At 62.7% G+C, this 49,550-nt stretch carries 45 protein-coding genes, 1 tRNA gene and 2 pseudogenes; 19 read left to right on the top strand and 29 right to left on the bottom strand.

Annotated elements, in window-relative coordinates:
• Positions 1 to 170: 170 nt before the first annotated feature.
• The 4 genes from CKO27_RS17210 to CKO27_RS17195 form a co-directional block, all read right to left on the bottom strand.
• Entirely contained in the window at positions 171 to 2,546 is a 2,376-nt protein-coding gene (locus tag CKO27_RS17210) for a nitric oxide reductase activation protein NorD (RefSeq protein ID WP_200376149.1), read from the bottom strand.
• Between the two features lie 130 nt (positions 2,547 to 2,676).
• Positions 2,677 to 3,483: a CbbQ/NirQ/NorQ/GpvN family protein gene (locus CKO27_RS17205; RefSeq protein ID WP_200376148.1), complete on the bottom strand. Its 807-nt coding sequence runs from the start codon at positions 3,481 to 3,483 to the stop codon at positions 2,677 to 2,679.
• A 132-nt stretch (positions 3,484 to 3,615) separates the two neighbouring features.
• Positions 3,616 to 3,972, bottom strand: coding sequence for a ribulose bisphosphate carboxylase small subunit (locus tag CKO27_RS17200; RefSeq protein ID WP_200376147.1), 357 nt, complete (start codon positions 3,970 to 3,972; stop codon positions 3,616 to 3,618).
• A 175-nt stretch (positions 3,973 to 4,147) separates the two neighbouring features.
• On the bottom strand, positions 4,148 to 5,566 hold the full coding sequence (locus CKO27_RS17195; protein WP_200376146.1) for a form I ribulose bisphosphate carboxylase large subunit: 1,419 nt from the start codon (positions 5,564 to 5,566) through the stop codon (positions 4,148 to 4,150).
• A gap of 196 nt (positions 5,567 to 5,762) precedes the next feature.
• On the opposite strand from CKO27_RS17195, the gene CKO27_RS17190 reads away from it, so the two are divergent.
• Together CKO27_RS17190 and CKO27_RS17185 are read left to right on the top strand one after the other, a co-directional pair.
• Positions 5,763 to 6,689 (top strand): LysR substrate-binding domain-containing protein, encoded by a 927-nt coding sequence (locus tag CKO27_RS17190; RefSeq protein WP_200376145.1) that lies wholly within the window; start codon positions 5,763 to 5,765, stop codon positions 6,687 to 6,689.
• A 179-nt stretch (positions 6,690 to 6,868) separates the two neighbouring features.
• Positions 6,869 to 7,357, top strand: a complete 489-nt coding sequence (locus tag CKO27_RS17185) for a peptidylprolyl isomerase (protein WP_200376144.1) — start codon at positions 6,869 to 6,871, stop codon at positions 7,355 to 7,357.
• A 154-nt stretch (positions 7,358 to 7,511) separates the two neighbouring features.
• Here CKO27_RS17185 and CKO27_RS17180 read toward each other — a convergent pair whose 3' ends face one another.
• The 4 genes from CKO27_RS17180 to CKO27_RS17165 all read right to left on the bottom strand — a co-directional run bounded on the left by CKO27_RS17180 (position 7,512) and on the right by CKO27_RS17165 (position 12,975).
• Entirely contained in the window at positions 7,512 to 8,768 is a 1,257-nt protein-coding gene (locus tag CKO27_RS17180) for a hypothetical protein (RefSeq protein WP_200376143.1), read from the bottom strand.
• A gap of 5 nt (positions 8,769 to 8,773) precedes the next feature.
• Positions 8,774 to 10,216, bottom strand: coding sequence for a magnesium transporter (gene mgtE, locus CKO27_RS17175; RefSeq protein ID WP_200376142.1), 1,443 nt, complete (start codon positions 10,214 to 10,216; stop codon positions 8,774 to 8,776).
• A gap of 87 nt (positions 10,217 to 10,303) precedes the next feature.
• Positions 10,304 to 11,188 carry a general secretion pathway protein GspB gene (locus CKO27_RS17170; protein ID WP_200376141.1) on the bottom strand — a complete coding sequence of 295 codons (885 nt, stop codon included), beginning with the start codon at positions 11,186 to 11,188 and terminating at the stop codon, positions 10,304 to 10,306.
• Entirely contained in the window at positions 11,185 to 12,975 is a 1,791-nt protein-coding gene (locus tag CKO27_RS17165; RefSeq protein WP_200376140.1) for an AAA family ATPase, read from the bottom strand. Before CKO27_RS17165 ends, CKO27_RS17170 begins: the two co-directional genes overlap by 4 nt.
• 358 nt (positions 12,976 to 13,333) lie before the next feature.
• Here CKO27_RS17165 and CKO27_RS17160 point away from each other — a divergent pair, with 358 nt between their 5' ends.
• Positions 13,334 to 13,945, top strand: a complete 612-nt coding sequence (locus CKO27_RS17160; protein ID WP_200376139.1) for an NAD(P)-dependent oxidoreductase — start codon at positions 13,334 to 13,336, stop codon at positions 13,943 to 13,945.
• 247 nt (positions 13,946 to 14,192) lie between these two features.
• Positions 14,193 to 14,555, top strand: coding sequence for a Rieske (2Fe-2S) protein (locus CKO27_RS17155; RefSeq protein ID WP_200376138.1), 363 nt, complete (start codon positions 14,193 to 14,195; stop codon positions 14,553 to 14,555).
• A 166-nt stretch (positions 14,556 to 14,721) separates the two neighbouring features.
• Here CKO27_RS17155 and CKO27_RS17150 read toward each other — a convergent pair.
• From CKO27_RS17150 to CKO27_RS17120, 7 genes and pseudogenes are all read right to left on the bottom strand, one after another.
• Positions 14,722 to 14,795: transfer RNA gene (locus tag CKO27_RS17150), tRNA-Cys, on the bottom strand.
• A gap of 234 nt (positions 14,796 to 15,029) precedes the next feature.
• On the bottom strand, positions 15,030 to 15,497 hold the full coding sequence (locus CKO27_RS17145; protein ID WP_338116087.1) for a CDP-archaeol synthase: 468 nt from the start codon (positions 15,495 to 15,497) through the stop codon (positions 15,030 to 15,032).
• 125 nt (positions 15,498 to 15,622) lie between these two features.
• Entirely contained in the window at positions 15,623 to 16,063 is a 441-nt protein-coding gene (locus CKO27_RS17140; RefSeq protein WP_200376137.1) for a DUF2721 domain-containing protein, read from the bottom strand.
• Positions 16,064 to 16,119: 56 nt separating this feature from the next.
• The gene (locus tag CKO27_RS17135; RefSeq protein ID WP_200376136.1) at positions 16,120 to 17,964 is read right to left on the bottom strand and encodes a methyl-accepting chemotaxis protein; all 1,845 of its coding nucleotides are present in this window, start codon (positions 17,962 to 17,964) and stop codon (positions 16,120 to 16,122) included.
• A gap of 60 nt (positions 17,965 to 18,024) precedes the next feature.
• On the bottom strand, positions 18,025 to 18,933 hold the full coding sequence (locus tag CKO27_RS17130; RefSeq protein ID WP_200376135.1) for an adenylate/guanylate cyclase domain-containing protein: 909 nt from the start codon (positions 18,931 to 18,933) through the stop codon (positions 18,025 to 18,027).
• 281 nt (positions 18,934 to 19,214) lie between these two features.
• Complete coding sequence (locus CKO27_RS17125) at positions 19,215 to 20,840, bottom strand: methyl-accepting chemotaxis protein (RefSeq protein ID WP_338116086.1); 1,626 nt, start codon at positions 20,838 to 20,840, stop codon at positions 19,215 to 19,217.
• A 455-nt stretch (positions 20,841 to 21,295) separates the two neighbouring features.
• Positions 21,296 to 21,766, bottom strand: a pseudogene (locus tag CKO27_RS17120) (excinuclease ABC subunit UvrA); the annotation flags it as partial.
• A gap of 144 nt (positions 21,767 to 21,910) precedes the next feature.
• Here CKO27_RS17120 and CKO27_RS17115 point away from each other — a divergent pair.
• Together CKO27_RS17115 and CKO27_RS17110 are read left to right on the top strand one after the other, a co-directional pair.
• Complete coding sequence (locus CKO27_RS17115) at positions 21,911 to 22,204, top strand: type II toxin-antitoxin system TacA family antitoxin (RefSeq protein WP_200376133.1); 294 nt, start codon at positions 21,911 to 21,913, stop codon at positions 22,202 to 22,204.
• Entirely contained in the window at positions 22,201 to 22,698 is a 498-nt protein-coding gene (locus CKO27_RS17110) for a GNAT family N-acetyltransferase (RefSeq protein ID WP_200376132.1), read from the top strand. The genes CKO27_RS17115 and CKO27_RS17110 overlap by 4 nt, the downstream gene beginning before the upstream one ends.
• Positions 22,699 to 22,980: 282 nt before the next feature.
• On the opposite strand, the gene CKO27_RS17105 is transcribed toward CKO27_RS17110, so the two are convergent.
• The 8 genes from CKO27_RS17105 to uvrA form a co-directional block, all read right to left on the bottom strand.
• Positions 22,981 to 23,940: a restriction endonuclease gene (locus CKO27_RS17105; RefSeq protein ID WP_200376131.1), complete on the bottom strand. Its 960-nt coding sequence runs from the start codon at positions 23,938 to 23,940 to the stop codon at positions 22,981 to 22,983.
• A gap of 195 nt (positions 23,941 to 24,135) precedes the next feature.
• Positions 24,136 to 25,008 (bottom strand): DUF5677 domain-containing protein, encoded by an 873-nt coding sequence (locus tag CKO27_RS17100; protein WP_200376130.1) that lies wholly within the window; start codon positions 25,006 to 25,008, stop codon positions 24,136 to 24,138.
• A 426-nt stretch (positions 25,009 to 25,434) separates the two neighbouring features.
• Positions 25,435 to 25,917, bottom strand: a complete 483-nt coding sequence (locus tag CKO27_RS17095; protein ID WP_200376129.1) for a hypothetical protein — start codon at positions 25,915 to 25,917, stop codon at positions 25,435 to 25,437.
• Between the two features lie 7 nt (positions 25,918 to 25,924).
• The gene (locus CKO27_RS17090; RefSeq protein WP_200376128.1) at positions 25,925 to 26,281 is read right to left on the bottom strand and encodes a DUF4258 domain-containing protein; all 357 of its coding nucleotides are present in this window, start codon (positions 26,279 to 26,281) and stop codon (positions 25,925 to 25,927) included.
• Positions 26,278 to 27,279, bottom strand: a complete 1,002-nt coding sequence (locus CKO27_RS17085; RefSeq protein ID WP_200376127.1) for a helix-turn-helix domain-containing protein — start codon at positions 27,277 to 27,279, stop codon at positions 26,278 to 26,280. Before CKO27_RS17085 ends, CKO27_RS17090 begins: the two co-directional genes overlap by 4 nt.
• A 427-nt stretch (positions 27,280 to 27,706) precedes the next feature.
• Entirely contained in the window at positions 27,707 to 28,120 is a 414-nt protein-coding gene (locus CKO27_RS17080) for a type II toxin-antitoxin system VapC family toxin (RefSeq protein ID WP_200376126.1), read from the bottom strand.
• Positions 28,104 to 28,328, bottom strand: a complete 225-nt coding sequence (locus tag CKO27_RS17075) for a ribbon-helix-helix protein, CopG family (RefSeq protein WP_200376125.1) — start codon at positions 28,326 to 28,328, stop codon at positions 28,104 to 28,106. The genes CKO27_RS17080 and CKO27_RS17075 overlap by 17 nt, the downstream gene beginning before the upstream one ends.
• A gap of 117 nt (positions 28,329 to 28,445) precedes the next feature.
• On the bottom strand, positions 28,446 to 31,271 hold the full coding sequence (uvrA, locus tag CKO27_RS17070; RefSeq protein WP_200376124.1) for an excinuclease ABC subunit UvrA: 2,826 nt from the start codon (positions 31,269 to 31,271) through the stop codon (positions 28,446 to 28,448).
• A 280-nt stretch (positions 31,272 to 31,551) separates the two neighbouring features.
• Here uvrA and CKO27_RS17065 point away from each other — a divergent pair, with 280 nt between their 5' ends.
• The 6 genes from CKO27_RS17065 (at position 31,552) to rfbD (ending at position 36,941) form a co-directional block, all read left to right on the top strand.
• The gene (locus tag CKO27_RS17065; RefSeq protein ID WP_338116088.1) at positions 31,552 to 32,907 is read left to right on the top strand and encodes an MFS transporter; all 1,356 of its coding nucleotides are present in this window, start codon (positions 31,552 to 31,554) and stop codon (positions 32,905 to 32,907) included.
• 73 nt (positions 32,908 to 32,980) lie between these two features.
• Positions 32,981 to 33,490 carry a single-stranded DNA-binding protein gene (gene ssb, locus CKO27_RS17060; RefSeq protein WP_200376123.1) on the top strand — a complete coding sequence of 170 codons (510 nt, stop codon included), beginning with the start codon at positions 32,981 to 32,983 and terminating at the stop codon, positions 33,488 to 33,490.
• Between the two features lie 23 nt (positions 33,491 to 33,513).
• Complete coding sequence (gene rfbB / locus CKO27_RS17055; RefSeq protein ID WP_200376122.1) at positions 33,514 to 34,587, top strand: dTDP-glucose 4,6-dehydratase; 1,074 nt, start codon at positions 33,514 to 33,516, stop codon at positions 34,585 to 34,587.
• Between the two features lies 1 nt (position 34,588).
• A complete protein-coding gene (rfbA, locus tag CKO27_RS17050; RefSeq protein ID WP_200376121.1) occupies positions 34,589 to 35,470 on the top strand; it encodes a glucose-1-phosphate thymidylyltransferase RfbA in 882 nt (293 codons plus the stop codon).
• Positions 35,467 to 36,033: a dTDP-4-dehydrorhamnose 3,5-epimerase gene (rfbC, locus tag CKO27_RS17045; RefSeq protein ID WP_200376120.1), complete on the top strand. Its 567-nt coding sequence runs from the start codon at positions 35,467 to 35,469 to the stop codon at positions 36,031 to 36,033. Before rfbA ends, rfbC begins: the two co-directional genes overlap by 4 nt.
• Positions 36,030 to 36,941, top strand: coding sequence for a dTDP-4-dehydrorhamnose reductase (gene rfbD / locus CKO27_RS17040; protein WP_200376119.1), 912 nt, complete (start codon positions 36,030 to 36,032; stop codon positions 36,939 to 36,941). Before rfbC ends, rfbD begins: the two co-directional genes overlap by 4 nt.
• Positions 36,942 to 37,019: 78 nt before the next feature.
• Here rfbD and CKO27_RS17035 read toward each other — a convergent pair whose 3' ends face one another.
• The 3 genes from CKO27_RS17035 to CKO27_RS17025 form a co-directional block, all read right to left on the bottom strand.
• Positions 37,020 to 38,087: an AI-2E family transporter gene (locus CKO27_RS17035; RefSeq protein ID WP_200376118.1), complete on the bottom strand. Its 1,068-nt coding sequence runs from the start codon at positions 38,085 to 38,087 to the stop codon at positions 37,020 to 37,022.
• A 9-nt stretch (positions 38,088 to 38,096) separates the two neighbouring features.
• Complete coding sequence (locus tag CKO27_RS17030; protein ID WP_200376117.1) at positions 38,097 to 38,474, bottom strand: hypothetical protein; 378 nt, start codon at positions 38,472 to 38,474, stop codon at positions 38,097 to 38,099.
• 91 nt (positions 38,475 to 38,565) lie between these two features.
• Positions 38,566 to 39,486 carry a LysR family transcriptional regulator gene (locus CKO27_RS17025; protein WP_200376116.1) on the bottom strand — a complete coding sequence of 307 codons (921 nt, stop codon included), beginning with the start codon at positions 39,484 to 39,486 and terminating at the stop codon, positions 38,566 to 38,568.
• A gap of 402 nt (positions 39,487 to 39,888) precedes the next feature.
• On the opposite strand from CKO27_RS17025, the gene CKO27_RS17020 reads away from it, so the two are divergent.
• From CKO27_RS17020 to CKO27_RS17005, 4 genes are all read left to right on the top strand, one after another.
• Positions 39,889 to 40,569 carry a Bax inhibitor-1/YccA family protein gene (locus CKO27_RS17020; RefSeq protein ID WP_200376115.1) on the top strand — a complete coding sequence of 227 codons (681 nt, stop codon included), beginning with the start codon at positions 39,889 to 39,891 and terminating at the stop codon, positions 40,567 to 40,569.
• A gap of 82 nt (positions 40,570 to 40,651) precedes the next feature.
• A complete protein-coding gene (locus tag CKO27_RS17015) occupies positions 40,652 to 40,837 on the top strand; it encodes a hypothetical protein (protein ID WP_200376114.1) in 186 nt (61 codons plus the stop codon).
• Between the two features lie 255 nt (positions 40,838 to 41,092).
• Positions 41,093 to 42,034 (top strand): cobyrinic acid a,c-diamide synthase, encoded by a 942-nt coding sequence (locus CKO27_RS17010; RefSeq protein ID WP_200376113.1) that lies wholly within the window; start codon positions 41,093 to 41,095, stop codon positions 42,032 to 42,034.
• An 89-nt stretch (positions 42,035 to 42,123) separates the two neighbouring features.
• Positions 42,124 to 43,326 (top strand): toxic anion resistance protein, encoded by a 1,203-nt coding sequence (locus tag CKO27_RS17005; RefSeq protein ID WP_200376112.1) that lies wholly within the window; start codon positions 42,124 to 42,126, stop codon positions 43,324 to 43,326.
• A 60-nt stretch (positions 43,327 to 43,386) separates the two neighbouring features.
• Here the strand turns inward: CKO27_RS17005 and metH are convergent, their stop codons facing one another.
• Both metH and CKO27_RS16995 read right to left on the bottom strand, forming a co-directional pair.
• Positions 43,387 to 47,145, bottom strand: coding sequence for a methionine synthase (metH, locus tag CKO27_RS17000; RefSeq protein WP_200376111.1), 3,759 nt, complete (start codon positions 47,143 to 47,145; stop codon positions 43,387 to 43,389).
• Positions 47,146 to 47,229: 84 nt separating this feature from the next.
• Positions 47,230 to 47,556 carry a cysteine-rich small domain-containing protein gene (locus CKO27_RS16995; protein WP_200376110.1) on the bottom strand — a complete coding sequence of 109 codons (327 nt, stop codon included), beginning with the start codon at positions 47,554 to 47,556 and terminating at the stop codon, positions 47,230 to 47,232.
• A 284-nt stretch (positions 47,557 to 47,840) separates the two neighbouring features.
• Between CKO27_RS16995 and CKO27_RS16990 the strand changes: the two genes are divergently transcribed.
• The 3 genes from CKO27_RS16990 to CKO27_RS16980 all read left to right on the top strand — a co-directional run bounded on the left by CKO27_RS16990 (position 47,841) and on the right by CKO27_RS16980 (position 49,172).
• Complete coding sequence (locus CKO27_RS16990; RefSeq protein WP_200376109.1) at positions 47,841 to 48,137, top strand: type II toxin-antitoxin system MqsR family toxin; 297 nt, start codon at positions 47,841 to 47,843, stop codon at positions 48,135 to 48,137.
• Positions 48,138 to 48,139: 2 nt separating this feature from the next.
• Positions 48,140 to 48,541 carry a type II toxin-antitoxin system MqsA family antitoxin gene (locus CKO27_RS16985; protein ID WP_200376108.1) on the top strand — a complete coding sequence of 134 codons (402 nt, stop codon included), beginning with the start codon at positions 48,140 to 48,142 and terminating at the stop codon, positions 48,539 to 48,541.
• A gap of 91 nt (positions 48,542 to 48,632) precedes the next feature.
• Positions 48,633 to 49,172 carry an REP-associated tyrosine transposase gene (locus tag CKO27_RS16980; RefSeq protein WP_200376107.1) on the top strand — a complete coding sequence of 180 codons (540 nt, stop codon included), beginning with the start codon at positions 48,633 to 48,635 and terminating at the stop codon, positions 49,170 to 49,172.
• Positions 49,173 to 49,429: 257 nt separating this feature from the next.
• On the opposite strand, the pseudogene CKO27_RS24615 reads toward CKO27_RS16980, so the two are convergent.
• Positions 49,430 to 49,550, bottom strand: a pseudogene (locus tag CKO27_RS24615) (IS701 family transposase); the annotation flags it as partial.

The raw sequence follows: 49,550 nt of genomic DNA, 5'->3' as shown, positions 1-49,550 counted from the left end.
ACAGGCTCTTGGCTACACTCTTTCATTGGTCGGCTCCGCTACCTCGGTTGACGATGCTTCACCTACATCGCTCATTGTGCCCGCTCAGGGCGCGTTGGAGGAGCGGGGCAGACCATCCCATTATCCTACGAATCAGGGCGCTACCCCTGCGCAAATCAGCCCCCTTCACCTCACCCCGTCAGCGCCGCGAATACCGCCGGCAGCCGCTCCGGCAGCCGCTGTACCTGGTCCACGATGGAATAACCGTTCTCGCCGAAGATGCGCGCGACGTAGCGATCGGCCTCGGGATCCAGGGTCAGGCAGTAGGTGTGGATGCCGAGCATGCGCAGGTCGTCGACCGCTTTCTTGGCGTCGTGGCGGAGATATTGGGGATCGCGTTCGTCGATGTCGGCGGGCTCGCCGTCGGTGATGAGGAGCACCAGTCGCTTTTGGGCCGGCTGCTGGGTGAGATGCCAGCCGGCATGACGCAGCGCCGCGCCCATGCGGGTGGATAGCCCGCCCTTCATGGCGGCCATGCGGGATTTGGCGTCGTCGTCGTAGGGCTGGTTGAAGTCCTTGAACCGATAGTACTGAACGTCGTGCCGGCCGTCGGAGGCGAAACCGTGGACGGCGAAGTTGTCGCCGATGGAGTCGATGGCCCAGGCCAGCAGGCCGGTGGATTCGCGCGTCAGATCGAGGATGCTGGGAGCCTCGGCGTGGCCGGGTTCGCCTTCCTTGACGCCAACCTTCTCGTTGGTCGACTGGGACAGATCCATGAGTACCAGGATGGAAAGATCACGCACATGGCGGGTGATGCGGATGTTGATGCGCGGATCCGGCATGACGCCACGGCGGATGTCGATCATGGCGCGCACGGCGGCGTTGAGGTCCAGTTCCTCCCCTTCCTCGTAGCCGCGGCGGCGCACGATGCCTTGCGGCTGAAGGGCGTCGATGAGGTGACGGATACGGCTCGCGACCGGTTTGTGCTTGGTGAGGATGTCATCCATGGCCTCGGGGTCGGCGCGGCCCTGGCGGCGCTCGATGACGGTCGCCCAGTCCGGGCGGAAGAGCTGCACCTGGTAGTCCCACTCCTGGTAGTGGTAGGGCTCGGAGACCGGTTCCTTGCCCTCCAACTCATTGATGGTGCAGCCCTCCTGGTCGAGCCAGAAGGGGGTCGAGAGGGTCCAGATCTCCTGGGCGTCGTCGCCGGCCAATTCGCAGTCGACCTCGTTGACCATCTCCATGACGTTGACGTTGCGCCGAACCTGTTGCTGACTGGCCGGCAGATAGTCCACGCCTCGGGTCAGGAAGAGGTTCTCGTCGAAGTACCAGATGTAGTCGTTGTCGTCGCGATAGGGGATCGGCCAGTCCTCCAGGATGCGCAGGCTGGGGATAGCGGCGATCTGGACGGCGCGGTTGTAGAAGTCGACGCCGGCGTCCCAACTGATCTGGTTGTCGTCGGCGCGCACGGCTAGGGCGGAGCGGAAGGCGGCGGCGGTTTCGTCGATCAGGTCGAGCGGATCGCGATAGTCGGCGTCCAACAGGGCGCGGGCGAGCCGCATCATGAGATCGAGCAGTGGATGCCGTTCGACCGTCTCGCCCGACTCCGGCGCGGCGGTGAAGAACTGGAGCCAGAGCTTCTTGAGACCAGGAAAGTCGCGGATGGCGAGCGCCTCGACGCGGGCATCCTCGAACAGCCCGATGAAGATGCGCTGCACCGGGTTGAGCTGCTCCCCGCTGATCGCCTGGGTGGTGTAGACCATGTGGGCGGCGCAGTGGGCGGCGGCGGCGCGGTAAAGCTCCAGGCCGGGGATGCCGCGCCAGGCGTCGAAGGCGTCCGGCAGATGGATCTGGAAATCTTCGATAAAGGGCTTGAGGCCGGTGCGCGACTCGTAGTCGCCGGAGGTCGGGCGCATGAAAAACGCCCGCGCCCAGAGCGCGCGCAGATAGAAATTGAGCTTGCGCTGGTTGTCGACGAAGAGCGTCCCGCGCCGCTCCTTCTGGAGCACGGCGCGGGAGGACTCCGTCTTGAGTCCGAAATAGGCGAGCTGGCCGTCCAGATCCCGCGCGTGGGCCTGCGCGCCCCACAACGCCCAGCGACGCAGCCCGCCGAGGGTGAGTTTGGCCAGCAGCTCGTCCATGTTCTCCATCATGGGGCGCAGACCGCGCGGGGCCTTGCCGGCGAGCTGATGGAGCAGGTTGAGATAGCCGCGCATCACCTCGAAGTCGCCCAGACGGCTGGCGGCGAGCGGCATGTTGGCCATGATCAGCATGATGACAGTGCCAGAGGTATGGGAGGCCAGCTTCATCAGCGCGCTGACGACGTCGGGGATGATGTCCTCCCCGACCTCCTTGACCACGGCCGGCATCTCCTGGACGTAGGTCATGACCAGATCCGGCCCCTTGTTCAGGCTGCACATCGCCTTGATGCCGGTGAGATAGTGCTCCAGCCCGCGCGGAGACATGACCCGCGCCGCCTCGTGATAGCTGGACTCTAGCGCCTGGGCGTGCTCGTGGGCGGGGTCGGCCTTGAGGCAGGAGAGGTAGTCGGTGAAGTCGATGGTCATTCGGGGAGCCTCCAGCGGTCAGCTTCCAGCCGCCAGCCGGAAGCCCTCGGCAGGTGGACGACGGTTAGCCGATCGACTGAGTGAGCGTGGTAATCAGCCCGGACAGCATTCGGCGGCTGGCGGCTGGCGGCTAAAAATACGTATTCACCGCCGCATCCAGTGTATCGCGCATATCCGGGTCATCGGTCAGCGGCCGGACCAGGGCCATCTGGGCGGCGGACTGGGGGTCTACGCCCTTGCCGATGAGTTGTGCGGCATAGACCAGCAACCGGGTCGACATGCCTTCGTCCAGCCCGTGGCCCTTGAGATTGCGGCTGCGGTGGGCGATCTGGACCAGCTTTTCGGCGGTCGCCTTGTCCACCCCGCCCTCGTGGGCGACGATCTCGGCCTCGATCTCGGCCGTCGGATAGTCGAAGTCGAGCGCGCCGAAGCGCTGCTTGGTAGACTGCTTCAGATCCTTCATCAGGCTCTGATAGCCGGGGTTGTAGGAGATGACGATCTGGAAGTCCGGGTGCGCCTGGACTAGCTCGCCCTTCTTTTCCAGCGGCAGGTTGCGGCGGTGGTCGGTGAGCGGATGGATGACGACCGTGGTGTCCTGACGGGCCTCGACCACCTCGTCCAGATAGCAGATGGCGCCGATGCGCGCGGCGACGGTGAGCGGACCGTCCTGCCATTTGGTGCCGTTGATGTCGAGCAGGAAACGGCCGACCAGGTCGGAGGCGGTCATGTCCTCGTTGCAGGCGACGGTGATCAGCGGCTTGCGCAGCTTCCAGGCCATGTACTCCACGAAACGGGTCTTACCGCAGCCGGTCGGCCCTTTGAGCATGACCGGCATGCGCGCGGCATAGGCAGCCTCGTAGAGCATGACTTCCTTGTGGACGGGCCGGTAATAAGGTTCCTGGTCGATCAGATATTGGTCGCGGTCGATGTCTGACATGAAAGAAATCCCTTAAAGAGCCGTTGAACCGCAAAGAGCACAAAGAACGCAAAGAAATTCAGTGCTCAGGCTTTTCGTCCTTCGTGTCCTTCGCGCCTTTGCGGTTCCAATTGCCGGATTCAGGTTTGACTGTTAGACCGGCTTGCCGCGAAACACCACCATCTCCGCCCCCTTGGACTGGGCGTAGTTGTCGAAGCCGATCAGGCGCACATGGTTGTTGGGGTGCGCCTTGTGACAGGCCTCGGCCTCTTTCAGGATGGTGTCGATGTCGGTCTCACCGAACATCGGCAGCTTCCACATGTACCAGTAGTGGTCGAAGGCGTTTTCCGGCTCGGTATGCTCGACGGCCGGGTTCCAGCCTTTGTTGACGATGTACTCGACCTGCTTGCGGATGCGCGCGGCATCCATCGCCGGGAGGTAGGAGAAGGTCTCGAACTTACGGCTGTTGACGTCTTCGAGACTGGAACTGTAGTCCTGCATGTCGCTCATGGGTTTGATGCTCCGAAATCTGGTTTGCTCGTGGCGCGATGACTGGACGGCGTCGGATCGGCATGGGGGAACCGCATCGATGAAGGTCGATGCGGCTCCTTCGTCAGCACGATTCTACTTGTGCGCCATGTCCAACCTATCGACTGTATCGTTTCAATCCACGCCTATAAATCAATCATTTATGGGCGACATCGAGTTTGTCCACGGTATCAAATTCAAACTTGATCTCCTTCCAGGTCTCCATCGCGATCTTGAGTTCCGGGCTGGAGGCGGCGGCCTTGGTGAGCACCTCCTTGCCTTCCTTCTCGATGGGGATGCCCTGATTGCGGGCCTCGACACAGGCTTCCAGCGCGACGCGGTTGGCGGCGGCGCCGGCCGCGTTGCCCCAGGGATGGCCCAGGGTGCCGCCGCCGAACTGAAGCACCGAATCGTCACCGAAGATGGTCACCAGCGCCGGCATGTGCCAGACGTGGATACCGCCGGAGGCGACCGCGAAGGCGCCGGGCATGGCGCCCCAGTCCTGATCGAAGAAGATGCCGCGTGAGCGGTCTTCCTTGATGTACTTATCGCGCAGCAAATCGATCCAGCCCAGGGTGGCGGCACGGTCGCCCTCCAGCTTGCCGACCACGGTGCCGGTATGCAGGTGGTCGCCGCCCGAGAGACGCAGGATCTTGGTCAGCACGCGGAAGTGAATGCCGTGGTGCGGGTTGCGGTCGAGCACGGCATGCATGGCGCGGTGGATGTGCAGGAGCAGCCCGTTGTCTCGGCACCACTGGGCCAGACCTGTGTTGGCGCAGAAGCCGCCGGTGATGTAGTCATGCATGATGATGGGCGCGCCGATCTCCTTGGCGTACTCGGCGCGCTTGAACATCTCGTCCGGGGTCGGCGCGGTCACGTTCAGATAGTGACCCTTACGCTCGCCGGTCTCACGCTCGGCCTTGTCGATGGCGTCCATGACGAAGTCGAAGCGCTGGCGCCAGCGCATGAAGGGCTGGGAGTTGACGTTCTCGTCGTCCTTGGTGAAGTCCAGACCGCCACGCAGACCTTCGTAGCAGGCGCGGCCGTAGTTCTTGGCCGAGAGACCCAGCTTGGGCTTGATGGTGCAGCCGAGCAGCGGCCGGCCGTACTTGTTCATGATGTCGCGCTCGACCTGGATGCCGTGCGGCGGGCCGTTGCAGGTCATGACGTAGGCGATGGGGAAGCGCACGTCCTCCAGACGCAGGGCGCGGACGGCCTTGAAGCCGAAGACGTTGCCGACCAGCGAGGTGAAGACGTTGACGACCGAGCCTTCCTCGAACAGATCGATGGGGTAGGCGATGAAGGCGTAGTAACAGGTATCGTCGCCCGGCACGTCCTCGATGGCGTAGGCGCGGCCCTTGTAGTGATCCAGATCGGTCAGGAGGTCGGTCCAGACCGTGGTCCAGGTGCCGGTCGAGGACTCGGCGGCCACGGCGGCGGCGGCCTCTTCACGCGGGACGCCAGGCTGCGGGGTGATCTTGAAGCACGCCAGGATGTCAGTGTCCTTCGGGGTGTAATTCGGCATCCAATAGGTTTCGCGGTACTCTTTCACGCCCGCGCTGTATGTCTTAGCCATGCTGGATCGTCCTCCGAAAAGGCTGTGGTGATTGAAACCTTGATCACTGTTGGTCGTGCCGGTTCGGCTCGTCGGCCAAACCTTGGACGCGAGTATAAGCCGTCAGGACATAATGAACACTCAAGGTTTTTTATGCCATGGATACTATAAAGCTTATACTTAGCCATGTTTTTCAATCCATCGATTTGGCCCCATCGTGCATGTATCACTGCGACAACTGCGGGTCTTCGAGGCCGTCGCCCGCCATCTCAGCTATACCCGCGCCGCCGAGGAACTGCACCTCAGTCAGCCCGCGGTCTCGATGCAGGTCCGTCAGCTCGAGGACGATGTCGGTCTCCCGCTCTTCGAGCGGCTCGGCAAGCGCATCCTGCTGACCGAGGCCGGCCGGGAGATCCACCACTACAGTCGCGCCATCGACCGCTCGCTCCAGGAAATGGAGGAGGTGATCGAGTCTCTGAAGGGCGTCAGCCGAGGACGGCTTCGGATCGCGGTGGCGAGCACGGTCAACTACTTCGCCCCGCGTCTCATGGCGGTGTTCCAGGGACGCTACCCCGGCATCGGCCTGCGTCTGGACGTCACCAACCGCGAAACACTGGTGCAGATGCTCGATAGCAACTCGGTGGATCTGGTGCTCATGGGCGTACCGCCCAAGGATATCGAGGTGGAATCCGAGGCCTTCATGGACAATCCGTTGGTCGTGATCGCCCCGCCGGAGCATCCCCTGGCCCAAGCACGGTCGATCCCGATCGAGCGCCTGGCCGAGGAGGTCTTCGTGATGCGCGAGGAGGGTTCCGGAACCCGTCAGGCGATGGAACGCTTTTTCGCCGAGCGCGGCCAGACGATCCGCCACGGGATGCAAATGACGCGCAACGAGGCCGTCAAGCAGGCCGTCCGCTCGGGATTGGGATTGGGTGTGGTCTCGCTGCACACCATCGAGCTGGAGTTGGAGACCCGGCGGCTGGTCACCCTGGATGCACAGGGCTTCCCGGATCGGCGCCAGTGGTATCTGGTCTACCGGCGCGGCAAGCGACTCTCCCCGGCGGCCAGTGCCTTCCGGGATTTCGTCCTCTCGGAAGCCGCCCGCATTGCCGTCCTGCCCCCGCTGAATCCCGCCCCGATCTGAATCGGCCGACGGATGTCCGCAAAGACCCAGGAGTCGCGACAATCCAGACGGGATGTATCCCCGCCGGCAATCGTGCCTTTCCGCGATCGTTCAAACTCCTTAACATGCGCGATCAGACCGACCACGGCGAGCTTCAAGCTCGGATCGCACCACCGCCTACCCTACTCCGGAGCAACCGAATGATTAAACTGACCACCAATCACGGCGACATCCTCATCGAACTCGATGCCGAAAAGGCGCCCGCGACCTGCGCCAATTTCGAGCAATACGTGCGTGACGGTCACTACGACGGCACCCTCTTTCACCGCGTCATCAAGGGCTTCATGATCCAGGGCGGCGGCATGAACCCGGACTTCAGCCAGAAACCGACCCGCGCCGCGATCGAGAACGAGGCCAAGAACGGTCTGAAGAACCAGATCGGCACCCTCGCCATGGCCCGCACCAACGCCCCCCATTCGGCGACCTCCCAGTTCTTCATCAACGTTTCCAACAACGACTTTCTCGACTACCCTGGTCAGGACGGCTGGGGCTACTGCGTCTTCGGTCGCGTCGTCGAGGGGATGGAGACGGTCGAGGCCATCAAGGGAGTGAAAACCGGCAACCGGAGCGGACATCAGGACGTGCCGATGGAGGATGTGGTGATCGAGAAGGCGGAAATATTGGCCTAACCACCTGCATGGTGGCCGAGCGGATGGCTCGCGCGCGTGAATGAGGGCGCGGCGAGCCGCACCCCTGTAGGGGTAAAGCGTCTGAGATCAGGACAATTCGGCAGGCATGGGCATTCGATCTCGCGCCCTCGAATCGACACACACCGCGCACCCGTCATGCATGGTGCGGTGCGCGGTCGGCCCTATCGGCAGCCATCATGAATGCCCCCAATGTTCCAAGGAACAGGCTGCTCATCGCATACCAGCCGAAAAATAGAAATGTGGGTCTTCCCAGGCTGATCGAGTTCAGCGTAACCGCGATCAGAAACGGCAAAATGAGCGTCATGCCACACGCAACCAATAACTCACGATTGGTTTGAGCACGCCGACCCAGCACGGCCCCCAGCAGCGCGGCCAGAATGACCACTACCACATTGCCATGTGGTAGAAGATGGCTGAATTCATCGAAGCGTCTTTGGACCAGCAATGGACTGAAAGCGCCTGGATCAGCGTACCAAAGGGGAACAGTCACCGCCAAAAAGGAAACAGCGGCCGCCAGCCCGATCGTCAGCAGCTTCTCGATCTCGCCTCTTCTCAGGTGATAAGCAACGAGCGGGACGGCAATCAATAAAAAATGCGCGCGCCAAGAGAGCGCGACGCCAAGCAACAAGCCAAACACAAGCCAGGGAACAAAGGTGCGTGCCCCCAAAGCCAACAATACCAACGAGGTCACGGCCAGCGTATTGGCGATCAGATCTCCTCCCGTCAAGATCTCCGCGATCAGCACAGGCGAAAGAGCCATGAGCAACAAGAGATGCAGTGACGCAAGATGGGCGTCCGCCGTGTATCGCCGTGAGGCGAAATAGAAAACAGCCAGCCAAAAAAAGGACTGAATCGCACTGCCTCCCCAAGTCAGGACGAAAGGAGCGGAGAGGATCAAAGCGCCCGGCAGAGGCGCGATCGGATTGCCGGAATCCGGGCAGCCGTCATGGACCCCTGAAACGGCTTTACACCGATACGGATGATCGCCCACCACGAGCTGCCGCACCGCGACGTCGATCGCCTCGTCCCGGTCGCTGTAAAACCCAAGCCGACCGGAATCCGCGGCTGGATACACCACCAGAAACGCCATCAACAACAAGAGCAAGACTGTCATCACCGTCCATCCGCCAAGCCGGAACCGGAGGGACTGAATGCGCGTGAAGAGTTGGCCGCCAATCACAAGCAAGGCCAGCAGATAGCCAAGCTGTACCGCGAACGTCAGCCAGGATCTCAATGAGATCGGAGCAGACGCCGATACAACCAGTATGAATCGCTCGATCATCGCGAGCGACGGCACCGCCACGAAAAAACAAAAAATCAAGCAGCCGACGGAGTTCATGCAAACCCCGCGAATAGGTTTATCCCGGCTCATCCATTCACCCAGCATCATGATGCCTACAATAGAAAGAGCGTCGCCAGGCCAAGAAAGATAAAGAACCCGCCAGAATCGGTCAGCGCGGTGATCATGACCGAGCCGCCCAGCGCCGGATCCCGCCCGAAACGTTGTCGCAGCAGGGGAATCACCACCCCGGCGACGGCCGCGAGCAACAGATTGAGGGTCATGGCGGCGGTCATGACCAGACCGAGCGCCAGGCTTCCGTAGAGCAGCCAGACCATCCCCCCGACCACGCCGCCCCAGACCAGACCGTTGATCAGGGCCACCCCCACCTCCTTGCCGAGCAGCCGCCACAACGCCGAGGGATCGACCTGCCCCATGGCGATCGCGCGCACGATCATGGTGATGGTCTGGTTGCCCGCGTTGCCGCCAATGCCGGCGACGATCGGCATCAGGGCGGCCAGGGCGACCAGCTTTTCGATCGAGCCCTCGAACAGATCGATGACGCGCGAGGCGATGAAGGCGGTCATCAGATTGATCGCCAGCCAGGCCCAGCGGTTGCGCACCGAGCGGATGATGGGCGCGAAGATGTCTTCTTCTTCGCGCAGACCGGCCTGGTTCAGGATCTCGGCCTCGGACTCCTCGCGGATCCGATCGACCATGTCGGCGACGGTGACCCGCCCGACGACCCTTCGTCCGGCATCGATGACCGGCACGGAGATAAGGTCGTAACGCTCGAACGCCTTGGCGGCGTCGTCGGCGTCGTCCTCGGGCGCGAAGGTCACCAGCGATTTGGACTTCATCACCTCCGACACCCGCTTTTCGGGCGCGTTGATGAGCAGCGACTCAAGGGTCAGAACGCCGCGTAGCCGATCCTCGCGGTCGACGACGAAGAGCTTGTCGGTATGGTCGGGCAGTTCCTCGAAACGGCGCAGATAGCGCAGCACCACCTCCAGGGTCACGTCCTTGCGCACGGTGACCATGTCGAAATCCATGAGCGCGCCCACCGTATCCTCGGGGTAGGACATGGCGGCCCGGACCTGCTCGCGTTCCTCCTGATCGAGCGAGGCGAGCACGTCGCGCATGACGTCCGGCGGCAGCTCGGGCGCGAGATCGGCGAGTTCGTCCACATCCAGCGTCTCCACCGCCGCCCGGATCTCATGGGAATCCATGGTCTCGAGCAAGGTGGGGCGGACGGCGTCCGACACCTCCAGCAGGATTTCGCCGTCCTTGTCGGCGCGCACCAGATCCCAGACGAATTGCCGCTGATCGCGCGGCAGGGACTCAAGGATGCGGGCGATATCCGCCGGATGCAGCCGGTCGAGCTTGCGTTGGAGCCACCCGAGGGTCTGGCGATGGGTGATGGAGTCGACCAGATCCTGATGCGGCATACCCTGACGGTGCCCCAGTTCCTCGACCAGGCGCTGGCGCGCGAGCAGTTCCCGAACATCGCGCAGATGACGGGCCAAGAGATCCGGATCGCGTGATTTTTGCTCGCTCATGGAGAGGTCCGATCCGACTCAGGGAGGGTGAGGCGGGCACTGTACGGCGATCGCCGCCGTCTGGCGAGACGTGATCGCCGACGCGCCTCAGCGAGGAACGTAGAAGGGATTCCCGAGATAACTGAGTACCGCCCCATCCTTGAGGATTTGCTCGACCCGCAGGCCCTCGCGCGTCTCCTCGCCCTCGCGGTATCTGAGGGTGTTGATGACCACGAAGCGTTTGGCGACATCCGCGTCAAAGACATGCACGGTCATCAGATAGCCAGGAACCATCGCCTGCTGCTCGGGCGTCAGTTTCAAACGGGTCGGATCCCCGCTGATCCTGGCGGGCGTCCGCTTGGATTCGGGCGGAGGAATACCCTGCTCGCGCCGCACCTGCTGCTTGAAGGCCTCGATATCCTGAATCAGATCGGACGGCACCGGCGCCACCCGTGGTGGCGGATCGCCCAAGACCTCCCGGGTCGCATTGATGGCCGCCTGCTCCGACTCCAGTTGGCGCAGCAGATCCAGCTCCAGATCGGGATCGAACTCCGTCGAAACCGGAGGATCGACGGATTCCACGCGAGGCTCCTGGTCAGTGAATTGGATTGGCTCCTGGGTGTCTGGCGCGACCGGGCGAGGCAGGCGCTTCGGCGGGGGCGCCTCGATCAAAGGCGCGACTTCAAGCCCCGATGGTGTCGTTTCCGGCCACATCGGACGGGGCGCGACGGGCATCCGCGGCAGCGCGGTCTCGCCCATGAGCGGCTCGGATACCGGCTCAGGCGGCTCCGAGGGTGGTTCCACGACCCGAAACGCGGCATAGAGCGCGATCACAACCGCCAGGCAGGCCAACCCAACCGCGAGGAGCGCCCAGTGGTTGGTCGGGACGGGCTCCTTGTCCTCGGTGAATAGGGCGCTGGCGTCTAGGGTTGGTACCTGGCCAAGCTCACGTTCCTGCTGCGACTTCTTCAAGGCTTCGAGGATATAGCTCATGGCGCGCCACTCCCTGGCTGGGCCGACGCGGGCCCTCCATCGAGACGCGGGAGGCCCGGCACTCCGACCGCGTGCTGCAGGACGATGATGGTCCGGGGGCCGGCGATCCCATCCGGCATCAGGCCCTTCGACGCCTGGAAGGCCCGCAGGGCGCTGACCAGATCCGCGTCGAAGCGCGCCGAGTTGCCGGGCCGCATCCCCAACCCCGGCACCTTGGCGAGAAGAGCACGCAACCAGCGGACATCCTCGCCACTGGAGCCGGCCCCAATCAGGCTCGCCCCCCCCGGCGGACGCTGCCAGATCAGACTGTAATCGCCCGTCCAGACGCGCTCCAGAGACTCCAGGGGCACCCGTTCCGGGCCGCCCGGAAAATCGAGCGTGGCCTCGCCGGCCTCCAGTGCACCGAGCACGAGATAGCGCGACGCGCCATCGCTATCCAGCACTCGCAACAACACCGGCAGATTGAAGAAACGGACATGACTGAGTCGACCCTGCTCCGGTTCGCAGCTCAGCCCTAAAATTCGGATATCCGCGCAAGGATCCTCGCGGCCGATCGCTTCGGGATCCAGGCCCCAACGACGCAGCAACAGCCTCATGGCCTCGGACTCCGGCAGCGCGCGCGACTCCAGGGCCAGGGGCTCCGGCATCGGCAGCGGGGGAACCGAGGATTCCCCGACCGCCGCCGGTGGAGCCGGCTCGACCAATGGGTCCGGTGGATGCCCCCCATCCGGGGTCGGAGCGACATCCGCCTGGATTGGCGTCGTGGACGCCTCCGGTTGACCGGGGCTGGCGACGGAGGACTCGGGAGTCTCGGCCGGGGTCGGCGCCTCCGGCCCTTCCTGGAACCACAGCGACAGGATCTCGCGCGGATCCTCCTTCAGCGTGGAATGCGCCCAGAGACCAACGGCGGCGGCCAACCCGAAGGACAGCAGGGCGACCATCGCCAGACGCAGGGGAGAGCGGGCCGGCGCCTCGATCGGATCCCCGCGCACCTCGCGCGCGGCCTTCGCAACGATGGCGGGGCTGACCTGCGAACCGCGGGTCACGCAGACTCCGAGCAAGGCCCGATCGCAGAGGATATTGATCAAACGCGGAATGCCACCGGAGTAACGATAGATCCGCCGGATCGCCCGTGACGAGAACAGCGGCCGGTCGACACCCGCGACCGCCACCCGGTGGCGAATGTAGTCGCCGCACTCCCGGAGATTGAATGGGGTCAGATGAAACCGGGCGGTGATGCGTTGATCGAGCTGTCTCAGCCGGTCCCGTTCCAGCAGACGCCGCAACTCGGGCTGACCGATCAGAAAGATCTGGAGCAGCTTCTGCTTGGTCGTCTCCAGATTGGTCAGGAGGCGGATCTGCTCCATCGCCTGGGGCAACAGATTCTGCGCCTCGTCGATGATCAGCAGCGGCCGGCGGCCATTGGCGTGCGCGGTCAGCAGATACTCATTGAGACGGTCGATCAGCATCTTGTTCGAGCGCTTGCCGGGGGGAAGCGGGATGCGGAACTCCTCGCACACATTCGTCAGGAGTTCGGTGGCGGACTGGGCCGGATTCAGGATCAGGGCCACGTCGACGTCTTCGGGCAACTGTTCGAGAAAGGCTCGACAAACAGTGGTTTTCCCGGTGCCGACCTCCCCGGTGAGCAGAACGAAGCCACCACTCTCCCCGGCCCCATAGAGCAGATGCGCCAACGCCTCCCGATGCTGTTCGCTCAGGAAGAGATAGTGCGGATCCGGGGCGATCGAGAAACTGGGCTCCTTGAGCCCGAAGTATTTCGGGTACACGCTGAATGCTCGGTGCGATGCTCGCCAAGACCACCCCTAGAGTCTGAGGCAATGGTCACGGGCGTGGCGCGGAGATTGGATGGTCGCGACCGAGGCTTCGAATCGGGCGACGGCTCGGTCAGCGGCAGGTTAGTCAGCGCGCCCATGGGCGTCAAGCGGCCTGACGGAAAGGCTCAAGCCCCTGGGGGAATTCAACCCGCGACGCCGGGTACTTTTAACGCGGCTTGCTCCAGAATTTCCTTCTTGCATGGCCCAACTGGCACCGGGTACGCACCGCGATCTCCCCCCTCGCCTTCCCGCTGAACCGCCCGCATTGTCCAGTCGTCGATTGGACAGACGTCAAACAGGAGACAACACCATGCACATCGCCCTTTTCGGCGCGACCGGCGGCACCGGCCGGCAGATCCTGGCCCAGGCCCTGGAGCAGGGTCACAGCCTCAGGGCGCTTGCGCGCGATCCCACCAAGCTCGATCCCCGCGACGGCCTGACGACGCTCGGCGGGGACGTGCTCGACCCGGCGGCCGTCGCCGAGTGCGTCCAAGGCACGGACGCGGTCATCGGCGTACTCGGCTCGCACGGCCAGCAGGAGCCCATCGAGGCTCGCGGTACCGAGCGCATCCTGGTCGCGATGCAGAAGGCCGGCGTGCGCCGACTCGTGGTGGTGAGCTCGCTTGGTGTCGGCGACAGCCGGGCTCAGATCCCGTGGGCGTTTCGGCTGATGATGGACCTCATGCTCAAGCGCATCCTCGCGGCCAAGGCGGAGCAGGAGCGACTGGTGAGGGCGAGCGGGCTCGAGTGGGTCATCGTGCGTCCCGGCGGGCTGACGGATGGTCCGCGCACCGGCGCCTATCGCTTCGGCCTCGACCCGACCCTCAAGTCCGGGCGCATCGCGCGCGCGGACGTCGCGGAGTTCGTGCTGCGCCAACTGACGGACGACGCCTTTTTGCATCGGACACCAGCGGTCACCTGACCGCCGCGACGCTTGGCCGCCGGGACTGATCATGCTCTCGCGTCGTCTGGTCCGTGCCGCCGACTGGGCGAGCGCTGGTCAAAAAGCGACCAGTACGCGGCTTTCTCAATCCTGGCGGCTCGTTACGGCTGAATGACACAGCTTATCCACAGAGACGCTCACGGAGCCTGGGGACAATCGCTCGATGCCCAAGGCACCGAGTCGTGAACGCTCTCGCGAGAGCCCTGTTCGAGGATGGAAACGCACCATGATCAACCGACTTCGGGCCTGTCGTAGCGACGAGTTGCGCGAGGGGGCCTATCTCAAACTCGAGGTAATCTTCTCCGGCGAGCCGGCATCCTTGATTCTCGTGCGCTTCCAGGAGCGCTGCTTCGCCTACTTGAACCGCTGCGTTCACATGGCCCGCCCGCTCGATGGCGAAGAGGACGCGATCCTGGATCACACGGGCAAATACTTGCGCTGCTCGATGCACGGGATCGTCTTCGACCCAGTCACCGGCGAGTCCATGAGCACCCTCTGTCGGGGCGAGCGTCTGACAGCCGTGAAGGTCTCGGAGAACGATGGCGCGATCTGGATCAAGGATCGACGGATTGGCGAGCGGCCGGTTTAGCACCTTGCGCCCTAAAGGCTTCGGACAACTCACGCCATCAGTGGCTTGCCGATGCTTATTCCGAGATATCAACGGACCCCGTAAGACGCCATGGAGCAAACAGGCAAGAAAAAGCCCGCACTTAGGCGGGCTTCGGGATGTCTTGGAACAGCTTGAGACGGGTATTTGGAGGCTGAGCCCGGAATCGAACCGAGGTACACGGCTTTGCAGGCCGCTGCATAACCACTCTGCCACTCAGCCTAGAGCCGGGTATTCTAATTGGGAAACCAGAGCCTGTCACGCGCGGCTTTCCCAATTTTGACGCAAGCCGTCGATTCTGGACAGGGGCGGCGACCTGGGGTTCGACCGGGTTCGCGAGGTCAACTCATCGACTCATGGGAAATCACTGATTTTTCGCGGCCAACCCTGACATAAAAATCTAAAAATACAAGCATATGCAGTCGTCACTAACAACCGGCCGCTAAAACCTTCCCGTTATCCATGGCGGTGGCGCCCCTTGATGCGCGACGCCATGGGCGTCAAGGCGAGATCGATCAGCAGAAAGCCACCGACAACCAAGAGCGATTCGAGCGCGGATAAACCGAGAGATCCCCACAAAACCAGCACGGGGAGCAGCGACTCGGGTATCTGATCCAGCAGCGGAGCCGATTGACTCGCACCCAGGCGCAAGCGGCGCTTGATGAAACTGCTCGCCGAGTCGCCCAGCATCGCGGTCAGGGCCACCGCCAGGCCCACCGTCAATGGAACAGCGAGCAGAACGGCAAGAATCGGCGTTGTCAGCAGACAGGCCAGCCAGCCACGCCAGGTCTTGGAAGCGCCGAGCCAGGGTTGGCCATCGAGAAACAGACGCCCTCCGTCGACGCTTCGCGTCCAGCGGTCCCCCAATACCAAGCGGGCCAGCAGTGGAGCCCCATTGGCCCAGGTCACCAACAACAAAGCCACGAGCACGGATATCGGCCTCTAGCAGTCCAACTTCCCGAGTACCGCCCGTCGGTTCGCGGGGCTTTGCTCATCCAAGCCTCATGGTGAAGAGATGCGCGACGATCGCAAGGTCATGGAAGGTCGCGTCAAGCGGACTTGCCGAACACCAAGCCATCGATGGCCAGGAACACCTCGCGGAGGAAACCGACAAGGGCGGCGATGAAGGCCAGCATCGCCGCCACGAACAACAGGGCCACGATCAAGGAGGCATCGAAGACGAGAAAGGCCCCGAGAAAGAGGATGGCGATGACCGTGGACACCAGCAGCGCGGTCAGGGTGCACAGACCGATGGAGAGGCTGATCAGCTTGGCCCGACGCGAAAGCAGGCGCAGTTCGTCCTGAACGCCCCGAGCCTCCTCGGGCGTGGTGGCGAGCGTATGCTCGACACACCTGGCGCGGTCGACGATGCGGCCAAGTCGATTGGTCATGACGGCCAGCATGCCGCCGATGCCGGTCAGAAGGAAGACCGGGGCGACGGCAAGCTGAATGACGTGCGCCACGGCGGCGATGGACGGTTCCTGCAACATGGGTTGGTCGACTCCGGGTAATCGTCATGGCCTCGGCAAGCCGCCGGACGGCTTCGCTAGGCGCATTTGAAGCGGCTGATCAGTTGCCCGAGCCCTTCGGCATGACGGGCGACCTGGGACGAGGTCTCGGCATTGGCGTGCGAGGCGCTGGCCGTGCGCTCGGCCACATGGCGGATGGCCAGGATGTTCCGGTTGATCTCGGCGGCGACATGGGTCTGCTCCTCGACGGCCGTGGCGATCTGGGTACTCATATCCATGATGCGAGACACATCGTCGGTGATCCGACCGAGCGAATCGCCCGCTCGATTGGCTTGCGTCGCGCTGTCCAGACCCTCGGTCCGGCAGTCGTCGATCAGCTCGACGATGGCCGCCGTCTTGCCCCGCAGGGTTGCGATGATGTCGCCAATCTCCGCCGTGGCGCTTTGGGTGCGCATCGCGAGCGTGCGGACCTCGCCCGCGACCACGGCGAAGCCACGCCCCTGCTCGCCCGCGCGGGCGGCCTCGATCGCGGCATTGAGCGCCAGCAGATTGGTCTGCTCGGCGATCCCGCGAATCACCTCCAGCACCGAGCCGATGGTCTCCGAACTCCTGACCAACTCGCCCGTCGCCGTGGTGGAATCACCGAGCCGACTCGCCAGAGATTCGATGCGCTGAATGGTCTGCGTCACCCGCTCCTGTCCCTGTCGCGCATTGTCGCTCGCCTGTCGGGTACGGTCGGCCGCCATCTCGGTGTTGCGGGCGATCTCCTCGATAGTCGCCAGCATTTCGGTGATGGCGGTGGCCAATTGATCGGTTTCCTGGAGTTGTCGATGGCCACCGCTAGCGGTCTGCTCGGCATTGGCCGAGAGCTGGATGGTCGCCTGACCGAGCTGCTCCACCGCCTCCTTCGACGCACCGACGAGATGGAGAACGCTGTCGATCATGGCGTTGAAGTGAAGACCCATGCGCGACAACTCGTCCTTGCCGCCCAGATCCAATCGCAAGGTCATGTCGTGATCGTTGGCGATGTCCTGGATGACGCCGATGGTCCGCGCGAGGCGGCGATTCAGGGTGCGTGTGATCAGCAGGGTCATGGTCGCGACCAGCAGGGAGATCGCCAGAGCGAACAGAACCAGTTCCCAGGCCGCCCTGGTTTCCTTGGCCTCCAGGATCTCATCCAATTGGGCCTGGATGAGGTCGAGCCGGGATTGCACTCGGAGCATCGACTGAGTCAAGGCGTCTCGAAGGCCCTGATCGGGAGCGAGCCCCACCCGCGTCTGGGCCTCGACCAGGGCGAGAAAATCGCGCCGATAGCGCTCCAGGACATCCCGTACCACGGGATCCTCGCCAACCCGATCGAGGAGCACCGCGTGGTCCGCCTTGAACTTGTCGACGTAGCTGGTCGTCGAGCGCAGCATGAAATCCTTCTCGTGACGGCGCAGCTGCAGGATGCCCGCGAGCAGATCATCGCGCCGCGTGGCCTTGACCGCGGCCTCGGCCTGATGCACCGCCTCGCGGAGACTCCCATACAGACCCGACTCCGGATCGAAGCCGATCGTCCGGTACTCGGAGACAAAGGTCTCGAAGGTGTTCAGATAATCGCCGACGCCCTGTTGCAGTTCGGCGAGCTGGGCGACCGGGATGGCCTCGCGCGCGAGGGTCGCCCCGAGCCGCCGCGACTGCTCGTCGAACCCCTCGGCCTCCTGGCGCAGCCGCTGCGCGTGCGCGTCGTCCAAGCGCATGAGGAAGTCTTTTTCATGATGGCGCATGCGCAGCAACCGATTGGAGAGGGTCAGGGTAAGCGCCTTGGTATCGTTGAGCGTTTCAAGCGAACGCCAGGTCCACCAGGAGCCCGCCAGCAGCAACAGCAGCGCGCCGACGGACAGGGCGGAGAGACTGAACAGCTTGTGTCGGATAAGCATCGGAGATCCCTTTCAATGATTTGGTGAGTCGTCATGTCCAAAAGGCGTCGGCGCGGACGCTCATTCGGCCCGCTCGCAACGATATCCGAGTGTGAGGCGCCCCAAGGGATCGTCCCGAGCGCCGAAACGCAGCAGACCCTGGTGGCGCAGCCAACGCTGCTCGTGATGGACCAGCACTGGCTCCAGCCCTCCCTCCTCGCTGATAAAGGTACCATTGGTGCTGTGGTCAAGATAAATAATCCGGCCCTTCTGATATTCGAGCCGACCATGATCCCGCGACACGCTCCCCTGCTGGATCACCAGATCGCTCGCCGGATCGCGGCCGATGGTGAAAACGGGTCGCGCGGCCTCCAGGACGAAGGTCACGGCGCCATGAGCGAGCCGGCATCGGGCATAGAACTCGCCGGCCAGCGGGATCTCGGCGCGCCGCGTGGCCAGGGTCATATCCGGATCCAGGCGCACGGCCTCATGGATCGCCACGGGATGGTCGTAGCCCTTCATGCGGATCCGGTCGACCAGTCGCCAACCGGCGCCCGGAATCGCGCCGGCGAGGCTCAGGGTGTCGGACGTGGACAGGATCTGATCCGCCTTGGCCAGATCGACCAGCCGCTTGGCGACATGGATGGTATCCCCGAAAAGCTGTCCCTCCTCCAGGATGACGGGGCCATGATGCAAGCCGATGTGCAGACGGACATCCGGCGGATACTCGCCGATCAGCCCTCCCCGTCTGACCTCGTCCTGGATGTCGAACGCGGCCAGAACCGCCGCGCGGGCCTCGGGGAAGGTGCACATGAGTTCGTCGCCGATCTGGCTCACGACACGACCCTGATGGTCGGTCACGGCCTTGGCCACGCGGTGGAGGCCACGCTGGATGATCAGCCGGGCCGCCACATCGCCGTGTTCCTTGATGATCCGGGTGCTGCCACTGATGTCGGCGAACAGCAGGGTCAGGGTCTCGACCTGCTCCATCGGGATTCCTCCGCGTCTCGACAAGGGACGCCGGCCCGGGCGCGTCTGGACGGCGAGCGTCCCGAGGCACGGGCCACCGCCAGGCGGGGCGAGATTCCGACTATATAGTGATCGAGCCGATGGCGGGCAATATGGCCCAACGCCACCTACGGCCGTTTCGACCGAACAGGGTGGTAGTGCCTCGATTCGTAAGATGACGACAAACGAGCACACCCATGGAAGCGGCTTGCCGCCACGAAAAACCTCGCGTCGGCGCTCATCGCGGCTAAAAGCCGCTCCCACTACAGATGGAAGCGTGCGATCTGTTGCTTAAGATTCCGCGCGATCCCATCGAGCCGATTGGCGGTCTTGGCCGTTTCGCGGATGGCGAGCGTCGTACCTTCGACCATATTGGCGATCTCGTCGACGTGCCGCGCGATGGAAGTGGAGGCCGCAGCCTGCTCCCGCGTGGCATCGGCCACTTCCCGAACCCGGTTCAGCGTGCCGTTTGCCCCGGCTTCGATCGCACCGAGTGCGTCCGAGGCGGATTGCGCGAGCCGCACACCGGCTTCCACCTCGGGCAGGACGCGGCTCATCGACGCGACCGCCGCGCCCGTCTCGCCCTGCATGCCGGCGATCATCCGTTCGATCTCCTTGGTGGCCTCCGCGGCCCGTCCGGCCAGCCCGCGTACCTCATCGGCGACCACCGCGAAGCCGCGTCCCTGCTCGCCCGCCCGCGCGGCCTCGATCGCCGCGTTGAGCGCGAGCAGATTGGTCTGAGCCGCGATGGCCTTGATGACTTCGAGGATCGCCGAGATCTGGTCGGCGCGGCTCGCGAGCGCGCCCAGCCGGCCCGAGGCCTCGGTGACCGTCGTGGCGATGGTTTGAATGGCCTGACTCGCGCGGTCGGCCAGCGCGCGTCCGTCGCTGGCGAGTTCCATCGCGGCGCGCGAATCGGCTTCGGTGTCGCGCGCGATCTCGGAGATGTGGGTGGAACTGACGGTCAACTGCTCGATCGCCGCCGCCATTGAAGAGGTCGCCTCGGATTCGTGCAGCGAGGCGTTGGAGACCTCGTCGGACGCACGGGCGATGTTCTCCGCGCCCGAGACCAGGGCGTTGGCCTCGTTATCGATCTCACCGACCAGCGCGCGCAGCGCATCCACCATGGTGCGCAGCGATGCCAGTAAGCTACCGTCGGGTGGATGGCCCAGCGCGACGCGCAGATTCCCGCGCGCGACCTGTTCCATCGCGGTCCGCGCCGTTGCGGGCTCCCCGCCAAGCTGACCGATGATGCTCGCCCCGATACGCCAGCCAACCAGGCCCAGCACGATCAGCAGCGCGACGGACATGCCGCCGAGCAGGATAGCGCCAGCGCGATACTTGGCGTCGATATCGTCGACATAGATACCGGTGCCGACGACCCAGTTCCAGGGGGCGAAGAGAGCGGCGTAGGAGAGCTTTGGCTCGGCCTGCGTTTCGCCTGCGCGCGGGAACCAGTAGTCGACGAATCCGCCGCCCTGTCGCGCCACCGTGACCAGCTCCTGGATCAGAAACTTGCCGTTGGCGTCCTGGAGATCCTTCTTGTTCTGGCCTTCGAACGCGGGCTTGGGAGGAAGCAGTACGTAGACGTGATTGGTATCGAAGATGAAGAAGTACTCACTGCCCGCGTAGCGAATCCCGCGCAGCGTTTCACGCGCCGAGTCTTTCGCTTCTTGCACGGACAGCGTGCCTGCTTCGACCATCCGTTGGTGATGCGCCAGGACTCCCAAGGCGACCTCGACCAGGTTCTTCGTCTTATCCTGGCGGTCCTCAAGCATCTGAACACGCAGTTGAAACAGAGCGGCGAAGCAGAGGACGACCAGACCCAGTAGCGCAAGGGCGACCAAGAGTCGAATGCGGTTCCCCACCGTCCAACGTTTGAAAGACACGCGACCTCCCGTGCTGTCGTCGATACCGATTGTCTCGGAGATAAACCCCACGCCCTTACACTGGCACCTCGGCGCGCGCCTGGACTGGGCCGCCGTCGACCATAGCCGATAGTCCACGCCATGGCTATGACTGCCGTCCGACTTCCGCCAAGCCATGAGGCTGTCCTCGCCGTTTTCGCTCGTTCGGCCCCATGATTTACCCCTTGAGCCCGACGGATCTCCCTTGTTCACGAGCCAGCATCGAGCGCGGACGACGGAACGAACCTCGAAAGCAGCCCCTTTCCGTACACGGATTATAATCCTCCGCGCCTTGGTTGCATGCACACGGAAGGGCTCCTGTCCTCGGGGCGGGTTGTGTTGTCCCTAACCCTCGAACGGCCCAATGAATCGGCCAGTCATGGCCTAGGGCTCTTGCCTTCGTTCGCCGGCTTGGAAGCGAAACGCATCGGCACCGGCTACCAACCTCGCCGCAGCAGGGGGGCGAGGAAACGCCCCGTATGCGACCGCTCGTTCGCCGCGATCTGCTCCGGGGTGCCGACCCCGATGATCTCTCCCCCCTTATTCCCGCCCTCCGGCCCCAGGTCGATGATCCAGTCGGCGGTCTTGATGACGTCGAGATTGTGCTCGATGACGACGACCGTATTGCCCTGGTCGCGGAAGCGGTGCAGCACGTCGAGCAGGTGCTTGACGTCGTGGAAGTGCAGGCCGGTGGTCGGCTCGTCGAGGATGTAGAGGGTGCGACCGGTGTCGCGCTTGGAGAGTTCTCGGCTGAGCTTGACGCGCTGGGCCTCGCCGCCGGAGAGCGTCTCGGCGCGGCGCTCCAGGGTCAGATAGTCGAGCCCGAAGTCGACCAGGAAACGCCGTCGGGATCGAGGGGGAAATGCCGAACACGGACCGAATGCGGAAGAAGCCTCGTATGCAATCATTGACCTGCAGTTCGTGACCCCGGCTGTGAGGACTAAGGCCGGGACTCTAAGCAGGAAGCGCGCAAGGTGTCCGACAGGCGGCTGGGCACTGTATGCTGATTGTACTAACATTGCGGCAACTGATCTGACACATCGAGGTTTGTCATGGGCGCCATCGCCTCTTCACCCTCCGGCCGTTCAGCCCGTTTGGGCTTACGCGCCACGCCTGAGCAGGAAGCCGTGCTGCGTCGTGCGGCCGAAGTGGCGCACAAATCCCTGACCGACTTCATTCTCGACAGCGCCTGTCTGGCCGCCGAGCAGACTCTGCTGGACCAGCGCCTCTTCATGGTCTCGGGCAGCCAGTACCAAGCCCTAATGGATTTGCTGGAGCGGCCGGAGCAGCCCAATGAAGGCGTGCGTGACCTCTTCTCGCGCAAGGCGCCCTGGGATATGAAGTGAGCTTGCGCGGACCCGAGCCTCTCGGGGCGCGGCATCGGCTGGACGAACTTGATTGCGGTAAGCCAACCCTGAACGACTGGCTGCTGCGCCACGCGCGACAGGCCCAAGGCAGCTGTTCAGCCAAGACCTTCGTCGTGGCCGACGATGATCGGGTCACAGGCTATTACAGTTTGACCGTCGGCCAGATCGATACGCTGGATGCCCCCGAGCGCACCCGCAAAGGAATGGGGCCGTATCCAGTGCCGGTGGTAATCCTGGCGCGGCTGGCTGTTTCTTCCCAGTATCAAGGTCGCGGTATTGGCTTCGGCCTGCTCCAGGATGCGATTCGCCGCACGCTGTTGATTGCCGAGCAGGCCGGAATCCGGGCGATGCTCACCCACCCCATCGACGAAGCAGCAGCCAAGTTTTACACCCGCTTCGGCTTCATCGCCTCTCCTCTGCGTGAGCAGCAACGGCTGTTGCTCCTCAAGGATGCCCGCCGCTGGGTGGGCTGATGTCTTGAACGAGGGGGCTCTGGCCCCATTGTCGTCAAGTTAAGAGTCTTTCGCTCGCCCTGAGCCCTTCGACTTCGCTCAGGACGGGCCTGTCGAAGGGTGAACGGGAAATCCTAAGGTGCCGGAAGTTGAGCCTTGCATGGCTCGACAAGGCTCTCCTGAGCGAAGCTGAAGGGCTCACCGTGAACGGCTATAGGGAGTCGGATGGTCTCTACTGAGATCCCAGAGAGCCTTATTTCGTTTAGCTTGACGCTGTTCACAAATAATGTTCCTTGTCCCGATCTATTCCATTACATATTGCGTTCCTAGTATGCGATCAATGTTATGTCTGATTTTTTCGTATTCCTGTAACTCGAAAATTGGGATATTATCGTTCTTGTGCGTATTAGCCCATATTTCCATTAACCTCTCTCGGTCAATCAATTCGACGCCAGTACTGTCAGCAAGCTTTTTTGCTTGATTGGTAAAAAATGAACTTGTAATGACGGCTGCATGATCCGCCTTGTAGTAGTAGGCACCTGCAGAAACCTCTTGAACTGCCTTGACACCGATGTTATTTGTATGGCGTTTTGTCTGAATTACTGTTACTTTTCTATGCTTCTCGGCAATAACGTCAACGCCAAAGTCCCCAGTGCTTGCTGTCATTTTCACGTTATACCCTTTACACTCGTATAATAAAGCGATTGCTGATTCAAACTCCTTTCCACTCATGGAGTCAATATTGCTTAGGTTTTGAATTCTAAAGAATTTAACCCAGCGTTTTGTGGCCTTTTCAATGTATTTTTTTCTGTCTTCAGCTCTTATTTCATCTGCCGCCCTATCTAGGTCTATCCACTGCTGTGCAATTCTCTGGCAATGATTAAATATTTCCGCGCAATCATGATTATAATACTCTATAGTGCTAGACCCAATGGTCCTGCTAATCCACGCCCCTAAACTTGTATCTTTTGCTATGCAGTCCTTAACTTTTAAGCCTTGTGTTGCGCAATATCGATCAAAGGACGTTGGGCAAATATCAACTTTTTGCACCCTGTCAAGCTCACGACATTTATTTTCAGTCAAGATGCCTCCACGCTTAGATTGATAAACTATAGCTCCCATACCCTTGGCGCCGCGTCTAACGGACGAAATAGGGGGGCACCAGTTGTGTGGCGTTAAAGAATATTTTGTGGCTTGATATACAGCGCGGCCATCTGTAATGACTTTTACGTAACCTTTTTCTGTAATTCCGACTTTATACATTTCGCCAAGTACTCCAACAGAATAAAGAGTGGAAAATGAAAACATCGAACTAAATTAAGTATTTTAAAAATATTTAAATATCAATGCTATATATTAATAAATCGCTTATAAAAATAATTAACGCCTACAAAAAATTGCAATGATTTAATTAGCTGCCTAAATTTTTGCAGAGCGAGCGCTTCTGCAATTTCTAGATCATTTAATGCATCCCGCTGCTGCTGCAATGCTAGAAATCTCGTTCTCTAATTGGGTACGGTGCATGTGAAAGCAATTTCGCTCCAAATTCGGTTGGTAGAACTGAGCCAAAGACTCGAAAGCCTGAGTCACGGAGATGGTGGCGATATAGCTCATCATCACCGAGTAGCTAATTGCCACCACACCCAGCTCTTGGAGCGCCTTGGCATCTGATCGGGTAAAAGCCTGCAAATATAGCAAAGTGTCCTCTGCTAGTGCGTGGCTCGCGCTGCTAAGGCGATGGTAGCTTGTATAGTAGGTGCTTTGCTGCCCGACATCTTCAAAGCGCTTGAATATCTTTCTCGGCCACAAATGAGGAGAAGCGCCGTTGTCGAGGCTAAGTTCTTTTATAAGAGAATCCAAGAACGTCTCAAGGTTCGCAAGCCATTCTAATCTTGCTTCAACTATTCTCTTTGTACCGTCGGGATCGCCGAGTTGTGTTTCATGTTTCTTCCAGTCGGTCAGTGTCTGTCGGTGGGAAGACAACCATCGTTTAAAGTAGGCGATGAGAGGCGCTTCTAGGTCATGTTTCACTTTGAACGAGAGGTTTACAGAGCTTTCCAAAACCGTCCGCGCCAAAACTTCGGCGCTGGCGTAAGCATTTGTTGCGATGCAAACGAGCATGGCTTCGGCATGCTCGTGAATGCGGCCGACGATGTTGCCATACGCAATAGCGAGAACGTTTTGCTTCGGGCTGTCTCCTATCGCGTCACAGAGAACTCGTGACACCAAGTCGTGGCATTCAGTCGTCGCACTAAGCGGGATAACGATATTTGAGTAATCACCGCTCGCATCGAGGCTGTGGGCAGCGCAAAATTGACTAATAGAGTCCATTGATTCCTGATCTTACGTGTTCTAGATTGTATACTAAGCTCGACTTTGACCATTTTTCCAGGCCGCAAGTCCATTTAAAATCAAAGGCTTGCGGCGCACTCAAAAATTAGCGAGGGGTCCAATTCCGGCGTTTCGGGCCTCCCGACCGCCTCTAATTTTTCGCCCTCATGATTTATCAGGCAGTTACCCCGCTGGGGTGCTGCAAAAATGGCCAAAGTCGAGCTAAGCACATCCATTAAATTTATTTATTTTAATGGATGTACTTACCTGGTACAAGAGCAGCCTCGATGAGCCGCCAAACTGATCGCTTATGCGTAGGCTACTGAGTGAAGCGATCCGCAGGGGTTCTTGCTGAATATCGCTTGTTGATGCCCGCCGCTCTTCGTGCCTATTTATCGACTCGGATTCCCTGTGCCCATCAGTTGCCTATATCCGAACCTTCAGATCCTTTCCGAACCGAAGACCGATGGTTTGGCAGGCGATGCGCAGAAGATCGAGCTTCTTGTCGTTGCTCTCGTTGGTACCCACGTACCAACCCGGTGCGAAAACCTCGGTGAACTTCCATAACCCCGGTTTCCCCGGGTAGACGGCCTCGACCGTGCGAGCGACATAGGGACGTTTGCGGCCAAGGGTCTTGACGGCTCGACTATACTGCTCAGGGAATTCCGGAGCCAACTCGGCGAAGTGCCGGAGGATTGAAACGAGCGCGTCGTTGCCGTTACGCGCAGTGAATCTCTGGCCCCAGAGTTCGTAGCCAAACTCGGTTTCCAGCGCCAGACAGACAGCCTTCTGGGTGGGCCGTGACTGCTGGTGTTCGAGTGCGCGTTCCATTCTCCTGAGCTTTTGCGTCAACTCGGCCACATGTACGCGCATACTCCGAACCGCATCTGATATGTCGATGGTGCGCATTGCTGGGTTAACTCGCATCTGAATGGCCTCCATCATGGATTGGAAGTGCCCGGAAAGCGTGGTCAGCCGGAATGGCTTGCTGACGATGCTGGCCTCGCAGCAGTAGCCTTTCGGTCTTGCGTGAAGGACGGTAGACCGTGATTACGGTCTCGCCTGCAATCACCACACGGCAGCCACGCAACCGCTCCAATGCGTTGATCTCTTGCTTGCGTCGACGGATCTCTCGATCCACGTCCTGCCCGAGTAGCAGTAGGCTGTCGTCATCGACGGGCGTGCCGGCGCCGACGATCACAGAGATATCGGATTCGCGCAGGCCGCGCTGACGGATGCGGGACAGGGCGTGTTGGGTCAAGGTCAGGTTCATGTGCGTTGCTCCGTATCGGTGTTCTCGACAGCGGGTGCCGCGTCAGCGGTGCTGTCGGTGGCGACCTGCGATGAGTGGTTTCCCGGAAGGTTGGTTTTGACCTTGAAGCCAGGCATCTTGATTCGCATTGCCGTCATTTCGGCCACCGCTTGGCTCTGTTCCTCAAGCCAGCGCCGATACTCCTCTACATCGGCAGATTGTTTCTTCTCCCAGACCTCCGACAGATCGATGAGCCCATCCTGAATCCGTTCAAGGGTGCTTTGATCCGCCTTGTTGTCAGGATCGAGCCCGAGGTTGGCGCCGAAAACATACGTGGGAACAGCATAGTCAGGTGTCGCCCCACTGTAGCTGGCCGTGAACTCGATCGGGTGCTCCTCGAATAGACCGAGCGCCTTGAGGTCGTCCTGTAGGAAGTTGATGAAAGGCGAGTGCTCTTCGCCTTCATCGTCCTCGTATGTCACAAACAACTCACGCTCTCTCAGAGACTTGCGTTCCTCTTCGATCCAGTCGTAACGGTAGCCATCGTGGAATGCGCCGGGCAGATACGGCAACCGGCGGCATGCCTCCGCAGTGGCCGCCTCCAGCTCCCCCACAGTTTCATCGAGGGCAGTTTGGCGGGCGCGTAAGCTGCGTTCTGCGAGGATCAGAACGGCAAGCGGAGCCAGGTCCATGATCGCGTCTTCGGTCAAGTCCAAATGCCATTGCACGATGGTCAGAAAGGTGCGGGCCGCCCGGTCGATGCCACCCTTCACTGGGACGCGACTCCGCAACTTCAAGGTGTCCTTGGGGGCACGCGTCAACTCCTCCCATTTGACGCCGAGCGCCTTGCTCAGACGTTCACGGCTGCTCGGGCGGATGTTGTCGACCTGCTGACCTCGCTCCCAGCGGCTGATCTGGGTCTTGCTGATCTTGCTCTCATCGGCAAGCCGGTCTTGAGACCAGCCCCCCCGCAGCTTGCGATGGAGCTTTAGGGCTTCGGGGTTCAGGGTGTCGGTCATGGCGCGTCTCCTCGCTAACGTCGTTGCAGCAAAGAATAGACGCATCAGATGTTGACGTCGAGCGTCTTTATAGCGCTATTTGTCCTTAACGGCTAGCTGGAAGATCCATAAAGCACCCCAGCAGACGATCACTGGACGACACCAAGGTTACTGCGCGTGCGGATTGGCTCACAGGTCGCCGGCCCTAAAGACGCGGAAGGCGTCTTTAGGGCCGGCGTAACGGTTCCATCGATTGCTGGTGGGCGGTGCTGGATGGCATGAGGGTCAGTTCTCGCGTGGTTGCACCAGCGTACGCAGTTGCGAGAAATGACCTCGCTGACACCTACAGGGTACTGATTGCTACGATGTGATAACTGACCATTCTCACTACAACTTCGGGGCATATCGCGACCGATACGGTTCGCTCGACCAGGGCATCCCATGGCTCTTAATTGGCATGGATCACCAGTGGGACACCCGTGAGTCCGAGATGGAAATCGGTTGACCAGCATCGCGGGATCCGGAGGCTCTGCATCAGATGGAGCCCCAAGGCGTCAGTGAGCGTTAGATCCTGATCAGAGAACCGCCGCAAGATCCGGAGCGCTCCGTCCTGTTCATCACGCCCGACCGGATGCACCTGCATGGGTGTCATCACCTCGACCATGGCCATGAACTGAAGCGCCCGAGTACGGTCGTACCGCCGCAGAAACCATCCATGCGTCTCGGCAATCACGAGCGCTGACGTGATCAGGCGCGGCGGATTCGCAAACAAACGCTGGAAGAGTGGGTGATAGGTGTCCGAACGATCGAGAAAGGCGATCAACGCGGACGTGTCGACGTAGGCGTCAGGGCTTTGCGCCATAGACGATCTCGTCGACATGCTGGCTGGACTGCGGATCGCCGGACTCGACCATGCCGGCATACCGCATCCAGGGCTGATCGGAATCCAAGGGCAGCGCGTTGCGGAGCGAGCGGCGGACCAGTTCCGCCAGAGAAATACCAAGTCGTTCAGCTTCCGCTTTGGCCGCCGCGTAATCCGCTTCGGGCAGGCTGATTTGGGTTCGGATCATGGTGATCGCATCGCCGCGATGAAGTGTTACCAGATGCTACCCATCTGACCTCGGCGCGTCCATGAGTGCCGCCGGTGTCTGATCCTGACCAAGGCAACCTCTCAGTCCATCGAAACGCTACCAGCCGCGCTCCAATAACGGCCCAAGAAACCGCCCCGTATGCGACCGCGCATTGGCCGCGATCTCCTCGGGCGTTCCGACCCCGACGATCTCCCCTCCCTTGTCCCCGCCTTCCGGTCCTAAATCAATGATCCAGTCGGCCGTCTTGATGACATCCAGATTGTGCTCGATAACGACGACGGTGTTGCCCTGGTCGCGGAAGCGGTGCAGGACGTCGAGCAGGTGCTTGACGTCGTGGAAGTGCAGGCCGGTGGTCGGCTCGTCGAGGATGTAGAGGGTGCGGCCGGTGTCGCGCTTGGAGAGTTCTCGGCTGAGCTTGACGCGCTGGGCCTCGCCGCCGGAGAGGGTGGTGGCGCTTTGACCGAGGGTGACGTAGGACAGGCCGACGTCCATCAGGGTCTGGAGCTTGCGGTGGATGACCGGGACCGGGGCGAAAAAGGTCAGGGCGTCCTCGACCGTGAGGTTGAGCACCTCGTCGATGGTCTTACCCTTGTAGCGGATCTCCAGGGTTTCGCGATTGTAGCGGCGCCCCCGGCAGACCTCGCACTGGACATGGATGTCGGGCAGGAAGTGCATCTCGACCCGGATCAATCCGTCCCCTTTGCAGGCTTCGCAGCGTCCGCCCTTGACGTTGAAGCTGAAGCGTCCTGGCCCGTAGCCGCGCGAGCGCGCCTCCGGGACGTTGGCGAAGAGATCGCGCACCAGGTTGAACAGCCCGGTGTAGGTCGCCGGGTTGGAGCGCGGGGTGCGACCGATGGGGCTCTGGTCGATGTCGACCACCTTATCGAAATACTCAAGCCCCTCGATGGCGGTATGCGGGGCTGGATTCAGACTCGCCCCATTGAGCTGGCGGGCGATGACCGGGAACAGCGTGTCGTTGATGAGGGTCGATTTGCCGGAGCCGGAGACGCCGGTGACGCAGCAGAAGGTGCCGACCGGGATGGCGGCGTCGACCCCGCGCAGGTTGTTGCCGCTGGCGCCGAGGATGCGCAACTGGCGCTCGGGATCGTTGGGCGTGCGCCGGGTCGGGATCTCGATGCGCAACTCGCCCCGCAGATAGCGCCCGGTCAGGGAGCGGGGTTCGGCGGCGATCTGTTCGACGCCTCCCTGGGCGACGATCTCACCGCCGTGGACGCCGGCGCCCGGCCCCAGGTCCACCACCAGATCGGCGGCGCGGATCGCCTCCTCGTCGTGCTCGACCACGATCACGGTGTTGCCGATGTCGCGCAGGTGGGTCAGGGTCTTGAGCAAGCGGGCGTTGTCGCGCTGGTGCAGGCCGATGGACGGCTCGTCGAGGATGTACATGACCCCGACCAGCCCGGCGCCGATCTGGCTGGCGAGGCGGATGCGCTGGGCCTCGCCGCCGGAGAGGGTCTCGGCGCTGCGCTCCAGGGTCAGGTAGTCGAGCCCGACGTCGACCAGGAAACGCAGTCGGGTGGCGATCTCCTTGGTGATCCTGGAGCCGATCTCGCCGCGCTTGCCGGGAAGCTCCAGGGTCTCGAAATAGCGCAGCGACTCGCCGACCGGCAGGCCCGAGACGGCGGGCAGGTTGTGGTCGCCGACGAAAACGTGGCGGGCGGCCTCGTTCAGCCGCGAGCCCTGACAGGCCGGGCACGGCTGGTGCGACATGTAGCGCGCCAGTTCCTCGCGCACCGTGCTGGAGTCGGTCTCCCTGTAACGTCGCTCCATGTTGCGAACGATGCCCTCGAAGGGCCGCGCCTTGGGACTGCCCTTCTCGTAGGGCAGCTTGAGCTTGAGCTTGTCCTTGCCGCTGCCGTAGAGGACGACCGAGCGGATCGGCTCGGGCAGCTCGACCCAGGGGATCTCGACATCGAAGCCATAGTGTTCGCCGAGCGAGCGGATCATCTGGAAATAGTAGGCGTTGCGCCGGTCCCAGCCGCGCACCGCGCCGCCCGCCAGACTCAGTTCCGGATGCACGACCACCTTGGCCGGATCGAAAAAGGGCTCCACGCCCAGCCCGTCGCAGGTCGGGCAGGCGCCGGCCGGATTGTTGAAGGAGAAGAGACGCGGCTCCAGCTCGGCGATGCTGTAGCCGCAGACCGGACAGGCGAACTTGGCCGAGAAGGTCAGCTCGGGTCGATCGGATTCGTCGATCCAGCCGATGCGCGCGATACCGCCGGAAAGGTTGAGCGCGGTCTCGAAGGACTCGGCCAGACGCAACGCCAGGTCGGGGCGGACCCGGAAGCGGTCGATGACGACTTCGATATCGTGCTTCTTCTTGAGATCCAGCTCCGGCGGAGCGTCCAGCTCGCAGAGTGCCCCATCGATGCGGGCGCGCACGAAGCCCTGGGCGTGCAGCTCGGCGAGCAGACGCTGGTACTCGCCCTTGCGCGCCGAGACCACCGGGGCCAGCAGCATCAGCTTCTCGCCCTCCGGCAGGGCGAGCACCTGATCGACCATCTGGCTGACGGTCTGGGCGTCGAGCGGCTCGCCGTGGGTCGGGCAGCGCGGCTCACCCACGCGGGCGAACAGCAGACGCAGATAGTCGTGGATCTCGGTGATGGTGCCGACGGTCGAGCGTGGGTTGTGCGAGGTGGTTTTCTGCTCGATTGAGATGGCCGGCGACAGCCCCTCGATATGATCCAGATCCGGCTTCTCCATCATCGAGAGAAACTGACGGGCGTAGGAGGACAGCGATTCCACGTAGCGACGCTGACCCTCGGCATAAATGGTATCGAAGGCGAGCGAGGACTTGCCGGAGCCGGACAGACCCGTGAAGACGATCAACCGATCGCGCGGCAGATCCAGGTCAACGCTCTTGAGATTGTGGGTGCGCGCGCCACGGATGCGGATGGTGTGCATGAAGTCCGCCGGGGGATTTGGACAGGATGGAAGGGAGGCTCGGGATCGACAGGGTGGCGAAGTCCAGCGGCGGCCGGGCGACAAACCCTGTCGATCCCGCGGATCCGGTCCATTGAGTCGCGGACATCTGGCCTCGCTCGCGGGATGCGGCCTGGAAGAAGGCTACGTCTGCTGCCGCTCAAGCCAAGCTGCTATTATGCGAACCTTCGCCTTCAATACGCAAAGGCCGGTGTCCGTGAAGCGATCAGACAGACCCAACTCCGATATCCCCAACGTCCCGATGTCGGCCTCGGAACGGCGCGCGGCGGCCGGGCTCGCCGCCATCTTTTCGACCCGCATGCTCGGCCTCTTCATGGTGCTGCCGGTGCTGGCGATTCATGCCCATGATCTCCCCGGAGCGACGCCGATCCTGGTCGGACTGGCGATCGGCGCCTACGGTCTGACCCAGGCGCTGTTTCAGATCCCACTCGGTCTGCTGTCGGATCGGATCGGACGCAAGCCGGTGATCTATGGCGGACTGGCGCTCTTCCTGCTGGGCAGCCTGGTGGCGGCCATGGCGGACAGCATCCAGTGGATCATCCTGGGGCGCGTCCTCCAGGGCAGCGGGGCGATCGCCGCGGCCATCATCGCGCTGACCGCCGACCTCACGCGCGACGAGGTGCGCACCAAGGGGATGGCGGCGATCGGCATCAGCGTGGCGCTCTCGTTCGCCGCGGCGCTGGTCGCGGGTCCGCCGCTCACGGCCTGGATCGGCATCTCGGGGATCTTCTGGCTGACCGCCCTGCTCGCCATCGGCGGCATGCTGGTGCTCGCCTTTGTCGTGCCGGATCCGGAACACTCGACCATGCATCGCGATTCCCAGCCGGTGCTGGAGCAGCTCGCGGGAGTGGTGCGCAACCCGACCCTGGTCCGCCTGGATCTCGCCATCTTCATGCTGCATCTGACCATGGTCAGCCTCTTCGTGGTGCTTCCGCTCTCGCTGCGGGACGCGGGTCTACCCTTGGCCGATCACTGGATAATCTATCTCCCGGCGGTGCTCCTGGCGATTCTCGCCATGGTGCCCTTCATCGTGCTGGCCGAGCAGCGAGGCCAGGCACGGCCGGTGCTGCTCGGGTCGGTGAGCGTGCTGGCCTTCTCCATGCTGGGCTTCTTCCTCTTCAACCAGTCGCTCTGGGTCGTCGGCGTCCTGCTGGTGGTGGTCTTCACCATATTCAATCTGCTGGAGGCGGTGCTGCCCTCGCTGGTCTCGAAGGCCGCGCGTGCCGGGGCCAAGGGCACGGCGATGGGGGTCTTTTCCAGCTCCCAGTTCGTCGGCGCCTTTCTCGGCGGGTTGCTGGGCGGGATCGCGCACGAGACCTTCGGGGCCGACGCGGTCTATCTGGTCGGCGCCCTGACCTCGCTGATCTGGATCGGCCTGATGATGACCCTGTCGATTCCCGAGAACCTGACGCGCCATGTCCTCGCCCTGGGAGCGACGCCCGCGAGCGATGCCCTGGGGCTTGAGCAACGCCTGCTCGAGGTGCCGGGAGTCAAGGAGGTGGTGATCGCGCTCGACGAGGGCGTCGCCTATCTCAAGGTGGACAGTCGACAACTCGATTGGGCAAGATTGCGGGCTTTTTCCTCGGCCAGCGCCTGATCGGGGCGCCGGTCAACTCAACTACCAGTTCGACAAATAGTCACCCAGGCGCGGCGCTGGGTGGGAGGCAGATATGGCGGCACGCGGTGTCAACAAAGTGATCCTGATCGGCAATCTCGGGGCCGACCCCGAGGTGCGTTACATGCCGAGCGGCGATGCGGTGGCCAACGTCCGGATCGCGACCAGCGATTCCTGGAAGGATCGCAACACCGGCGAGATGCAGGAGCGGACCGAGTGGCACAACGTGGTCTTCTTCGGCAAGCTGGCCGAGATCGTCAAGCAGTATGTCCGCAAGGGCTCGAAGATCTATGTCGAGGGCAAGCTGCGCACGCGCAAATGGCAGGGACAGGACGGCCAGGACCGTTATACGACCGAGATCGTCGTGGATATTAGCGGCACCATGCAGATGCTCGACAGCCGTCAGGGCGGTGGATCCTCGGTGCCCTTCGATGACGCGCCCGCGCCACCGCCTTCACGCGGCGGCAGCCGTGCCCCGGCCCGCGAGAGCGGCCATCAAGGCGGCCTGGATCAGGGCGGCCCTGGTGGCGCCCAGGCCGATTTTGACGACGATATCCCGTTCTGACCGTCTTCCAGGGAGAGGATCTCATGCGCACCCTGCTCGTGACCGGCGGCGCCGGCTTCATCGGCGGCAATTTCGTCCATTACATCCTGGACCAGACCGAGGCCCGCGTGATCAATCTGGATCGGCTGACCTACGCCGGCAATCTGGACACCCTGGCCGACCTGGGCGGCAACCCGCGCCATGTCTTCGTTCAGGGTGATATCGCCGATGCCGAACTGGTCGGGCGGCTGCTGCGCGACTACGAGGTCGAGGCGGTGGTCAATTTCGCCGCCGAGAGCCATGTGGATCGCTCGATCGACGCACCTGGCGCCTTCATCCAGACCAACGTGGTCGGCACCTTCAACCTGCTCGACCGCGCGCGCGCCCATTGGGCCGAGCTTGGCGACGCGGCCAGGGCCGGGTTTCGGTTTCTGCATGTCTCGACCGACGAGGTCTATGGCTCGCTGGGGCCGACCGGGCTCTTCAGCGAGACCACCCCCTACGCACCCAACTCGCCCTACTCCGCCTCCAAGGCGGCCTCCGATCATCTGGTGCGCGCCTGGTTCCACACCTATGGTCTGCCGGTGCTCACCACCAACTGCTCCAACAATTACGGCCCCTACCAGTTTCCGGAGAAACTGATTCCGCTGATGATCCTCAAGGCCCAGCGCGGCGAACCGCTGCCGGTCTATGGGGACGGGGGCAACATCCGCGACTGGCTGTACGTCATGGATCACTGCAAGGCGATCCGGCGGGTGTTGGAAGCGGGTCGGCCGGGCGAGGTCTATAACGTCGGCGGCAACAGCGAGCGCACCAACCTGGAGGTGGTCGATACGCTCGGCGCCCTGCTCGACGAATGTCTCCCCGACTCACCGCACCGCCCGCACATCCAGCTCAAGCGGTTCGTCACCGATCGCCCCGGACACGATCGTCGCTATGCCATCGACGCCGGCAAGCTCAAGCGCGAATTGGGCTGGGAGCCCGAGGAGACCTTCGAATCCGGTCTGCGGCGGACGGTGACCTGGTATCTGGAGAACCCCGACTGGTGCCGGCGCGTCACCGACGGGAGCTACCTGGGAGAACGTCTGGGCGCCGGCGGCGTCCCGAGGGGAATATGATATGAATCGTAAGGGAATCATCCTCGCCGGCGGATCCGGCACCCGGCTGTATCCACTGACGCGCACGATCAGCAAGCAACTGCTGCCGGTCTACGACAAGCCGATGATCTACTACCCCCTGTCCACGCTCATGCTGGCGGGGATTCGCGAGATCCTGATCATCTCCACGCCCCAGGATCTGCCGATGTTCCGCTCGCTGCTGGGCGACGGCGCCCAATGGGGCCTCGAACTGAGCTACGCCGAGCAGCCGCATCCGGGCGGTCTGGCGCAAGCCTTCCTGATCGGCAAGACGTTCGTCGGCGAGGCGCCCTCCTGTCTCGTCCTCGGCGACAACATCTTTCACGGCCATGGCCTGGTCGATCAGCTCAAGAGCGCGAGCGCCAGGGAAACGGGGGCCACGGTCTTCGGCTATTACGTCTCGGATCCCGAGCGCTACGGCGTCGCGCAATTCGATGCCTCGGGCCAGGTGCTCGGCATCGAGGAGAAACCGCGCGCGCCCAAGTCCAACTGGGCGGTGACGGGCATCTATTTCTATGACGGCCAGGCGTGCGCGCTGGCGGAGTCGCTCAAGCCCTCCCCGCGCGGCGAGCTGGAGATCACGGATCTGAACAACCGCTATCTCCAGCAAGGCCAACTCTCGCTGGTGCGCATCGGGCGCGGCACCGCCTGGCTCGACACCGGCACTCACGAGTCCCTGATGCAGGCCGGTCAGTTCATCGAGACGATCGAGAAACGCCAGGGACTCAAGATCTGCTGTCCGGAAGAGATCGCCTACTTCAATGGCTGGATCGATGCCGAGCGGCTCCAGGCGCTGGGAGAGGCATTGCGCAAAAGTGGCTATGGTGAATACCTGCTGTCGCTGCTTCGTCGAGGCCAGTTATGAACGTCATCGAGACCGCCATCCCTGGCGTGCTCATCATCGAACCCAAGGTCTGGGGCGATGAGCGCGGCTATTTCATGGAGACCTATCGCGCCGGCCAGTACGCCGAGCTAGGCATCCCCGCCACCCTGGTGCAGGACAATCAGTCCTTTTCGCGCCGGGGCGTGCTCCGGGGGCTGCATGTTCAGCACCCCGGCGCGCAGGGCAAACTGGTGCAGGTGCTGGCCGGCGAGGTGTTCGACGTGGCGGTCGATATCCGGCGCGGATCGCCCCATTTCGGACACTGGGTGGGCGTGACCCTCTCCGGCGAGAACAAGCGCCAGCTCTGGGTTCCGCCCGGATTCGCCCACGGCTTCCTGGTCACCGCGGAGAGCGCCCTCTTCGTCTACAAGAACACCCATTACTACCGTCCTGAAACCGAATTCAGCGTCCGATGGGACGATCCCGATATCGGCATCGAATGGCCCCTGGACGGAGCCCCGGAGCTTTCCCGCAAGGATCTGGAAGCGGCCCGCCTGAAGGACATCGCGCCGGATCGCCTCCCCAGCCTCGAGGATTACAGATGACTCAGCACACCCAGGCCGGTACTCGGCCGCGATTGCTCCTGATTGGCGCCAACGGCCAGGTCGGCTGGGAGCTGCGCCGCACGCTCGCCTGTCTGGGCGATGTCGTCGCCGCCTCGCTGGAGGGCGAGTACGGCCCGGCGATCGATCTGATGGACGCCGGCGCGCTGGCGCGACTGATCCAGGACAGCCGGCCCGACGCCGTGATCAACGCCGCCGCCTACACGGCGGTCGACAAGGCCGAATCCGACCAGGCGACCGCCCGGCGGATCAACGCCGAGGCGGTCGGCGAGATGGGCGCCCTGCTGGCCAAAACGGGTACGCCGATCATCCATTACTCGACCGATTTCGTCTTCTCGGGCAACCTGGGCCGTCTCTACACCGAGGCGGACACGCCCGATCCGCTCAACGTCTATGGCGAAACCAAACTCGGCGGCGAGCGCGCCCTGCTGGACTCCGGCGCCAAGGCGCTGATCTTTCGCACCAGTTGGGTCTACGGCGCGCGCGGGGCCAACTTCCTGCTCACCATGCGGCGACTGTTCGCGGAACGCGATGAACTGCGGATCGTCGATGATCAGATCGGCTCGCCCACCTGGAGCCGAATGCTGGCCGAGGCGACCGCGCTGGTGCTGCACCGGGTGCTGCGCGGCGAGCTCGACCTGGAGCAGGTCGGTGGACTCTACCATCTGACCGGAGCCGGCCAGGTCAGTTGGCATGGCTTCGCCAGCGCCATTCTGGAGGCCAGCGGGCTGGAAACCAGACTGATCCCGATCCCCTCGTCCGAATATCAGGCCCCGGCGAAACGCCCCATGTTCTCGGTCCTGGACAATCGGCGCTTTCAGGAGACCTTTGGGCTGGCCATGCCCGATTGGCGACTCTCGCTCGCGCAGTGTCTTGAGGAGTTGAAATAGGGCGCGCGGCGATGGCTTGAAACGCCACTGGCGGGGATCGCCAGCCGACCCCGCCGCGCCCCATGTCCAGGACTCGCCCTAGACGCTCGAGTCCAGCGCATCGGGCGTCTTCGGCCAGGCGGTCAGAACGGCCTGAACGAGCGTGGCCAGGGGGATTGCGAAGAAGACCCCCCAAAAGCCCCAGAGCCCGCCGAAGACGAGTATGGCGACGATGATGGCGACCGGATGCAGGTTGACCACCTCGGAGAAGATCAGCGGCACCAGAACATTGCCGTCCAACGCCTGGATGATCGCGTAGGCGAGCGTCAGCCAGGCGAATGAAGGCGACCAGCCCCACTGAAACCAGGCCACCAGCAGCAGCGGCACGGTGACGACCGCGGCCCCGATATAGGGGATGATGACCGACAGCCCGACCAACAGGGACAGCAACATCGAATACTTCAATCCGAAGGCTTGAAAGGTCAGGTAACTCACGCCCCAGACGATCAGGATCTCCCACGCCTTGCCGCGAACATAGTTGGAGATCTGTCGATCCACGTCCTTCCAGACATCGCCCGCGATCCCGTGGTATTTGGGAAGATAGACGCGGAACCAGCCGAGGATCAGATCCTTGTCCTTCATGAAGAAGAACACCAGGATCGGCATCAGGATCAGGTAAACCAGGATGGTGATCACGCCAGCCACGTTCGCCAGCGACCAGGACAGCACCTGCTGCCCGAAGGAGACGGCCTCCGAGCGCATGAAGGTGATCAACTCGTCGAGCTGCCCCTGTGAGACCAGCTCCGGATAGCGCTCGGGCAGATTCATGAAGACCCGTGTCCCATCCGAGACCATGTTCGGCAACTGCTGGACCAGTTCCGTGATCTGGCGCGAGAGGAGCGGCAAGACGCCCACCAGCACCAGCACCACGAAGACCAGGAACAGGATGTAGATCAGCAGGACGCTCGGCAGGCGCGGCATTCCGCGCCGCTGGAGCTGTCCCACCAGACCCTCCAGGAGATAGGCGATCACGATACTCGCCAGGACCGGGGCGAGCATGTCGCCCATGATGATCACGATGGCGAAGACGGTCAGCAAAAGCAGCCCGAGAAAGACGATCTGCGGGTCGGACAGGTGCCGCTTGAACCAGCTTGCGACGATATTCATGGATAACGACTAACCCTGCGATCCGAATTTGGCTCGATAGTCCTGATAATGGCGAGCGAACAGGGCTTCCAACTCATCGATGACCTCGCTGGCGGCGCGCCCCTGGAGCAGATGGGACGACATCAAGACCGAGGTCTCGTTGAGCAGGGCGCCGCGTTCGAGCATGTCATAGGCTTGGGAGAGGCGTTTGATGGCGCCGACCACGGTCTCGTGTTCCGGCCGGGCCTGGATTCTTGGCTCGCGCGCGACCGACTCGGTAGGGTCGGAGCGGAGACGTTGCGCCAGAAAATCGGCGAAGGCGAGCAGCGTCTCACGATCGGCCGCTTCCAGCCTCCGAAAACACTTGATCAAGCGCCGTTCGTCGGCGGATCCCGATGGAAGACTCATCACGCGGAATGACCCTGGCTAAGGCGTTGTCGTGGCTCCGGGCGGGAGATCGCCCGAGCGCCGAGATCATACGCTCGGGGCCGCCCTTCGCCTATGGAGGACTCGGGACTTTCTCGCTGCGGGCGCGGCAATAATCGCGCGCGAAGTCGAGCAGTTCCTCCATCACCCGCAGCCTGAATTTCTGCTTCTGATGCACGAAGGAAAAGGGACGGAAGAGCGGAGGATCCAACTGAACCGCGACCAGGGTGCCGAGCTTGAGTTCCTTCTGGATCGTCGTCATGGAGACCACCGAGATGCCCATGCCCGCCTCCACGGCGCCCTTGACCGCCTCGGGGCTACCCAACTCCATGGCGACCTTCAGGACCGAACGGCAGCCGGGCTGGAGTTGGAGATAGTCACCGATGACCTCGCGGGTGCCCGAACCCTCCTCGCGGCAGATGAAGGGATATTCGAGCAGGGCCGGAACGCTGATGGCGCCGACCGAGGCCAATGGATGACCCGGTGGCACGATGACCACCAACCGATCCCGCTTGCAGACCTCGACGACCAGATTTTTGTTGGCGACCGGGGCCTCGACCACGCCCAGATCGATGGCATTGTTCTCGACCATCGCTACGATGCCATCGCTGTTGGCCACCTTGAGGTGGATCTGCACGTCCGGATAGCGCTCCTTGAAATCCCCGAGCAGGGCCGGGAGCATGTACTCGGCGATGGTAGTGCTGGCCCCAATGGTGAGCGCGCCGCTGATCTCCCCGGTGATCCCGCGGACCGCGTTCTCCATTTCCGCGTAGAGGTCGAAGATCCGCTCGGCCGATTCGAAGACGGCGCGACCAGCCTCGGTAAGGCTGATGCGGTTGTGGGTGCGATCGAACAAGCGGGTGTTGAAGTGCTCCTCCAACTGACGAACCTGGAAGGTAACCGCCGGCTGGGTCATGTGGAGCGCCTCGGCGGCCTTGGTGAAGCTGAGGAGCCGAGCGACGGTATGAAACACCTGAAGTCTACGGTCAGCCATCCAGATAGGACTCGTCGCGAATACCCGAATAGAAAATGCTTATATCATAGACGACTGATGACGAGATAGCCTCGGGCCGGGCGCGACTTCGGCGATTCTCACGGCCCCAGCCACCCGGTTTGGGGGCCTGGATGGCGAGGCGCCTCGCGAGGCCCCTGGGCTGGGGTAAACGAACCTGAACCCCAACATTGATCCGCCAGCGGGGACGTTGGGGTTCGCTCTCGCTCACCCCATCTACGAATGGCGGCCGTTAGGCCTCACTTTTGGTCGCACCCCCGAGATCCATGGAACTTGCGCCGAGAGGATCCTAAGGTATCCTTTCGGAACTCAAACACCATCGTCGAGTCTCAATCTCGGCAAACACTTCATAATCAATCGCCAAGAGCAGGAGTGAAACTCAACATGGCTAATCCGGGAATTTCCGTCGTTCGAACCGCGAAAGACGCCCAAGGCGCGGTCGCGCCCAACAAGGTACTGAAAAACACCTACATGCTGCTGTCGGCGACGCTCGGCTTCAGCGCCGTGACCGCCATGCTGTCGCTCGCGCTCGCCGTGCCACCCTGGACCTACATGGCATCCGTCATCGTCTCCATGGTGCTCGGCATCTTCGTGCTGCCCAGAACCGCCAACTCGGCGAGCGGCATCGGCGTGATCTTTCTCATCACCGGCCTGCTTGGCTTCGGGCTCGGTGCCATCCTGAGCATGTATCTGGCCCTGCCGAACGGCCCGCAGATCGTCGGACTCGCCTTCGGCGGCACCGCGACCATCTTCCTCGGGCTGTCCGGTTACGCCCTGACCAGCAAGCGCGATTTCAGCTTCATCGGCGGCTTCATCTTCGCCGGCATGATGGTGGCCATGATCGCCATGATCGCCAACATCTTCCTGCAGATCCCGGCCCTCTCGCTGGCCATCTCCTCCGTCATCATCCTGCTGATGAGCGGCTTCATCCTGTTCGATACCAGCCGGATCGCACGGGGCGAGGAGACCAACTACATCATGGCCACCTACGGGATCTATCTGAGCATCTTCAACATCTTCGTCAGCCTGTTGCAGATCCTCGGCATCATGGGCGGCGACGACTGAGCGAGTGCCGGTAGCCGACCCCAAACCCCGGCCCCGTGCCGGGGTTTTTGCTTGTATCCGGAGCTGTCGAACGGAGAATTCCATGGAACTCTTTCTGAAGATCACCGCCGCCATTCTGCTCGGTCTCATGCTCTTCTATCTCTGGCCCGTCTACAAACACTGGCAGGAAAACGGTCCCAAGGCCCAGAAAGGCGACTGGCAGGCCGCCATCCTGCCGCTGGGCGCGGTCGTGCTGTTCGTCATCCTGCTGGTGATGGCGGTACGGTGAGGCGCGCGCGGGAGGCTGAATCTCCGCGGCATCGGGGGCTCGCACCTACGTCGATTCAGGTCGATGAGGCACGGCGCCGGCCTTGGAGACGATGATTCCGATCGGCGAAATACAGGGGGCCACGGGCCTGTGCTATGTTTCGATGGCAGGCTCACCAAGCCGGTCCGGCCCCATGGCTGACCCCATCCAGGCGAAACGTCGCGCCACTTCAGGTGCCCAGCGTCAAGCCTTTCAACGCGGCGGTACACGAAACCCATGTTCGGCTTTCTCCAGGGTCTGGCCTACGGGCTCTTTCTCTCCTGTCTGCCGTGGTTGCTCATCGGCATGATCGACCCGCGTCTGGTCCTGCCGACCGAGACCCCCACGCGGTTTCGGGTGCTGATTCGCTATTGGCTGATCGTGCCCTTCATCGCCGGGCTCATCTGGGTCACCTCCCTGTGGGGTGGTTTCGGGCCGACCTTAAGCGGATGGCTGGCCGGTCTGGCGGCCATTCCGGTGGCGATCCCGGTGGAGCGGGCCTGGCGCCGCTGGCGTCTGGCGCTGGCCGAGCGTCAGCGCGCAGCCCATCAGGCGGCGCTGGCGATGCAGGCGCGGATCGCGCTGGAGCGAGAGGCACGCGAGCGGGGAATCGCCGTGCTGGATCCAGAGCGCCCGCCGCTGGAGAGCGATGAGGTGATCCTCGGACTCTGGGAGGCCAAGAAGCGCCTGCTGGCGGCGGGACGTCCCGACCTGGCCATCCAGGCCGACCGGCTCTATACCCGCCATGGCCATGTCGACGCCGTGCTGCGCGGCAAATTCGACCCGAGGGAGTTGACCCTCGAACGTTCGCGGGGACTGGTGGGCGAGGTCTCCAGGACCGCGCTGGATAATCTGAACGCCATGGCCTCGATCGCCCGTGGCGTGGCCGGCGTGGACGCCGACTATGTGCGCCGCCGCCTTGCCCAGGAACGGACCGGGATGCCGGCCGAGGAGCGGCTGGCCCTGACCCGGCGACTCGATCTGGTCGCGGAGACCGAGCAGCGCCTGCGGGAGCTGAGCGCGCGGAACGAGGCCGCCATCACGGCCCTGGACGACGCGGCGGTGGCTGTGGCGTCCGTGGAAACCGACCGACCCCAGGCATCCGTGGCGGCGGATCAGGCCCTGGCCGATCTGCGCCGCTTCGCGGAGAAGGCGCATCACTACGGGCGCGACGCCTGAAGGACCGCCAAGGCTCCGCGCTCCACCTCCCAGGGCGCGCGGCGCACCACCCTGACAACGACCGGCCAGCGCCTGACGCGAGGAACCTCATGAACACGTCCAAATCTCTTCGAACGACCGATGACACCCGCTTCAATCTCTCGCTGCCCCCAGCGGCGGAGATCGAGGCACGGGTGAAACAGGAGACCGACCCCGAGACCACGCTGGACGATCCCGAACTGCTCGCCATGGCCGACGCCTTCGTGGCCGAGGTGCTCAAGGCGACGGACCAGGATGGGGTCGACCGCCGTCAGCGTCAGGCCGTGGAAGAGATGGGTCTGGAGGTCCAGCGGCAGGCCGCCCATCGCAGCCAGATGCTTCAGGCGCCGATCCGCAAGCTGGCCCACCAGGGTGACGAGGGCGGACCGGTGGCCCGCTCGCTGGTGGATCTGCGTATCCGCATGCAGGAGTTGGATCCCCAGCGCTACGACCTGAGCCGGGCGGGACTGACACGGCTCCTGGCCCTGATCCCCGGCATCGGCACGCCGCTGCAACGCTATTTCCAGAAGTTCGAGACCGCGCAGGAGGCGCTCGACGGCATCATCAAGGATCTGGAGGCCGGCAAGAACATGCTGCATCGGGACAACCTGACCCTGAGCGACGATCAGCAGTCACTGCGCGACAGCCTGGATCAGTTGCGTCGTCAGATCGGACTGGGCCGGATCATCGATCGGCGTCTGGAAGAAAAGGCGCTGGAGCTACCCCAGGAAGATCCCAAGCGACGCTTCTTGGACGAGGAGCTGCTGTTTCCGCTGCGCCAGCGCATCCTGGATCTGCAACAGCAATTGGCGGTCAGTCAGCAGGGCATCATGGCCCTGGAGGTGGTGATCCGGAACAACCGGGAGCTGATGCGCGGCGTGGATCGGGCCATCAATGTGACGGTCTCGGCCCTGAATGTCGCGGTCACCGTCGCGCTGGCCCTGGCCAATCAGCGTCTGGTGTTGGATCGGGTGGAAGCCTTGAACACCACCACATCGAACCTGATCGCCGGCACCGCCAAGGCGCTGCGCACCCAGGGCGTGGAGATCCAGACCCGCGCCGCGTCCACGGTGCTCGACATGAAACAGTTGGAACAAGCCTTCACGGATGTGATCGGAGCGATCGACGAGGTCTCGCGTTACCGGCGCGAGGCCCTGCCCCGTCTCGATGCCCAGATCGACCGACTTGAGGTTCTGGCGAACCAGGGCGATGCCGCGATTCAGCGCATGGACAAGGGCGATGCGGCACGGGTTGGAGAGGTGATCGCTCCCTGAGGCCGGGCGGCGCGGATGAGCGCCGCCCGGTTCACCGTGGTGAAGGCACCGCCATTGACATCAGTCGGCGTCATACCCCAGCACCGGCGCCAGCCAGCGTTCGGCCTCGGCGAGCGTCATCCCCTTGCGGACGGCGTAGTCCTCGACCTGGTCCTTTTGGACCCTGCCGACGCCGAAATAGCGCGCCTGCGGATGCGGGAAATACCAGCCGGAGACGGCGGCGGTGGGCAGCATGGCGAAGTTTTCGGTCAGGGTGATGCCGACGCGCCGCTCGGGTTCAAGCAAACGCCAGAGCGTGCCTTTCTCGGTGTGATCCGGGCAGGCGGCATAGCCGGGTGCGGGGCGGATGCCCTGGTACTTCTCGGCGATCAGTTCCTCGTTGCTCAGGGTCTCGTCCGCCGCATAACCCCAGTAGCGGGTACGCACCAGTTGATGCAGGCGCTCGGCGAAAGCCTCGGCGAGCCGGTCAGCGAGGGCCTTGAGCATGATGGCGCTGTAGTCGTCGTGATCGGCCTCGAAACGCGCCAGATGCGCCTCGATCCCGACCCCGGCGGTGAGGGCGAAGGCGCCGATCCAGTCCTCGTGGTCTGCGGGCGCAATGAAATCCGACAGACAGAAGTTGGGCTGATTGCGCCCGGCGTCGCGCGGCATCTGCTGGCGCAGGTTGTGCAGCCGTTCGAGTGGCCGGGTACGTTCGGCGTCGGCGAAGAGCAGAATGTCGTCGTCGCCAACCCCATTGGCCGGGAAGAACCCGATGACCGCGCGCGCCTCCAGCCAGTGCTCGCTGACCAGACGCCCCAGAAAGTCCTGGGCGTCGGCATAGAGCTTGCGGGCCTCCTCGCCGACAATCGCATCGTCGAGAATGTCCGGGAAACGCTTGTGGGCGAGTTCCCAGGCGTGGAAGAAGGGCAGCCAGTCGATGCTGTGAACCAGATCGTCGAGCGGGAAATCCGCGATGGTGGCGATTACACCGCCGCCGACCGACTCCACCTGGAGCGTCCAGGGCGCGGAGTCGTTGAACCCGGCATCGAGCAGCGCGGGGCGCGGCGGCGCGGTGCTGGACCAGTCGATCGGCACCCGGTTGGCGCGCGCGGCGGCGATCGGCATGGATTTACGCACCGACTCCTTGCCCTCGCGCTCGGCGCGGACGCGGGCATAGTCCTCGCTGATTGAGGCGAGATAATCCCCGCGCAGCTCGTCGCTCAGCAGGTTGGAGGCGACGCCGACCGCCCGCGAGGCGTCCGGCACATAGATGACGGGCGCGCCGCGCTGGGGCGCGATCTTGATGGCGGTATGGACCTTGGAGGTGGTCGCGCCGCCGATCAGCAGCGGGATCTCCATCCCGAGCCGGGCCATCTCCTTGGCGACATGCACCATCTCGTCGAGCGAGGGGGTGATGAGACCGGAGAGTCCGACGATATCGACCTGCTCCTCCCGCGCCCGCTGGAGGATGGTGTCGGCCGAGACCATGACCCCGAGGTCGATGACCTCGTAGTTGTTGCATTGCAGGACCACGCCGACGATGTTTTTGCCGATATCGTGCACGTCGCCCTTGACGGTGGCCATGAGGATGCGGCCGTTGTTGGTGCTGAGGTCGCCGGAAGCGGCCTTCTCGGCCTCCAGGAAGGGGAAGAGATAGGCCACCGACTTCTTCATGACCCGCGCCGACTTGACCACCTGCGGCAGGAACATCTTGCCCGCGCCGAAGAGGTCGCCGACGTGGTTCATCCCGGCCATCAGCGGCCCCTCGATGACCAGCAGCGGACGCCCGAGCAGAAGGCGCGCCTCCTCGGTGTCCTCGTCGATATAGTCGGTGAGGCCCTTGACCAGGGCGTGCTCCAGACGCTTCTCGACCGGCCAGCCGCGCCACTCCTGCTCCTCCGGACGCACCTCTTCCGCGCCATCGCCCTGGTATTTGGGCGCGATCTCCAGCAGACGCTCGGTGGAATCGTCGCGCCGGTTGAGGATGACATCCTCGACCGCCTCGCGCAGCTCCGCCGGCAGGTCGTCATAGATCGCGAGTTGCCCGGCGTTGACGATCCCCATGTCCATGCCGGCCTGGATGGCGTGATAGAGAAAGACCGCGTGGATCGCCTCGCGTACCGGGTTGTTGCCGCGGAAGGAGAAGGAGACGTTGGAGACGCCGCCCGAAACCTTGGCATGGGGCAGCGTCCGCTTGATCTCGCGCGTGGCCTCGATGAAATCGACGGCGTAGTTATTGTGCTCCTCGATGCCGGTGGCGACCGCGAAGATGTTGGGGTCGAAGATGATGTCCTCGGCCGGGAAGCCGACCTGCTTGGTGAGGATTTTGTAGGCGCGGGTGCAGATCGCGATCTTGCGCGCCTGGGTGTCGGCCTGGCCGGTCTCGTCGAAGGCCATGACGATGACCGCCGCGCCGTAGCGCCGGCACAGCCGCGCCTGGTGCAGGAACTTCTCCTCGCCCTCCTTGAGCGAGATGGAGTTGACGATGGGCTTGCCCTGGACGCATTTGAGCCCGGTCTCGATAACCTCCCACTTGGAGGAGTCGATCATCACCGGCACCTTGGCGATGTCCGGCTCGGCCGCGACCAGGTTGAGGAAGCGCCCCATGGCCGCGATCGCGTCCAGTAGGCCCTCGTCCATGTTGATGTCGATCACCTGGGCGCCGTTCTCGACCTGCTCCAGCGCCACGCTCAAGGCGGTGTCGTAGTCGCCCTCCTTGATCAGCCGCTTGAAGCGTGCCGAGCCGGTGACGTTGGTGCGCTCACCGACGTTCACGAAGAGCGTCTCGGCGCCGATGTTGAATGGCTCCAGACCCGAGAGCCGGCAGGCCGGTGCGAGGCTCGGCAACGGGCGCGGGGCCATCCCGGCGACCGCTTCGGCGATGGCGCGGATGTGATCGGGCGTGGTCCCGCAGCAGCCGCCGATGATATTGAGGAAGCCCGAGCGCGCCCAATCGCCGATCTCGGCCGCCATCTGCTCCGGCGTCAGATCGTAGCCGCCAAGATCGTTCGGCAGCCCGGCGTTGGGATGGGTGGAGACGCGGCACTCGCTGATGCGCGCCAGCTCCTCGACATACTGGCGCAGCTCATAGGGTCCGAGCGCGCAGTTCAGCCCGATGCTGATCGGCTCGGCATGCCGCAGCGAGTTATAGAAGGCTTCGGTCGTCTGTCCCGTCAGGGTCCGACCCGATTGGTCTGTGATGGTGCCCGAGAGCATGATCGGGCGCTCGACGCCGTCCTCGTCGAACACCTGGCGCACCGCGAAGATGGCGGCCTTGGCGTTCAGGGTGTCGAAGATGGTCTCGATCAGAATGATGTCCGCCCCGCCCTCGATCAGACCCCGCGTGGATTCCTGATAGGAAGCGACCAGGGTATCGAAGTCGATATTGCGGAACCCCGGATCGTTGACGTCCGGGGAGATGGAGGCGGTGCGATTGGTCGGACCCAGCACCCCGGCGACGAAACGCGGCTTCTCGGGGGTGGCGTAGGCGTCCGCGCAGCTCCGCGCCAGCCGCGCGGCGGCGACGTTGATCTCATGCGCCAGGGCCTCCATGCCGTAATCGGCCATGGAGACACGGGTCGCGTTGAAGCTGTTGGTCTCGATGATGTCCGCGCCGGCCTCAAGATACTGGCGATGGATGCCGCCAATCACCTCGGGGCGGGTCAGTGTCAGCAGATCATTGTTGCCCTTGAGGTCGCTCGGCCAATCCGCGAAGCGCTCGCCGCGATAATCGGCCTCGGTCAGGCGATGGCGCTGGATCATGGTGCCCATGGCGCCGTCGAGGATGAGGATGGAGCGTTCGAGACGCTCGCGCAGACGGGAGGCTGAATCGGACATGGATGCTCGCGGATGTTGGATCTGGACGGAAGCGACTCGTCGCATGCGACCGGCGGCGGTGGACGAGACGCGCGGAAGACTTGTCTAGCGCGCTCGTCGCAAGGGGCGATAGCGCTCGCTCTGTTCGTGCCCGTCCCAGACCCGAGGCTGTTCCAGCCATTTCTGAATGAAGGCCCAGGAAGCGCGGTAGCCGTCGTGCGGAAGCCGGCAGTCGGAACAGTCCTTGCGGCGAAGTCCGTACCTGTCGGTATAGACCCGATAGGGTCCGGGACAGTCGTAGGCGATCAGCGGACAATAGCAGAAAAGGCAGTTGAATTCCCGCCTGACCCCTTGATGGCAGGGATAAAAGGGGCATTCCCGATTGGTGAAGCCCTTGAAGGACTCGTTGCTGGTGCTGTCCTTGGGTTGCATGGCATCTAAACTGAAAAGCTCGTTGAGGGTTCTTCGGATTCGAGAACTGTCGATCTCGAAGTGGGATGGCTCCGATGTTCTTCTTCAAGAGGGCCGGCATACGCGGCAGACCAGCAGCCGGGGTTTCGAAGCGCAATCCCGTTTGATCGTTGGGGTTCATGGGCGGCGGGACAACCCCGTTGTCAACCCGTCACCTCATCCCAGAGAAGGTACGCGATGCGTACCCTACCTTTTAACCTGGCTAGCTGGCTTGCCAAAACTAACCGATTAGGTTAATTTTTTTCATGGAGAAACGAACCCCACACTGCCGGTTGTCTGTTGTCAAAGCGTTGATTGATGAGGGCAAGGTGCGGATGACGCAAAGCGCCATCATTGGTGGAAGGCGACTGGGTTTCGATGCGGACGGCATCCTGGCAACGGTGTTAGCTCTCGCGCCAACTGACTTCTACAAGTCCATGACGACCCATGCGGATCACCGGATTTGGCAAGATGTCTACTGCGCGACCAGCTCGGTCGGTGACCTGTATGTGAAACTGACCGTTGTTGACGAGGTGTTAATCGTGTCATTTAAGGAGCTATGAACATGCAATGTCCCGTTTGTGGCGCCGCCGAACTGGTGCATGATACTCGCGACGTGTCTTTCATTTATAAGGGCGAAACCACGATGATTCCTGCCGTGACGGGCGATTTTTGCCCCGCCTGTGCTGAATCGGTTCTGGATCTGACGGAATCGCGTCGTTTTAGCGAGCAGGCCGGCGATTTCATGAAACAGGTGAATGCCGCGATTGTCGATCCGGGCTTCATCGCCAGCGTTCGCAAGAAGCTTGCGCTCGATCAGCGCGAAGCGGCAGCGATCTTTGGTGGTGGCGTCAACGCCTTTTCACGCTACGAAAACGGCAAGACCAAACCACCCCTGGCGCTGGTCAAATTGCTCAAGGTACTTGACCGTCACCCCGAGTTGCTGGACGAGGTCAGAGCAGCGTAGTTCGTCAGGGTGGTGATCCGTGGGGAAGATATGCGATGAAGTACCGACCTGGCGATGACGTATCACACCCGCATCCCACAGGCAGGCCAGCATGCGTTACCGTCGCGATCGCACCAACGGCGCCACCTATTTTTTCACCGTCGTGACCATGCGGCGGGAGCCGTGGTTTGCTAACGAGACCGCCGTTGGTCAGTTGCGCGAGGCCTTTCGCGCCGAGATGGTACGGCGGCCGTTTGTGATCGACGCCATCGTGATCATGCCCGATCACATTCATGCCGTATGGTCATTGCCGGTCGGGGACGCGGATTATCCCATCCGATGGCGCAATATCAAACGCGCATTCACCGCGTGCATTCCGGCCGACCAGCGCCCCGTGGTATTTTCCAGCCGGCAACGCAAGGGCGAACAGGCCATTTGGCAGCGGCGGCATTGGGAACACCGCATCCGCGATGAGCGGGATTTCGCCCGGCATGTTGATTACATTCATTTCAACCCGGTCAAACACGGGTATGTGGCGCGCCCCGTCGATTGGCCGTACAGCAGCATCCATCGGTTTATCCGCCAGTCGATGTTGACGTCCGATTGGGGATGCGCGCCGATGGATTTACCAGAAGGGATCGGTCACGAGTAGGTTGAGTGACCGCCCTTGTTGACGTGGCGGATCGGGTGATGCGGTTGGTGGCGGTCACCCAACATCACCGCCAGGATATGAACAAATTGCCCCCGTTTCCCGATGGTGAGTCGAGAATATCTGATTGATCGGCGGCAATGTTGGGTTGCCAACAGCGGCAACCCAACCTACGGCGCTACGGCGCTACGGCGCTATTTTGCTTCAATTCAGCTTCGGCTTCGGCTTCCGCCGATAAAATCTGACATCATTACCTGATGTTACGCAGCCGCCGCTTTCAAGCGCCTGAGTTCGCCGAAAGCATGCTGAAGCGCCTCGACATAGAGCTTCGCGCGGAGTGCGAAATGGTTGAGCTTGTGGGCCCGCTTGAGGCATTCGAGC

This window comes from Thiocystis violacea, from assembly GCF_016583575.1.
Taxonomy (GTDB): domain Bacteria; phylum Pseudomonadota; class Gammaproteobacteria; order Chromatiales; family Chromatiaceae; genus Thiocystis; species Thiocystis violacea.
This window is presented reverse-complemented; position numbering and strand designations above follow the sequence as displayed.

Excerpts from the sequence above, each read along its gene's own strand:
- mgtE (WP_200376142.1), bottom strand. The coding sequence starts at position 10,216 with ATGAGCGAGCAAAAATCACGCGATCCGGATCTCTTGGCCCGTCATCTG.
- CKO27_RS17075 (WP_200376125.1), bottom strand. The coding sequence starts at position 28,328 with ATGATCCGAACCCAAATCAGCCTGCCCGAAGCGGATTACGCGGCGGCC.
- CKO27_RS17025 (WP_200376116.1), bottom strand. The coding sequence starts at position 39,486 with ATGGCTGACCGTAGACTTCAGGTGTTTCATACCGTCGCTCGGCTCCTC.
- ssb (WP_200376123.1), top strand. The coding sequence starts at position 32,981 with ATGGCGGCACGCGGTGTCAACAAAGTGATCCTGATCGGCAATCTCGGG.
- CKO27_RS17210 (WP_200376149.1), bottom strand. The coding sequence starts at position 2,546 with ATGACCATCGACTTCACCGACTACCTCTCCTGCCTCAAGGCCGACCCC.
- rfbD (WP_200376119.1), top strand. The coding sequence starts at position 36,030 with ATGACTCAGCACACCCAGGCCGGTACTCGGCCGCGATTGCTCCTGATT.
- CKO27_RS16990 (WP_200376109.1), top strand. The coding sequence starts at position 47,841 with ATGGAGAAACGAACCCCACACTGCCGGTTGTCTGTTGTCAAAGCGTTG.
- CKO27_RS17130 (WP_200376135.1), bottom strand. The coding sequence starts at position 18,933 with ATGGAGCAGGTCGAGACCCTGACCCTGCTGTTCGCCGACATCAGTGGC.
- CKO27_RS17015 (WP_200376114.1), top strand. The coding sequence starts at position 40,652 with ATGGAACTCTTTCTGAAGATCACCGCCGCCATTCTGCTCGGTCTCATG.
- CKO27_RS17160 (WP_200376139.1), top strand. The coding sequence starts at position 13,334 with ATGCACATCGCCCTTTTCGGCGCGACCGGCGGCACCGGCCGGCAGATC.
- CKO27_RS17200 (WP_200376147.1), bottom strand. The coding sequence starts at position 3,972 with ATGAGCGACATGCAGGACTACAGTTCCAGTCTCGAAGACGTCAACAGC.
- CKO27_RS17035 (WP_200376118.1), bottom strand. The coding sequence starts at position 38,087 with ATGAATATCGTCGCAAGCTGGTTCAAGCGGCACCTGTCCGACCCGCAG.
- CKO27_RS17095 (WP_200376129.1), bottom strand. The coding sequence starts at position 25,917 with ATGCGCACCATCGACATATCAGATGCGGTTCGGAGTATGCGCGTACAT.
- CKO27_RS17115 (WP_200376133.1), top strand. The coding sequence starts at position 21,911 with ATGGGCGCCATCGCCTCTTCACCCTCCGGCCGTTCAGCCCGTTTGGGC.
- CKO27_RS17085 (WP_200376127.1), bottom strand. The coding sequence starts at position 27,279 with ATGACCGACACCCTGAACCCCGAAGCCCTAAAGCTCCATCGCAAGCTG.
- rfbA (WP_200376121.1), top strand. The coding sequence starts at position 34,589 with ATGAATCGTAAGGGAATCATCCTCGCCGGCGGATCCGGCACCCGGCTG.
- CKO27_RS16995 (WP_200376110.1), bottom strand. The coding sequence starts at position 47,556 with ATGCAACCCAAGGACAGCACCAGCAACGAGTCCTTCAAGGGCTTCACC.
- CKO27_RS17170 (WP_200376141.1), bottom strand. The coding sequence starts at position 11,188 with ATGAGCTATATCCTCGAAGCCTTGAAGAAGTCGCAGCAGGAACGTGAG.
- CKO27_RS17030 (WP_200376117.1), bottom strand. The coding sequence starts at position 38,474 with ATGAGTCTTCCATCGGGATCCGCCGACGAACGGCGCTTGATCAAGTGT.
- CKO27_RS17100 (WP_200376130.1), bottom strand. The coding sequence starts at position 25,008 with ATGGACTCTATTAGTCAATTTTGCGCTGCCCACAGCCTCGATGCGAGC.
- CKO27_RS17005 (WP_200376112.1), top strand. The coding sequence starts at position 42,124 with ATGAACACGTCCAAATCTCTTCGAACGACCGATGACACCCGCTTCAAT.
- CKO27_RS17195 (WP_200376146.1), bottom strand. The coding sequence starts at position 5,566 with ATGGCTAAGACATACAGCGCGGGCGTGAAAGAGTACCGCGAAACCTAT.
- CKO27_RS17180 (WP_200376143.1), bottom strand. The coding sequence starts at position 8,768 with ATGATGCTGGGTGAATGGATGAGCCGGGATAAACCTATTCGCGGGGTT.
- CKO27_RS17135 (WP_200376136.1), bottom strand. The coding sequence starts at position 17,964 with ATGCTTATCCGACACAAGCTGTTCAGTCTCTCCGCCCTGTCCGTCGGC.
- uvrA (WP_200376124.1), bottom strand. The coding sequence starts at position 31,271 with ATGCACACCATCCGCATCCGTGGCGCGCGCACCCACAATCTCAAGAGC.
- CKO27_RS17155 (WP_200376138.1), top strand. The coding sequence starts at position 14,193 with ATGATCAACCGACTTCGGGCCTGTCGTAGCGACGAGTTGCGCGAGGGG.
- metH (WP_200376111.1), bottom strand. The coding sequence starts at position 47,145 with ATGTCCGATTCAGCCTCCCGTCTGCGCGAGCGTCTCGAACGCTCCATC.
- CKO27_RS17090 (WP_200376128.1), bottom strand. The coding sequence starts at position 26,281 with ATGAACCTGACCTTGACCCAACACGCCCTGTCCCGCATCCGTCAGCGC.
- rfbB (WP_200376122.1), top strand. The coding sequence starts at position 33,514 with ATGCGCACCCTGCTCGTGACCGGCGGCGCCGGCTTCATCGGCGGCAAT.
- rfbC (WP_200376120.1), top strand. The coding sequence starts at position 35,467 with ATGAACGTCATCGAGACCGCCATCCCTGGCGTGCTCATCATCGAACCC.
- CKO27_RS17065 (WP_338116088.1), top strand. The coding sequence starts at position 31,552 with ATGTCGGCCTCGGAACGGCGCGCGGCGGCCGGGCTCGCCGCCATCTTT.
- CKO27_RS17140 (WP_200376137.1), bottom strand. The coding sequence starts at position 16,063 with ATGTTGCAGGAACCGTCCATCGCCGCCGTGGCGCACGTCATTCAGCTT.
- CKO27_RS17185 (WP_200376144.1), top strand. The coding sequence starts at position 6,869 with ATGATTAAACTGACCACCAATCACGGCGACATCCTCATCGAACTCGAT.
- CKO27_RS16985 (WP_200376108.1), top strand. The coding sequence starts at position 48,140 with ATGCAATGTCCCGTTTGTGGCGCCGCCGAACTGGTGCATGATACTCGC.
- CKO27_RS16980 (WP_200376107.1), top strand. The coding sequence starts at position 48,633 with ATGCGTTACCGTCGCGATCGCACCAACGGCGCCACCTATTTTTTCACC.
- CKO27_RS17080 (WP_200376126.1), bottom strand. The coding sequence starts at position 28,120 with ATGGCGCAAAGCCCTGACGCCTACGTCGACACGTCCGCGTTGATCGCC.
- CKO27_RS17105 (WP_200376131.1), bottom strand. The coding sequence starts at position 23,940 with ATGTATAAAGTCGGAATTACAGAAAAAGGTTACGTAAAAGTCATTACA.
- CKO27_RS17010 (WP_200376113.1), top strand. The coding sequence starts at position 41,093 with ATGTTCGGCTTTCTCCAGGGTCTGGCCTACGGGCTCTTTCTCTCCTGT.
- CKO27_RS17020 (WP_200376115.1), top strand. The coding sequence starts at position 39,889 with ATGGCTAATCCGGGAATTTCCGTCGTTCGAACCGCGAAAGACGCCCAA.
- CKO27_RS17205 (WP_200376148.1), bottom strand. The coding sequence starts at position 3,483 with ATGTCAGACATCGACCGCGACCAATATCTGATCGACCAGGAACCTTAT.